We start from the raw sequence: 44,315 nt of genomic DNA on the forward strand, positions 1-44,315 counted from the left end.
CCTAGCGATTCGATCAAACAAAAAGGCCGGTCTTGCGACCGGCCTTGCTTATTCCCGTCCGACGCTGCCGGGGCTCAGCCCCGACGCGATCAACCCCGGCGCTTGGGGCGCAGGCGCACCACGACGTCGACGCGGGCGATCTCGTAGCCTTCCGGCGGCTCGGGAACCCGCTCCACCTCGACCGCCGTGCTGGGAATGTCGAGAAGGTGATTCTCGCCTTCCATGAAGAAGTGATGGTGGTCGGACGGGTTGGTGTCGAAATAGGTCTTCGACCCGTCAATGGCGAGCTCGCGCAGCAGGCCGACTTCGGTGAACTGGTGCAGCGTGTTGTAGACGGTGGCCAGCGACACCGGGAAGCGCGCCTTGATGGCTTCCTCGTGCAGGATTTCCGCCGAGACGTGACGGTCGCCCTTGGCGAACAAGAGCCAGCCGAGCGCCAGGCGCTGGCGGGTGGGACGCAGCCCGACGTCGCGCAGCATGTGGCGGACGTCATGGAACGGGCAGCCGGTACGGCTCGCGGCAGCGACATCCCGCAGCCGGGCCACCGGAAGCACCGGTTCGTCATCCTCCATCACCATGCGAGATACGGCGATAGGGGCAGGGCGAAAAGTCTCGCTCATTTCACGTTCCGAACAGACAATCCAAGCGATAATCGGACTTTCGACCGACGCCGCAAGCGGTTGCAAAGGCGATGCCGCCACAGCGCAAATGGCCGCGGGCAACGGGTTTTTCAACTGGCATTATATTCGCAGGCTTCGCGTCAGGGCAATCATGCGTCGCACTATAGTAATCATTCCAAACAGGGGGGCGGGCTCCCGCGCGCCGGCCCGCCCGTCACGCTCCCGACACACTGAGCGGTAGCGCCGCACTGAGGATGGCTTTGAGCCGGCAGGGCGCTGTGATAGGAAGCGCCAGAAACCGGGCGGCTCCATGTCGCTCGCGGTCGAAACATGATGCGTGGTGATACGGCGGCGATGGTCGAACGGCAGAACAGCTTCTCCTACGATGAACTGCTCGCATGCGGGCGCGGCGAGCTCTTCGGGCCCGGCAACGCCCAGCTGCCGCTGCCCCCCATGCTGATGTTCGACCGCATCACCGAGATCTCCGAGGATGGCGGCGCCAACGGCAAGGGCCATGTGCGGGCCGAGCTCGACGTGAACCCCGACCTGTGGTTCTTCGCCTGCCACTTCAAGGGCGACCCGGTGATGCCGGGCTGCCTCGGCCTCGACGCCATGTGGCAGCTGGTCGGCTTCCATCTCGGCTGGCTCGGCTCCCCCGGCCGTGGCCGCGCGCTCGGCCTCGGCGAGCTGAAATTCTCCAACCAGGTGCTGCCGACCACCAAGAAGGTGGTGTACGGCATCGACTTCAAGCGCGTGATGCGCTCGAAGCTGGTGCTCGGCATCGCCGATGGCTGGCTGGAAGCCGATGGCGAGGTGATCTACCGCGCCAGCGACCTGAAGGTCGGCCTGTTCCAGACCTGAGCCTCCCCGGCCGTACACGGCCGTCACGCGGCCCTTGTCGACAACGGCCCCCGGCGCCATCTGCCGGGGGCTCACTCACGAAGAGGGGTCCCCGCGCGGCGCCGGACTAACAACGCCGCCGGACCCCGCCAAGGAAGGAAAGCCTATGCGCCGCGTCGTCGTCACCGGGATGGGTATCGTCTCGTCGATCGGCAACTCCACCCAGGAGGTGCTGGCCTCGCTGCGCGAGGGCAAGAGCGGCATTACCCGCTCCGACAGCTATGCCGAACTGGGCTTCCGCTCCCAGGTGCACGGCGCGCCGCAGCTCGACGCCAGCGCCATCGTCGATCGCCGCGCCATGCGCTTCCATGGCGGCGGCACCGCCTGGAACCATGTCGCCATGGAACAGGCGATCCGCGATTCCGGGCTTGAGGAGAACGAGATCTCCAACGAGCGCACCGGCATGGTGATGGGCTCGGGCGGTTCCTCCACCCGCACCATCGTGGAAGCCGCCGACATTACCCGCAAGAACACCAGCCCGAAGCGGGTCGGCCCGTTCGCGGTGCCGAAGGCGATGAGCTCCACCGCCTCGGCGACGCTGTCGACCTGGTTCAAGATCAAGGGCGCCAGCTATTCGATCTCGGCCGCCTGCGCGACCACCAATATCTGCATCGGCAACGCCGCCGAGATGATCCAGTACGGCAAGCAGGACGTGATGTTCGCCGGCGGCTGCGAGGATCTCGACTGGACGCTGTCCTGCCTGTTCGACGCCATGGGCGCGATGTCCTCCGACTACAATGACCGCCCGGCGGTGGCCTCGCGCCCCTATGACAAGAACCGCGACGGCTTCGTGATCTCCGGCGGCGCCGGCGTGCTGGTGCTCGAGGAGCTGGAGCACGCCAAGGCGCGCGGCGCCCGCATCTATGCCGAGATCGTCGGCTACGGCACCTCCTCGGACGGCGCCGACATGGTCGCCCCCTCCGGCGAAGGCGCGGCGCGGGCGATGCGGCTGGCGCTGGCCGGCGTGAAGGGTGGCATCGACTACATCAACCCGCACGCCACCTCGACGCCGATCGGCGATCTCAAGGAGATCGAGGCGATCCGCGAGGTGTTCGGCGCCAATTGCCCACCGATCTCCGCCACCAAGTCGCTGACCGGCCACTCGCAGGGCGCCACCGGCGTGCACGAGGCTGTTTACTCGATCCTGATGATGCAGAACGGCTTCATCGCCCCGAGCGCGCATATCGACGAGATCGACCCGGCCTTCGCCGACATGCCGATCACTCGCGAGCGCATCGACAATGTGAAGCTCGGCCGGGTGCTGTCCAACGGCTTCGGCTTCGGCGGCGCCAATGCCGTGCTGGTGCTGCAGCATCCCGACGCCGCCTGATTTTTTTGACGTGAGCGTGCTTTCCCGTCGACCGGACGTCATGGTTCGGTCGGAAAGAGCTCCATCCGGCGTTGCGCCGGCCGCGAGGAGAAGACGATGAGCCTGACGCAGGGCAATCCGGTGCACGACACCCCGATGCAGGGCAGCCTGATGCAGGGCAAGCGCGGCCTGATCATGGGCGTCGCCAACGACCATTCCATCGCCTGGGGCATCGCCAAGACGCTGGCGGCGCAGGGGGCGGAACTGGCCTTCACCTATCAGGGCGAGGCGCTCGGCCGCCGGGTGAAGCCGCTGGCGCAGAGCCTCGGCAGCGACACCGTGCTCGCCTGCGACGTCGAGGACATCGCCTCGGTGGACGGGCTGTTCGCGGAACTGAAGGCGAAGTGGGGGACGATCGACTTCCTCGTCCACGCCATCGGCTTCTCCGACAAGAACGAGCTGAAGGGCCGCTATGCCGACACCACGCGGGAGAACTTCTCGCGCACCATGGTGATCTCCTGCTTCTCCTTCACCGAGCTGGCCAAGCGGGCGGCGGAGCTGATGCCGAATGGCGGCTCGCTGGTGACGCTGACCTATGGCGGCTCGACGCGGGTGATGCCGAACTACAACGTGATGGGCGTCGCCAAGGCGGCGCTGGAGGCCAGCATGCGCTACCTCGCCGCCGATTACGGGCCGCAGGGCGTGCGAGTGAACGCCATCTCCGCCGGGCCGATCCGCACGCTCGCCGGCGCCGGCATCGCCGATGCGCGGCTGATGTTCAACTACCAGAAGCGCCATGCGCCGCTGCGGCGCACCGTCACCATCGACGAGGTGGGCGGCGCGGCGCTGTACCTGCTCTCCGACCTGTCGAGCGGGGTGACCGGCGAGGTGCACTTCGTCGATTCCGGCTACAACATCATCTCCATGCCGCATCCCGAGGCGCTGAAGACCATCGAGGATGCAGTGGAGGCCGGCGAGGCGGCGCAATAGGCCGCCTGCCGTTAAGGGCGCGCGCTAGAGCAGGTCTGGTTCACCGGACATGCTCCAAGTCTTTGTTACTGCGCATTTTCTTCCCGCGAGCCGGTGCCCGCTTCGCTCGAAAATGCTTTAGAGCGTGTCCTTATAGATTTTGCCGTCCTTCATGATGAGGCGGAAATTGCGCTCGGGATCGGCGATCAGCGACAGGTCCTCGAGCGGGTTGCCGTCGACCAGCAGCAGGTCGGCATAGGCGCCCTCGGTGAGCACGCCGAGCTTGCCGGGATAGGGATTGCGCGGGCCGGACAATGCCAGCAGCTCGGCATTGGTGGCGGTGGCCATCTTCAGGGCTTCCGCGCCGGAATACCAGCGGTCGAGATGGGTGAGCATCACCCCCTGCCGCCGCGCCAGGGCCGGCGAGAACAGCATGTCCGAGCCGAAGGCGGTCTTGATGCCGTGCTTCTTCGCCAGCGCGTAGAGGCTGTCGGTGGCGGCGAAGATCATCAGTGACCGGTCGCGGCTGGGGCCGGTCAGCGGCCCGGTATCCTCGGCGCTGAGGAAGGGCTGGGTGCTGAGCCAGATGCCCTTCTCCGCCATCCGTGCCGCGATCTCCTCATCCATCAGATGGCCATGCTCGATGCAGGTGACGCCGGCGTCGAGCGAGCGCCGGATGGTCGGCGAGGCATAGGCGTGGCTGGCGACATAGGTGTTCCAGTCGCCGGCGACCTGCACCGCGGCGGCCATCTCGCCCTGCGTGAAGGTGGAGGCGTCGAGCGGGCTGCGCGGCGAGGACACGCCGCCGCCGCCGACCATCTTCAGCTGCGAGGCGCCCTGCATCAGCTGCTCGCGCGCCCGCATCATCACCTCCGCCTCGCCATCGGCGATGGCGAGCGCGCCGGTCTGCTCGGTATGGCCCGGCACGCCGGCGGCGCGCGGCAGCTCGGAGAGCGGGCGCAAATCGCCATGGCCGGCGCTGGCGGTGATCATCGCGCCGCAGGGATAGATGCGCGGGCCGGTGGTCAGCCCCTCGTCGATCGCCTGCTTGAGCGGGAAGGACGGGCCACCCAGATCGCGAATGGTGGTGAAGCCGCGCATCAACGTGCGCTCGGCCTCGGCGGCGGCGGCGAGGAAGATGTAGCCGGGCTCGGCCGTCATCATCACCGGGAGCGGCAGCGCGGCGAAGATCGCGTGCCAGTGCATGTCAATCAGGCCGGGCATCAGCACCCGGCCGCCGCCGTCGATCACCCGCGCGCCCTCCGGCGGCGTCGGGGTGCCGGCGGTGATGGCTTTGACGCGGTTGTCCTCGACCAGCAGCGAGACGCCGTCGCGCAGCGACGAGGAGGTGCCGTCGAACAGGCGGATATTGGTGAAGAGGATTCGCTGCGGGCCGCCCGGCGCGCCCTGCGCCCGCGCCGGGCGCGCGAGGCCGAGCGCGGCGAGCGAGGCCGCCATGCCGGCGACGAAGCCGCGCCGCGACAAGCCGGCGTCGAGCCGGGCGGTCAGCGCAGCCAGCTCCGGCCGATGGCAGAGGCAGCCGACATGGTCGGTCGCCTCGGCGGCGGTCGGGTCGGTACAGGCAAAGCTGGCGGGAGGGGGTGAGGGGCGAAACGACATGAGGCACCTCCGGGTCGGCTCGGGAGGCGGTTCGCCGGTCCCGTTCGCGACCCGCGCACCCTACGCGGATACGCCGCCTGCGCAACCCGCGAGCCCCCGGGGGAGGGGCTGCCGCCCGCGGGAAGACGCCGTCCGTGGGAGGCGCCCCCGCGAGGAGGTTGCGCGTCAGGATGCCCGCGAGCGACGCCTCTCCTGCGCGGTCGCCAGCGCAGGCGGTGGCCGCTCCGGTCGACCCTATTCGCCGGCGCTGAGCGCGATGCGGTAGGCGTCGGCGGGGTAGACGCCGAGGATGCGCAGCTCCTTGGAGAAGAAGGCGAGCTCCTCCAGCGCGTGCTTCAGCCCGACATCGTCGGGATGGCCGATGACGTCGGCATAGAACTGGGTGGCGAAGAACTCGCCGTCCAGCTGGTAGGATTCCAGCTTGGTCATGTTGACGCTGTTGGTGGCGAAGCCGCCCAGCGCCTTGTAGAGCGCGGCCGGCACGTTGCGCACCCGGAACACGAAGGTGGTGACGGTCGGCCCGTTATTGGCCGGCGCCCAGTCGGCATCGCGCGACAGCAGGATGAAGCGGGTGGTGTTGTGCGCCTCGTCCTCGATGTTCTCGGCGATGATGTCGAGGCCGTAGATCTCGGCAGCGAGGCGCGGGGCGATGGCGGCCACGGTGGGATCGCCCGCCTCGGCGACGAGGCGCGCGGCGCCGGCGGTGTCCGAGCCGACCACCGCCTTCAGGCCCAGCTTGCGGATGATGTTGCGGCACTGGCCGAGCGCCATGACATGGCTGGTGACGGTCTTCACCGTCGCCAAGGTCGCGCCCTTCACCGTCATCAGCTGGTGGGAGAGCGGCAGGAAATGCTCGCCGATGATGTGGAGCCCGGAGGTCGGCATCAGATGATGGATGTCGGCGACGCGGCCGGCGACCGAGTTCTCGATCGGGATCATGCCGAGATCGGCCTCGCCGGACTGGATGGCGGCGAAGGCATCCTCGAAGGTAGGGCAGGGCAGCACCACGGCGTCGGGAAAGCGCTCGCGGCTGGCATTGTGGGAATTGGCGCCGGGCTCGCCCTGAAAGGCCACGATGCGGGGGGTCTTCATCGTCCTCACGTCCTTTAGCTGCGCGCACGGATGGCCCGTGGCGTCTCGACACGGCGCTGCCGCCGGAGCCGCTCCACGCACCGCAAAAAGCGCGACGGAACGCCGCGCCACCTGCCGCTCCCCGCCGCCCGCGCGCCGGGCGCGGGGGCCGGGCCTGTGCCCGGACCGCCTGCCGTTTCGGCAAGCTGCGCGAGAAATGACAGAAATGTCATAGACTTGCGCGGGGATGGCGCCGGCCCGCACGGGCGCGGACGGTGGCGAAACGTAGCACCGACGGCGCGCTTATACGGGTTGCACGCCTAGGGTCAAAATGATTAGTTCCGCCCGCCGTTGGCGGCTGCGTAAAGCGGCTGTTACATTACGTGCGGGCATCAATGGTTCAGCCGGATGGATCGTGGTGCCGGTCGAGGGAGCGGAACTCAATATGGACAGCTTCGAGCTGAACAAGATCGCCGGCGCCGTGCTCGGCGTGCTGACCTTCACGCTGGGCCTGAACGTGTTTTCGGGCATCCTGTTCACGTCGCACGCGCCTGAGAAGCCGGGCTTCGAGATCGCCGTTCCCGAAGGCGGCGGCGGGGCCGCCGTGGCCGCCACCACCGCCGACGTGCCGATCGCCGAGCTGCTGTCCAAGGCCAGCGCCGAGAAGGGCGCCGTCGTCGCCAAGAAGTGCGCCGCCTGCCACAATTTCCAGGAAGGCGCCGGCGCCAAGGTCGGCCCGGACCTTTATGGCGTGGTCGGCCGCCCGGTGGCCAGCGCCGAGGGCTTCGCCTATTCCGCCGCGCTCAAGGGGCATGGCGGCCATTGGACCTTTGACGAGCTGAACGCCTTCCTGAAGAACCCCAAGGGCGACATTCCCGGCACCGCCATGGGCTTTGCCGGCCTCGCCAAGGAAACCGACCGCGCCGACCTGCTGGTCTATCTGAACTCGCTGTCGCACAGCCCGCAGCCGCTGCCGGCGCCCTGAGCCGGGCTATCGGCCGGCTTCCGGAGACAAAGCTTCGGAATTGCAGGCGAATTGCTTCACGATCACGTCAGGCCGGAGGCGCGGCGCGCTTCCGGCCTTATTGTTTTCCGAACGTCACCGTTCACATTGGCGTCGCGGGAGGTAGGCTGTGCCGGAAGGGCCGGCGTGGTCACCCGCCGCCCGAGGTCCGAACAAGGAAAGTGCGCCGCATGGTCGATCGCCGACACCCCCCGGTTCCCGCCGCTCCGGCCCATGTCGTCCCTGCCAGCGCCGTGCGCCCTTCCCGCCGGTTGGTGCTGGCGCTGACGGGCGCGGCGCTCCTGCTCGGCGGATTCGGCCTTGCCGGCCCGGCGCAGGCGGACCCGCAATGGCGCCACGGCCTCTCGCTGCTCGGGCAGCCGAAATACCCGGCCGACTTCAAGCGCTTCGACTATGTGAACCCGGACGCGCCCAAGGGCGGGCTGCTGCGGCTCTCCGCCAACGGCACCTTCGATTCGCTGAACGACATCATCCCGCGCGGCAATCCCGCCGGCGGGCTGTCGTTGATCTACGACACGCTGATGAGCCCGGCCGCCGACGAGGTGGCGACCGAATACGGGCTGATCGCCGGGAGCGTGCGCTATCCCGACGATTTCTCCTCCGTCACCTACAAGCTGCGCCCCGAGGCGAAGTGGCATGACGGCGCGAGGATCACGCCGGACGACGTAGTGTGGTCGTTCGAGCAGACCGTGAAGAACAACCCGCGCCAGGCGTTCTATTACAGCCACGTCAAATCGGCGGCGAAGACCGGCGACGACGAGGTGACCTTCAGCTTCGACCAGGCGGGCAATCGCGAATTGCCGCAGATCCTCGGCCAGCTGCGCATCATGCCCAAGCACTGGTGGACGGCGAACGGCCCGGACGGCAAGCCGCGCGACATCTCGCAGGGTACGCTGGAAGTGCCGCTCGGCTCCGGCCCCTACAAGGTGAAGCAGGTGGTGCCCGGCCGCTCGATCTCCTTCGAGCGGGTGAAGGATTATTGGGGCCGCGACCTGCCGGTGAATGTCGGCACCAATAATTTCGACGAGCAGCGCTTCGAGTATTTCCGCGACGACACGGTGGAGCTGGAGGCCTTCAAGGGCGACCAGTATGATTTCCGCATCGAGTCCTCCGCCAAGGACTGGGCGACCGCCTATAATTTCCCGGCGGTCAAGGCCGGCAAGGTGATCCTCGAGGAGTTCGCCAACCGCGCCTCCGGCCAAATGCAGGCCTTCATCCCCAATCTGCGCCGGGCGAAGTTCCAGGACCAGCGGGTGCGACGGGCGCTCAACTACGCGCTCGACTTCGAGGGCATGAACCGCACGCTGTTTTTCGGCCAGTACAAGCGCACCGCCAGCTATTTCCAGAATACCGAGCTGGCCTCCTCCGGCCTGCCGCAAGGCCGGGAACTGGCGATCCTCGAGGGGGTGAAGGACAAGATCCCGGCGAGCGTGTTCACCACCGCCTATGAGAACCCGCCGCAGGGCGGCGAGGAGGAGCGCCGCGCCAATCTGCGCGAGGCGGCGCGGCTGCTGAAGGAGGCCGGCTGGACGGTGAAGGACCGCAAGCTGGTGAATGCCAAGGGCGAGCCCTTCACCGTCGAGATCCTGATCGCCAACCCGGCCTTCGAGCGGGTGGCGCTATTCTACAAGCCGGCGCTGGAGCGGCTCGGCATCACCGTGAACGTGCGGCAGGTCGACACCTCGCAATATATCAACCGCCTGCGGGCGCGCGACTTCGACGTGATCCTCACCGGCTGGGGGCAGTCGCTGTCGCCGGGCAACGAGCAGCGCGACTTCTGGGGCTCGGCGGCGGCGGAGCGCGAGGGCTCGGCCAATTATGCCGGCATCAAGGATCCCGGCATCGACGCGCTGATCGAGAAGGTGATCTACGCCAGCGATCGCGAGGACCTGGTCGCCGCCACCCACGCGCTCGACCGGGTGCTGCTGGCCTATGACTTCGTGATCCCGACCTGGAACTACCCGAACTACCGCACCGCGCGGTGGAACCGGTTCTCGCATCCGGACAAGCTGCCGGAATATTCCTTCGCCTTCCCCGACATCTGGTGGTGGGACGCGCAGAAGGCGGCGGCCACGGGAGGGGCGCCGTGAGCGGAGGGCGCCTGGGCGATCGAAGCGGTGTTTTTCCCCCTCTCCCCAATGGGGAGAGGAAAAGTAAGGAAAATCGACCGGCCGTCGGAGATGACGTCCTTGCCGCCCGCGGCGGCTCGGCTGTGCGCGGCGGGTTGCGGCTTTCGCGCCGTTCGCTGCTCGCTCTTGCCGCGGGTACCGGCGCAGCGCTCGCGCTGCCGCGCCGCGTGCTCGCGCAAGGTGTGGCGTCTGCCGTTGTTCCTCCCGCGGCGGCGGACATCCCGGCCGGCGAGCTGCACGGGCTGTCGGCGTTCGGCGACCTGAAATATCCCGCCGATTTCGCGCATTTCGACTATGTCGACCCGGCGGCGCCCAAGGGGGGCGGCTTCTCGCATATGGGGCCGGTCGCCTTCTACAATCAGGCGCTGCAGACCTTCAATTCCTTCAACGGCTACATATTGAAGGGCGACGCGGCGCAGGGCATCGAGCTGACCTTCGACACGCTGATGGCCCGCGCGCTCGACGAGCCCGACGCGGTCTACGGTCTTCTCGCCCGCTCGGTGGCGGTGAGCGAGGACGGCACCGTCTATCGCTTCCGGCTGCGGCCGCAGGCGCGCTTCCATGACGGCTCGACGCTCGATGCCGAGGACGTCGCCTTCTCGCTGAACCTGCTGAAGGCCAAGGGCCATCCGATCATCCAGCAGAGCCTCGCCGACATGGAGGGCGCGGAAACCGAGGGCGCCGACATCGCGGTGGTGCGGTTCACCAAGACTCGCGCGCGCGACGTGCCGCTGCTGGCGGCGCAGCTGCCGATCTTCTCGCGCGCCTATTACGGGACGAAGAACTTCGAGGAATCGACGCTGGAGCCGCCGCTCGGCTCCGGGGCCTACAAGGTCGGGCGCTTCGAATCCGGCCGCTATGTCGAATATGCGCGGGTGGCGGATTACTGGGGCGCCGGGCTGCCGGTGAATGTCGGCATCGATAATTTCGATGTCGTCCGCTACGAATATTTCCGCGACCGCGAGGTGGGCTTCGAGGCGTTCAAGGCCGGCGCCTACCGCTTCCGCGAGGAGTTCACCTCCCGTACCTGGGCGACCGGCTACGATTTTCCCGCCATGAAGGACGGGCGGGTGAAGCGCGAGGAGCTGCCCGACGGCACGCCGTCCGGCGCGCAGGGCTGGTTCCTCAATCTGCGCCGGCCGCAATTCGCCGATCCGAGGCTGCGCGAGGCGCTGTCCTATGCCTTCGACTTCGAATGGACCAACACCAATTTGATGTACGGCGCCTATAAGCGCGTGCATTCCTTCTTCGAGAACACCGATTTGAAGGCGCAGGGGCCGGCGGACGCCGCCGAGACGGCGCTGATCGACAAGCTGGCCGATCTCGTGCCGCCGGAACAGATCGCGGTGCTGAAGGGCGAGCCATGGTCGCCGCCGGCCTCCGACGGCTCCGGGCAGGACCGCACGCTGCTGCGCAAGGCGAGCGCGCTGCTGCGCGAGGCGGGCTTTGTCGTGAAGGATGGCAAGCTCACCGACAAGGCCGGGCGGGCGGTCACCATCGAGTTCCTCGACGACGAGGGCTCGCTGGAGCGGCACACCGCGCCCTTCATCAAGAATCTCGGCGTTTTGGGGATCTCGGCGAGTTTCCGCCTCGTCGACCCCGCGCAATATCAGCGCCGGCTCAACGACTTCGATTTCGACGCCACGGTGCGGCGCTACACGATGTCGGCGGTGCCGGGCGAATCGCTGCGCAGCTTCTTCGGCTCCAAGGCGGCGGCGACGCCGGGCTCGTCCAACCTCTCGGGCATCGCCGATCCGGCGACCGACCGGCTGATCGACCTCGTCATCGCCGCCAATTCGCGCGAGGAACTCACCACCGCCTGCCGGGTACTGGACCGGCGGATGCGCTTCAACCGGATCTGGGTGCCGCAATGGTATTCCGGCCTCCACCGCATCGCCTATTGGGACGAATTCGCCTGGCCCTCAGTGCCGCGCCCGACCTATGGCCGCGGCATTCCCGACATCTGGTCGGCGAAGGCGCGCAAGGCCGGTTGATGAACGGACGTTAAGTTGACCGGCGGGCCGCCGCCCGCCACCCTGTGCGCCACCTTCGGAGGTTTGCACCCCGCATGCTCGCCTATATCGTCCGCCGTATCGCGCTGATGGTGCCGACCCTCGTCGGCATCATGCTGATTTCCTTCGCGGTGGTGCAGTTCGCGCCCGGCGGCCCCATCGAGCGGGTGATCGCCCAACTCACCGGCGAGGGCTCCTCCGCCACCCAGCGCATTTCCGGCGGCGGCGGCGATTTCGGCGGCGGGGCCGGCAGCGGCGCCGGGTCGAGCGATCCGGTGTCCTCGAAATATCGCGGCGCGCAGGGGCTGGATCCGGCCTTCATCAAGCAGCTGGAGGTGCAGTTCGGCTTCGACAAGCCGGCCTATGAGCGCTTCGGCAAGATGCTGTGGGACTATGCCCGCTTCGACTTCGGCCGCTCCTATTTCCGAGACATCTCGGTGATCGACCTGATCAAGGAGAAGATGCCGGTCTCGATCTCGCTCGGCCTGTGGATGATGCTGATCACCTACGCGATCTCGATCCCGCTCGGCATCGCGAAAGCCGTGCGCGACGGCTCGCGCTTCGACGTGTGGACCTCGGCGGTGATCATCGTCGGCTACGCCATACCGAGCTTCCTGTTCGCCATCCTCCTGATCATCCTGTTCGCCGGCGGCTCGTTCTTCTCGATCTTCCCCTTGCGCGGCCTCACCTCCGACAATTGGGACCAACTGTCCTGGGGCGCGCGCATCCTCGACTATTTCTGGCATCTGGTGCTGCCGATCACCTCCATGGTGCTGGGCGCCTTCGCCACCATGGCGCTGCTCACCAAGAACTCGTTCCTCGACGAGATCCGCAAGCAATATGTCGTCACCGCGCGGATGAAGGGGCTGTCGGAGCGGGCGGTGCTGTACCGCCACGTGTTCCGCAACGCCATGCTGATCATCATCGCCGGCTTTCCCGGCGCCTTCGTCGGCGCGTTCTTCTCCGGCTCGCTCTTGATCGAGACCATCTTCTCGCTCGACGGGCTGGGCCTGCTCGGCTTCGAGAGCGTGCTCAACCGCGATTATCCGGTGGTGTTCGCCAATCTCTACATCTTCTCACTGGTCGGGCTGTTCGTGAATTTGCTCTCCGACCTCACCTATAGCTGGGTCGATCCGCGCATCGACTTCGAGACGCGGGATGTCTGAGATGGACGCTTCCGCTTCCCAGCCCGTGCTGCCGCCCGCCCCGCCGTCCGCCGCCGGGGCTGCCCCGCCGGAGACCCGCGAGCGCTCGCGGCTGTCGCCGATCAACCAGCGGCGCCTCGCCAATTTCCGCCGCAACCGGCGGGGATTCTGGGGCTTCTGGATCTTCGCGGTGCTGTTCGTGGCCAGCCTCGGGGCCGAGTTCATCGCCAACGACAAGCCGTTCCTGGTCGAATATGACGGCGGTTATTACTTCCCCGCCTTCAAGGCCTATCCCGAGACCGCCTTTGGTGGCGACTTCGAGACCGAGGCGGATTATCGCGACCCTTACCTCCAGAAGCTGATCGCCGAATCCGACGGCTGGATGGTGTGGCCGCCGATCCGTTACTCCTACTCGACGCATAATCTCGACCTGCCGACCCCGGCACCCTCGCCGCCGACCTGGATGCTGACCGACGCGCAATGCGCGCCGATCGCCGAGAAGCTGGGGCATCCGGGCGGGGGCTGCGGCGCGCTGGAATGGAACTGGCTCGGCACCGACGACCAGGGCCGCGACGTGCTGGCCCGGCTGATCTACGGCTTCCGGCTCTCGGTGCTGTTCGGGCTGGTGCTGACCATCATCTCCTCGGTGATCGGGGTGGCCGCCGGCGCGGTGCAGGGCTATTTCGGCGGCTGGACCGACCTGTTGTTCCAGCGCTTCATCGAGATCTGGACGGCGATACCGGCGCTGTACCTGCTGTTGATCATCTCCTCGATCCTGGCGCCGGGCTTCTGGATCCTGCTCGGCATATTGCTCTTGTTCTCCTGGGTGGCGCTGGTGGGCCTCGTGCGCGCCGAGTTCCTGCGGGCGCGCAACTTCGAATATGTGCAGGCGGCGCGGGCGCTCGGCGTCTCCAATGGCGTGATCATGTGGCGGCACCTCCTGCCCAACGCCATGGTGGCGACGCTGACCATGATGCCGTTCATCGTCTCCTCCTCGGTGATGACGCTGACCGCGCTCGACTTCCTCGGCTTCGGCCTGCCGCCCGGCTCGCCCTCGCTCGGCGAATTGCTGGCACAGGGCAAGTCCAACGTGCAGGCGCCGTGGCTGGGGCTCACCGGCTTCTTCACCGTGGCGTTCATGCTGAGCCTGCTGATCTTCATCGGCGAAGCGGTGCGCGACGCCTTCGACCCGCGGAAGACGTTTGCATGAGTGACATCACCGCCTCCGACGCGCCGCTGCTTTCCGTCGAGGATCTCTCCGTCGCCTTCGCCCGCGAGGGCGGGGTGCCGGCCGTGGCGGTCGACCATGTGTCGTTCCAGCTGAAGCGCGGCGAGACGCTGGCGCTGGTGGGGGAGAGCGGCTCCGGCAAGTCGGTGACCGCGCTCTCCATCCTCAAGCTGCTGCAGTATCCCGCCGCCTCGCATCCCTCGGGCCGGGTGATGTTCGAGGGGCGCGACCTGCTCGCCATGGAGGAGCGGCAGATCCGACGCGTGCGCGGCAACGACATCACCATGGTGTTTCAGGAGCCGATGACCTCGCTCAATCCGCTGCACACGGTGGAGCAGCAGATCGCCGAGATCCTGTCGCTGCACCGGGGCATCTCGGGGGCGGCGGCGCGCAAGCGGGTGATCGAGCTGCTCACCGAGGTCGGCATCGCTGAGCCGGAGACGCGGCTCGGCTCCTATCCGCACCAGCTGTCCGGCGGCCAGCGCCAGCGGGTGATGATCGCCATGGCGCTCGCCAACGAGCCGAAGCTCTTGATCGCCGACGAGCCGACCACCGCGCTCGACGTCACCGTGCAGGCGCAGATCCTCGCGCTGCTCAAGCAGTTGCAGGCGCGGCTCGGCATGACGCTCCTGTTCATCACCCACGACCTCGGCATCGTCCGGCGCATCGCCGACCGGATCTGCGTGATGAACAAGGGCCGGATCGTCGAAGCGGGAACGGTCGACGAGGTGTTCGGCGCTCCCAAGCACGCCTATACGCGCCAGCTGATCGCCGCCCAGCCCTCGGGCGAGCCGGCGCCGCCGCATCCCGAGGCCGAGCTGATCATGGAGGCCCGGGATATCAAGGTGTGGTTCCCGATCAAGGCCGGGCTCATGCGCAAGACCGTCGGCCATGTGAAGGCGGTGAACGGGGTGTCGGTCGCCATCCGCAAGGGCGAGACGCTGGGCGTGGTGGGCGAATCGGGCTCGGGCAAGACCACGCTCGGTCTCGCCTTGCTGCGGCTGATCTCCTCCGACGGGCCGATCGTGTTCATGGGCCAGCATGTCGACACGCTCGGCTTCAAGGCGATGCGGGCGCATCGCAGCGACATGCAGATCGTGTTCCAGGACCCGTTCGGCTCGCTCTCCCCGCGCATGTCGATCGCCGACATCATCGGCGAGGGGCTGAAGGTGCACCAGCCGGAGCTCGACGCCGAGGCGCGCGACGCGCGGGTGGTGGCGGCGCTGACCGATGTCGGCCTCGACCCGGCGAGCCGGCACCGCTACCCGCACGAATTCTCCGGCGGCCAGCGCCAGCGCGTCGCCATCGCTCGCGCCGTGGTGCTGGAGCCGACCTTCGTGGTGCTGGACGAGCCGACCAGCGCGCTCGATATGATCGTGCAGGCGCAGATCGTCGACCTCCTGCGCGACCTGCAGAAGCGGCGCGGGCTGACCTACCTGTTCATCAGCCACGACCTCAAGGTGGTGGCGGCGCTGGCATCGAAGCTGATCGTGATGCGGCATGGCGAGGTGGTGGAGCAGGGCGAGGCCTCGACCATGTTCGCCGACCCGAAGACGCCCTATACGCGGGCGCTGTTCGCCGCCGCCTTCCATCTGGAGGAGGCGCCGGGGGCGAACGGGACCGCCGCCGGAGCCCCGGCGTGAGCGGGGAACGGCGCGCGGGGGCGCCGCAAGAGGGCGCGCAACGCGAGGCGCTCGGCGACCGGGCGGTGAAGGTCGCTTTGGAGGGCCCCGCCGATATCGGCGGCGACGGCTTCCGGCCCTATCATCGCTACACGGTGACGCTGCCCGGCGCCGGCGGGGCGCCGCTGACGCAGGTGCGCGACATCTTGCGGGTCGGGCCGGTGGTGGCGGTGCTGGCCTGGGACCCGGCCGCCGGGGTGTTCGCGCTGATCCGCCAGTTCCGCCTCGCCGCCCATGTGGCGACCGGGCGCGGTGAGCTCGTCGAGATCGCTGCCGGGCGTATCGAGCACGGCGAGACGGCCGCGTTCGCGGCGCGGCGCGAATGCGGTGAAGAGCTGGGCGTCGAGCCGCTAGCGCTCATGCCGATGCTGAGCTTCATGCCGACGCCGGGCGTCACCGACGAACATGCCGAATTGTTCCTCGCGCTGGTCGATGCGGCCGCGGTGCCGGCGGAGGCCGGCGAGCCGGGCGAAGCGGAGCATACCCGCCCGTTCCTGCTGCCGGCGGAGGCGGCGATGGAGGCCCTCGTCGCCCCGGCGCCGGGGCTGATCGGCAACGTGTTCACGCTGGCGGCGCTGCAATGGTTTGCGCTGAATCGCGCGCGGGCGGAGGCGTTCGCCGTGCAATCTGCGCCGGCTAAATGACGTAACGCCGGCCAACTGTCACCGGCGTGACATTGAAGCTGCCTAGAGGACTCCCCGATCCGCGGCCGCGCCGCCTGTCCGAAGCGGGAGATCCTCCATGCGCAAGACCCTGCTGGCTGCCGCCAGCCTCGCTCTTCTTTCCTCGACCGTGCTGTCCGGCGCGGCCTTTGCCGAGGCCGTCTACCCGCTCGACCGCGCCACCATCCTCCAGGGCTCGCCCTTCGACTTCAAGGTGGAGTTCGACGGCGTGGTGAAGCCGGAAGACGTCAAGATCACCATCAATGGCGAGGACTACAAGAAGGTCCTCGGCAAGGAAGTGACCTTCGTCGAGAAGGAGCCGGGCGTCGAAGCCTCGGCGGTGCTGCTGCGCGACATCTCCATCGCCGCCCCCGGCAGCTACAAGGTGGAAGCCAGCGCCGCCGGCAAGACCAAGTCGGTGACCTGGGAGGTGTACGGCACCCCGGCGCTGCCCAAGGTGAAGAACGTGATCTTCTTCCTCGGCGACGGCATGTCGGTGGCGCACCGCACCGCCGCCCGCATCATGTCGAAGGGCAATACCGAAGGTAAGGCCAACGGCAAGCTCAACATGGACTACATGGACCACATGGCGTTCATCGGCACCTCCTCGACCGATTCGATCGCGGTGGACAGCGCCAACTCCATGTCGGCCTACATGACCGGCCACAAGAGCGCGATCAACGCCATCGGCGTCTATGCCGACCGCACCAAGGATTCGTTCGACGACCCGAAGGTCGAGGTGCTCGGCGAGGCGGTGCGCCGCACCGGCAGCAAGGCGCTCGGCATCGTCTCCACCGCCGAGCTGCAGGACGCCACCCCGGCGGCGGTGGTCGCGCATACCCGCAAGCGCGCCGACAAGGCCGAGATCGCCCAGATGATGTACGACGTCCGTCCGGACGTGGTGCTCGGCGGCGGCGGCGCCTATTTCATCCCGCAGTCGACCCCCGGCTCGAAGCGCAAGGACGACAAGAACTTCGTCGAGCTGTTCAAGGCCGACGGCTACCAGATCGCCACCACCAAGGCGGAGCTGGAGCAGGCCTCGAAATCCAACTCCGGCAAGATCTTCGGCGTGTTCCATCCCGGCAACATGGACACCTGGCTCGACCGTAACCAGCTGAAGAAGGGCACGGTCGGTAAGTTCCCCGACCAGCCGGGCCTCGTCGACATGACCAAGACCGCGCTCGACGCGCTGTCGAAGAACCCGGACGGCTTCGTGCTGATGGTCGAGGGCGCCTCGATCGACAAGATGTCCCACCCGCTCGACTGGGACCGCGCGGTGGTCGAGACCATCGAATTCGACCAGGCCATCGGCCTCGCCCGCGAATTCGCCAAGACCAACCCGGACACGCTGATCGTCGTCACCGGCGACCACGCGCATGGTGTCTCGGTGATCGGCACCATCGACGACAACAAGCCGGGCACCGAGATGCGCGAGAAGGTCGGCACCTATGCCGAGGCCGGCTTCCCCAACTATGAGGACAAGGACGGCGACGGCTTCCCCGACCGCATCGATGTCTCGAAGCGCCTCGCCATCTTCGCCAACAACTATCCCGACTATTACGAGACCTTCCGCCCGAAGCTCGACGGCCCGTTCGTGCCGGCGGTGCAGAACGCCGAGAAGAAGTACGTCGCCAACGAGCAGTACAAGGACGTGCCCGGCGCGGTGCTGCGCATCGGCAACATCCCGCGCGACGGCGACACCGGCGTGCATGCGGTGGATGACATCGTGCTGCAGGCCACCGGCCCGGGCGCCGACGGTTTCAAGGGCTACATGGAAGAGAGCGACGTCTATCGCGTGATCGCCGAGGCGCTGGCGCTCGGCGCGCCGACCAAGCGCGCCTCCGCGCAGTGAGGCCGCGCGGGGTCTGGCCCCGCAGCGGATGAAAGCGACGATGCCCGGCCCGCCTCGCGCGGGCCGGTTTCGTTTCGGGGTCTGGCGGCGTTGCCGGTGGTCTGGCATTCGAGACGGTTGTCTCAGAGGCGCTTCACCGTGCGTACGGGTGTGCCGGTGGCCTCGATGCGGGCGAGCGCCGCGCCGAGCGGCTCGCGCACCACCGACAGGTAGTGCGCGGTGGCGTGCAGCAGCGTCTCGCCGTCTTCGATCATGCCGACATGGCCGGGCCAGAAGACGAGGTCGCCGCGCTGCAATTCGGCGATGTCGCCGGTAAAACCGATGTCGTGGCCGAGCGCGGCTTCCTGCATGTCGCTGTCGCGCGGGCAGGCGATGCCGCACGCCGTCAGCCCGGCCTGCACCAGCCCGGAGCAATCGAGGCCGAGGCTGGAGCGGCCGCCCCACAGATAGGCGGCGCCGAGGAAGCGGGCGGCCACCGCCACCGGATCGGCCTCGACGCGACCCAGCGGGGCGAGATGGTCGGCGAAGACGAAGCCGCCCTCCTCGGTGAGCAGGAAGCGGTCGCGGCTGTCGGTGATGGTGACGTGCGCGCCGAAGGAGAGCAGGGCGGTCGGCGGCAGCTTGATGCTGGGGCCGGGGAAGACCGGGGTGCGCAGCGCCGCCACCTTGTGGGTCGCGGGGGCTGCAGGAGCGGCCAGCGCCTCCAGCGCCATCCAGCCGACATAGCCGTCCGCGTCGAGCTGCACCCAGGCCCAGCCTTCGTCGGTCGCCTCGTAGAGGGTGACGGTCTCGCCGAACAGCGCCTCGGTGGTGAGCGGCGCGGTGGAATCCGGGGTGCGGGTGATGCCGGCGCGCTCGCGGATGACGCGGTAGGGCGTGCCCTCGACATAGCGCGCCGCCTCCACCGTGCCGCGCAGATGCGCGGCGGCAAGATCGGGGCGGGCGGGGGTAAGGCGGGGGTCGAGAAAGGTCATGCGCGACGCGATCCGTTGAAGCCTGTCGGCTATGACATGCGCCAGCCGGGCGCGGCAGGCAAGGGCGGCGTTCCCTTTGCCGGGGCGCGCCGTGTCACGGGCGCTTTGGCGCAGGACGGCGCGATGTCCCGTCGCCGCCGCGGCCGATAGGGGCTGCCGACCCTTGCCGGTGGCATTGACCATGCTTCCCGTCACGACCCTTGCCGGTGGCCGCGCGACGCACTCTCTCCGAGCGGAAAGCAGGAGCGGCTCCGGGGAGCGGCGGGGGGATGGCGGCCGGGCGGTTGATGTGGAGGGCGTCTGGCCGCGCGTCGAAAGAAGGTTTCCCGTAGCAGGGAGGGGCGCCTTTCGGGCCGATCTTCGACCGGGTGCTCAGGATGAGGCGACCGGAAATGGGGTGCCCGGCGGCGCCAGGGAGCGTCGTGCGCTATCGCGGCAAGGCGCGGGCGGTGGCAACCACGAGGTCGCCGAGCTTTTCCAGATAGAGCGCCCCTTCGACGGTGCGCTGTACGATGACGTTGCGCCGGTCGGCCTCGTCGCGCCGGCGCGACACCAGCTTGCGCGCGCCCATGGTGTCGAGGGCGCGGGTGATCACCGGCTTGGTGACGCCGAGGCGGGCGGCGAGGCCGCGCACCGTGTGCGGCGGGCTCTCCAGATAGACGCTGAGCAGGATGGCGAGCTGGCGCTGCGACAGATCCGGCGCCTCGTCGCGCATCTGGTCGCGCACCTGCGCGAGCGCCAGCTCGTGCAGCAGGCGCAGGGCCTGCGAGGCGCGCATCTCGACCGCCATTCCACCGCCTCCGCCGATCCGCCCGCAATCGTTACGGCTACGGATTGTTCTCGCATTGTCGCGACGCTGCGGCAAGCGAGGCTTGAGGAAAGGCTTAACGGTCAATCACTTCCGCGCATCACTTCCGCGTTGACGGCGGGAGGGCGGGCGGCGCGCCACCCGCCGCGCCGGGTCAGCTGCCGTAGCGCTCGGCCAGCAGCGCGTCGAGGGCGCGGATGGCCTGCGCCTCGCCGCCCTCCGGCCGGGCCGGGCGGGAGGAGGGGTTCCAGGCGTAGATGTCGAGATGCAGCCAGGCGCCGGCGCGCTCGACGAAGCGCTGCAGGAACAAGGCGGCGGTGATCGAGCCGGCGAAGCCGCTGCCCGGCGCGTTGTTCATGTCGGCGATGGGGCTGTCGAGCATGCCGGCATAGGGCTTCCACAACGGCAGGCGCCACAGCGGATCGGCCTCGGCCGCCGCGTGGCGGGCAAGATCGGCGGCCAGCGCCTCGTCGTCGGTATAGGCCGGCGGCAATTGCGGGCCGAGCGCGACGCGGGCGGCGCCGGTCAGCGTGGCGAAGTCGATCATCAGCTCCGGCGCCTCGTCGTCGGCGAGGGAGAGCGCGTCGGCGAGCACGAGGCGGCCTTCGGCGTCGGTGTTGCCGATCTCCACCGACAGGCCCTTGCGCGAGCGCAGGATATCACCGGGGCGGAAGGCGGAGCCGTCGATGGCGTTCTCCACCGCCGGGATCAGCACCCGCAGGCGGACGGGCAGGGCGCGCGCCATGATCATGTGCGCGAGGCCGAGCGCGCTCGCCGCGCCGCCCATGTCCTTCTTCATCAGCAGCATGCCGGAGGACGGCTTGATATCGAGGCCGCCGGTGTCGAAGCACACGCCCTTGCCGACCAGCGTCACCTTCGGCGCGTCGGGATCGCCCCAGGAGAGGTCGATGAGACGGGGCGCGCGCGGCGACGCGCGGCCGACAGCGTGGATCATCGGCAGGTTGGCGGCCAGCAGGTCGCCACCGGTGGTGACCTCGATGGCGGCGCCGTGGCGGGCGGCCAGCGCCCGCGCGGCGGCTTCCAGCTCCGCCGGACCCATGTCGTTGGCCGGCGTGTTGACGAGGTCGCGGGCGAGCGCCACCGCTTCCACGGTACGGATCAGCCCGGCTTCGTCGACACCCTCGGGAATGACGAGACGCGGACGCGGCGCGTTGCGAGTGCGGTAGCGCTCGAAGCGGTAGGCACCGAGGCCGAAGGCGAGAGCGGCGAGGCGCGGATCGGCGGCGCCGCTGGCGAGCTGGTAATCGCCGGCGGGCAGGGTGGTGGCGAGCTTGCCGAAAGCGAGCGGATCGCGCGGCTTGGCCTCGACGCCGAACAGCACGCCGGCGATGGCACCGGCGGCGTCCGGCACCACCAGCACCTTGCCCGGCTCGGCGCGGAAGCCCGACGCCTCGGCGAAGGCGACGGCGATGGGCGGCAGTTCGCCGGCCACCTTGCGCCAGTCCTGCGCGGTGACGCACCAGATCGGGCGCGGCTGGTCGGCGGCCTCGGCGCGGATCAGCGCGGTGTGGGCGTCCTGCGGCATGTCTTCCTCAACCTCCGGCTTGGGGCCCCCGGCCCGGCTTCGACTGTGCTGACGGCGAGGAGGCCCGCCGTCAGGCGAGGGCGAGCTCGAAGGCGCCGTCCTCGATGAGATAGACCGCGCCCTGGCGCACCGGCAGGAACACCGCTTCCTGCGCCGGCATGCCAGTGAGGGCGTGCAGTATCGCCCGCACCACGCCGCCATGGGTGACGACGACGGCGTCGCGGGTGATCTCGCCGATCGCCGCCATCACCCGCACCGAGAGATCCGAATAGCTCTCGCCCTCCGGCGGGCGGTAGCGCCAGGGATCGGCGCGGTGCTCGGCGACCGATTGCGGGTCGCGGCGGCGCAGCTCGGTCCAGGTGAAGCCCTCCCAGCGGCCGAAGGAGATCTCCTTCAGGCGGGGCTCGCGGCGGAACGCCTCCGGCGACAGGCCGAGCTCGGAACGCAGGATCGCCATGGTCTGGGCGGCGCGCGACAGGGGGCTCGCCACATAGTCGAGCGGCGCGACGTCGCCGGCCAGCCGCCCGATGACGCGGGCGAGGCTGGCGGCCTGCTCGCAGCCGAGATCGTTGAGCGGAATGTCGTGGCTGCCCTGCAGGCGGCCGGCGAGGTTCCAGTCGGTCTCGCCGTGGCGGACGAGGAAGATGCGGCGTTTGCTCATCGCGACGGGAGGGCCACGGTGTGCGTGTAGCTGGTGCCGCCATTGCGGCCGACGCGCGGCCAGGAGACCTTCACCGTCACGCTGCCGCCGCCGCGCGGCGGCCGGCCGGCCAGCACGACGCGGGTGCCGCGAACGTTGCGACCCCGGCAATAGGTCGAGCCGGCGTCGTTGCCGGTCGCGGTGAAGGCGCCGTAATCGGTGGAGAGGTTCACGCCGGGCGGGGCGCTGAGGATGGAGATGGTCGGCGCGTCGGCCGGCTGGCAGAGCGTATCGGCCATGCCGGCGGCGAAGACGACGCGGCCGCTGCCACCACCGGTGAGCAGCGCGAGGCGCTGATAGCTGCTGTCATTGCTGGTGGGCGAGGTGTAGCCGGGGAAAATGGCGCCGCCGCCGCCGAAGATGCGATTCCAGAACGGGTATTGCTGGAAGCTGGGCGGCAGGCCGCTGTCCTGGTTCGGCGAGCCCGGCGTCGCCCAGTCCGGCGACAGGCCGGAGCCCGGCGGCGGGTAGACGGTGATGGCGGTCTCGGCCGAGGCAGGCAAAGCCGCCGGGCCGATGCCCGCGAGCAGCAGGGCCGCCACGGCGAGGCGGAGGGTACCGCGCATAGTGCCTTGTCTGCCGCCGGGAGCCTTGATCATCGCCGTCTCCTGTTGGTGCTGGAAGCCGCTTGGTGCCGGAAGCTGTTCGGGGTCAGTCCCGCTCGAGCGTGAGGTCCGGCGCCTCGGGGTTCTTCATGCCCACCACATGGTAGCCGGCATCGACATGATGAATCTCGCCGGTGACGGCGCGACCGAGATCGGAGAGCAGGTACATGCCGGTATCGCCGACCTCGTCGATGGTGACGGTGCGGCGCAGCGGCGCGTTCAGCTCGTTCCACTTCAGGATGTAGCGGAAATCGCCGATGCCGGAGGCGGCCAGCGTCTTGATCGGGCCGGCGGAGATGGCGTTGACGCGGATGTTCTTCGGGCCGAGATCGGCGGCGAGATAGCGCACGCTGGCCTCCAGCGCCGCCTTGGCGACGCCCATCACGTTGTAGTGCGGCATCCACTTCTCGGCGCCGTAATAGGTCAGCGTCAGCATGGAGCCGCCGTCCTTCATCAGCTTCTCGGCGCGCTGGGCGACGGCGGTGAAGCTGTAGCAGGAGATCAGCATGGTCTTGCTGAAATTCTCCGCCGAGGTGTCGACATAGCGGCCGTCGAGCTCGTTCTTGTCGGAGAAGGCGATGGCGTGGACCAGGAAGTCCAGTCCGCCGAACTGGCGCTCGGTCTCGGCGAACACCGCGTCGATGGTCGCCGGATCGGTGACGTCGCAATGACCCACCAGCGCGGCGTCCAGCTCGGCGGCCAGCGGCTCGACGCGCTTCTTCAGCGGCTCGCCCTGCCAGGTGAAGGCGAGCTTCGCCCCCTGCATATGCGCGGCCTTCGCAATGCCCCAGGCAATGGAGCGGTTATTGGCCACTCCCATCACCAGGCCGCGCTTGCCGCTCATCAATCCGGCCGAAACCGTGCCCTTCTCCGTCACGCCCTGCTCCGTCAACCCAATTCAACGCCGTGCGGCGAGAGGTTCCTATCGCACAGCGGCGTGGAGCGCTCAAGCAAGCCGGAAGACGGAGAGGTCGGCGACACCCTCCGCCACCGGCACGGCCCGCTCACTCCGACGGGCCGGCGTGGCGACGCATCAGCGCCTCGAGTTCCGGGTCGGGCTTCTCGGGCAGCATGATGCGCAAGGTGGCGAGGATATCGCCGTCGCCGGTCTCGCCAACCGGCAAGCCCTTGCCGCGCAGGCGGAAGGTGCGGCCCGAGCTGGTCCAGGCGGGCACGCTGAGCTCCACCGAGCCGGTCAGGGTGGGCACGCGCACCTTGCCGCCGAGCACCGCATCGGCCAGCGGCACCGGGACGTCGATGCGCAGATCCTGGCCGTCGACGCGGAACTGGCGGTGCGGGGCGTAGGCGATCACCACATAGGCGTCGCCGGGCGTGCCGCCGAACGCGCTGGCCTCGCCCTGGCCCTTGAGGCGCATGCGGAAGCCCTCGACGGTGCGCGGCGGGATCTTGACCTCCACCGAACGGCCGTCGGGCAGCGTCACCTTCACCGGGCCGCCGGCCACCGCGGTCTCCAGCGGCACCGGCAGGCGGATGTCGATGTCGCCGCCGCGTGGCGGCTCGAAGCCGGCGGAGGAGCCCCGCCGGCCGGTCCGGCCGCCGCGACCCATGCCGCCGAGAATGTCGGAGATGACGTCGTCGAAGCCGCCGGCATCGTGCATGCCGTGGCCGCCGCGCCCGCCACCCTGGCCGAAGGAGAAGCTCTCGAAGATGCTGTCGTCCTCGGGCGCGCGGCGAAAACCGCTGCGGCGGAAGCCGCCGGCCCCGGCGCCGAAGCCCTCGAAGCCTTTCGGCTTGCCTTCGGCGTCGATCTCGCCACGGTCGAATTGGCCGCGCTTCTCGGTGTCGGACAGGATCTCGTAGGCGCCGTTGAGCTCGGCGAACTTCTCCTGCGCCTTGGGGTCGGAGGTGTTGGCGTCAGGGTGCAGCTTCTTGGCGAGGCGCCTGAAGGCGCGCTTGACCTCGGTCTGGTCGGCGCTGCGGGCGACGCCGAGGATGTCATAGGGATCGCGCATGGGTGCTGGTCTTCTCGGGCCGGCGGTTCCGGACTTACGGTCTCATATGGAGCCAGTGTTGCGCCGATGCAACGGTCCGGCGCGCGTTTGGTGGCGATATCCGCGATAATCCCCGCAAAACCGTTGCGCCGCGCCGATTTGTGCCGTGCCGGCCCGTGGGTCCCGCGCGACTTCAGCCGCGCTGGTCTTCAGTTCAAGCGCGGCCTCAGCCGCGCCGGTCTTTAGTTCAAGCGCGGCCTCAGCCGCGCTCCAGCATCCGCGCCTGGCCGATGCGCCAGCCGCGCGCGGTCGTGCGGCAGGCCTCGCCCTGCAGCCAGTCCTCATTGTCGGCCCGCACGAAGCTCATGAGGAAGGCGCGGCAGTTGCCGTCGTCCTTGCTGGCGAGCGGGGTGACGGTGCCGCGCGTCGCGGTGGCGCTGTTCTCCCACGGCACGCTCGGGGCGGCGTCGCGGGCGGCGAGTGCCTCGGCCAGCGCCCGGCGGGCGGCGATCCAGTCGTCCGGCGTCACCCCCTTCGGCGCCGGCTCGCTGCTGGCGGTGATGGGAGCCGGCGTCGGCGCGATCGAGCCGGTGACGGTGCCGTCGAGCCCCGGCGCCAGTGAGCCGCAGCCGGCGAGCGCCACCGACGGCAGCAGCGCGATGAGACGGAAAAGCACTGGGCGCGACGCCCACCGCCGACTATATGGGAGACGCCGGCCGCACACGTCCTTCGCCGCCGCTGCCTTTTCGCTTGCTGTCACCATGGGCCGCCCCCGGTCCCGCTGCCATCGATGAAGCCAATGAATACGCAAGAACCGTTAACAGCCGGTGATTTCACCGCCGCCGATGAGCCGTTTGCCCTGTTCGAGGCGTGGTTCGCCGACGCGCAGGCCAGCGAGCCGAACGACCCGCACGCCATGGCGCTCGCCACCGTCGACGAGGAGGGGCTGCCTGATGTGCGCATGGTGCTGCTCAACGCCCGCGACGCGCGCGGTTTCACCTTCTTCACCAATACCGGCAGCTCCAAGGGGCAGGAACTCGTCGCCCATCCCAAGGCGGCGGCGGTGTTCCACTGGAAGTCGCTGCGCCGGCAGATTCGCGTGCGCGGGCCGGTGGAGCAGGTGAGCGATGCCGAGGCCGACGCCTATTTCGCCACCCGCCCGCGCCTCTCGCAGATCGGCGCCTGGGCCAGCAAGCAGTCGACGCCGCTGGAAGGGCGCTTCGCGCTGGAGACGGCGATCGCCAAGGTGACGGCGCAATACGCCCTCGGCAGCGTGCCGCGCCCGCCGCACTGGACCGGCTTCCGCATCAGGCCGGTGCAGATCGAGTTCTGGCACGACCGGCCGTTCCGCCTGCACGACCGGATCGTGTTCCGCCGAGAGGGCGAGGGCCTGTCCTGGACCAAGACACGCCTCTATCCTTGAGCTAGACCTTTTCCAACTCGATTCACCAGACAAGGCTCATCATGTCGGGCACCAACCAGCCCCGCCGCACCCTGTTGCTGACCGGCGCCTCGCGCGGGATCGGCCATGCCACCGTGAAGCGATTCTCGGCGGCCGGGTGGCGGGTGATCACCTGCTCGCGCCACGCCTTCCCGGAGAACTGCCCGTGGGAGATGGGGCCGGAGGACCATATCCAGGTCGATCTCGGCGACGAGGCGGATACCCGCCGCGCCGTCGAGGAGATCAAGAGCCGGCTGCCGGACGGCCAGCTGCACGCGCTGGTCAACAATGCCGGCATCTCGCCCAAGGGCGCCGGCGGCGCCCGGCTCGGCACGCTCGACACGCCGGAGGAGACCTGGCGCAAGGTGTTCCAGGTGAACTTCTTCGCGCCGATCCTGCTGGCGCGCGGTCTGCTCGACGAGCTGAAGCGCACGCAGGGCGCGGTGGTGAACGTCACCTCGATCGCCGGCATGCGGGTGCACCCCTTCGCCGGGGCCGCCTATGCCACCTCCAAGGCGGCGCTGGTCGGGCTGACGCGCGAGATGGCGGCCGATTTCGGCCGGCTGGGGGTGCGGGTCAACGCCATCGCTCCCGGCGAGATCGACACCTCCATCCTGTCGCCGGGCACCGAGAAGATCGTCGAGCAGATCCCGATGCAGCGGCTCGGCACCCCCGACGAGGTGGCGAAGATCATCTACGTGCTGTGCACCGACACTTCGTCCTATCTGAACGGGGCCGAGATCCACATCAATGGCGGCCAGCATGTGTGAGCGGCGGGCGCGCCGGCGGAATGTCATCCGCTTGCGGCGCGCTGCCTCTCGATTGCCCGGCCGGCTGTGAAATTCGTAGCAAGAGCTGCCTGCATTTTCAGCTTAGACTTCCGTAGCGATACCTTTTGTTCGTCGCGACGAGCGATCATCGGCGATTGACACGACTATTGCTTTACGTAACTGTGCCCGGGCTGACCCGAGGGTAGAGGGCGCTCGGCCATTCGTGTCGTCGTGAGGAGTGCCGGCCTGGCTACGAGGTCGGGGCGCCTGTCGGCTGGCCTTTGCTTGCGGTGCAGCGTCGTCCATCTGGCACGGAGGCACGCATGCGGGTGATGGTCATTGGCGGATCGAATTCCGTCATGGAGCCGGGTTATGTCAGTGCCATGGTCGACGTGCTCCAGCAGCAGCACGATCTGCAGGTCAGTGACCTTACCAACATCAGCATCGGCGCCAATAACTGCCTGATCGGCCTCGAAGCGGCGATGATGCATGGCAAGCTCGCCGAGTTCGACAAATTCGTCATCGAGTTCGTCATCAACGACTACAAGCTTGCCCATGTGACCAAGATCAGCACCTGGCTGGCCGGTTACGAAGGGTTGCTGCGCCATATTCTGCGGCAGGCGCCCGACGCCCAGATCTTCAACCTCGTGCTCGGCAAGAGCGGCGAGAACACGCTGAACCGGCTGCGGCGGCTGCGGCGCGGCGTCGATGAGCTGACCCGCCACTACAGCCAGGACTTCAACGTCTACCGGGTGGATTATGACGGGCATCTCCGGCGCCGGACCGAAGGTGCGCGCAACGCCTTCCTCGCCCATTATGCCGATGACGCGCACTACAAGCGGCCGAAGGCCACCCAGGCGCTGGGGTCGTTTCTCGCGCGGGGCGTGGCCAAGCCGCCGATCATCGTGCCGCGCGGTCCGCGGGCCTTGCCGCCGCCGCTCTCCCCGACCCCTTTCGACGATGCGACCATGATCGAGCTGATCAACCGGCCGGGCGTGACGCCCGTCGAACTCAAGAACTCGCGCTTCACACGGCAGGTCGGGAGGCTGGCATGCGGGGAGAGCATCACGGTCGAATTGCCCGGTCCGATGATTTCGCTGTCCTATCTCGCCACCGGCGACGGAGGCGGCCTGCTGATCGAGGAGGAGGGGCGCGAGCCGGTGGCGATATATACCTGCCACGCCTTCGCGCTGACCGCGCCGGGGCGCTTCGTCATCAAGAACTATGTCTGCGTTTCCGACGAATGGCATCCCCTGCCCAAGCGGGTGAAGCTCACCGCCATCCCCAGCGAGGAGGCGAAGGCCATGGGCGAGCGCTTCTTCTGGGACAACAGCATGGTGCCGAGCCCCCATGCGGACACCGGCGTCCATCTGTCGAACATTCTCTGCTACACCTGAGGCGGCGGCGCGCCGCCTGCGGCGAGGCCCGTACCTCCGCGGCTACAGCCAGCGCTTCCATTTGAAGAACAGGTAGGGGCCGATGGCGGCGACCAGCATGGCGACCAGCGCCAGCGGGTAGCCCCAGTGGTCGGCCAGCTCCGGCATGTACTGGAAGTTCATGCCGTAGATCGAGGCGATCAGCGTCGGCGGCATGAACACCACCGACAGCACCGCGAAGATCTTGATGATGTTGTTCTGCTCGATCGACACCATGCCGAGCGTGGCGTCGAGCAGGAAGGTGATCTTGTCGCCCAGATAGGACACGTGGTTGGTCAGCGAGGAGAGGTCGCGCTGCAGGCTCTTCAGCGCCATGCGCTGGTCCTTGGCCGGGCGTCGTCCCTCGCTCTCCGCCGCGAGGAAGGTGACGATGCGGGCCATGGAGACGAGGCTCTCGCGCGCCTTGGAGGCAAGGTCGCCCTTGCGCCCGATCTGCCGCAGGATCGCCCGGTAGCGCTGGCTGTCGCGGCCATTGTCGCGCTCGAAGATGCGGCGGGAGATGAGGTCGATATCGGAGGCCACCCGCTCGATGGTGTCGGCGGTGCGATCGACGATGGCATCGAGCAGCGACATGAAGATCTGGTCGCCGCGCAGGCTTTCCGCGCAACCGCGCTCCAGCTGGGCGAGGACCAGGCTGAAGGCCTTGAACTCGCCATAGCGCACGGTCAGCAGCCGGCCGCGGAACAGGATGAAGCTGACCTCGGACAGGGTGGGGCGCTCGCCTTCGCTGCCCAGCACCAGCGAGCCGGTCATGTACTGCGCCTCGTTCTCCACCCGAAGGCGGCTGGAGGGCTCGATCTCCGCCATCTCCTCATGGGTGGGGATGGGGATGCCGAGGGCGCCCTCGACGAAGCGGTCTTCCGCCGGATCGGGATTGACCAGATCGATCCAGACCGCGTCGGCGGGCATCTCGCCCACACGTTCCTCGCCCACGCGCCCCTCGCCGTCCGCCCCCTTGCCCGCGGGCGACATGTCAACGCGCCTGAGTGCGCCTCCACGCAGGCAATAGGCATGAATCATGGCGTCTCCCCGCCCGGATGTCCCTGCCGGCGTTGGCCAGCCTTACTCCCTCCGGCCGATGGCAACAACCAGCGGCACGCCGGGACTGTCCGGCCCCGGCGGTGGCGGTCGGCATGGCTGGCAAGGGGAAAGGGAGGTGCGGCGGGGTCCGGGCGTCCATATCGGACGGGCGGACGAATCAGGCCGCGAAGAACTCGATGTCCCGGAGCGTGACGACCTTCGGCTCGGCCGTCGCGGATTGGGCTACGTCGGTGCTGGTACCGGTGCCGGGCGCCGGCATCGGCGGCAGCGGGGTGGACGCGTAGCGCGCCGCCGCCGCGACGGCGGAAATTCCGATTTCGCGCCAATGGGCGCTCTGCTGCGAGCGCTCCCAGCGCCCGCGACCCGGTTCGATGTCCCGGTTGTCCTCGGCCGACATGATATTCCTCCTATGCATCGCCCTTGACGGGTTCGACTGCCAACGAATTGGGCGACGACTGCGTCAGAATTAAGCAAATTGCGGCGGGGCGGTAGGCATGCATGGATTTTGTCACCGTTTTGGTTAACTATTTGAAACGTTGCAATCTAACTGAGGCCTTTTGGCAACAGTCGCGCGCGACCGGCATGCGGCGCTCGCATGGCCTCTTCAAGGCGAAGCCGAGTTCGGCTATCCCGAATACAGGATGCGGCGCGTAGTGCGTGCCGTTGCGGCAAGTGATTCTGGAGAACTCGAAAATGAAACTGCGGGGGATGAGCGTGATGCTCATCGCGCTTAGCTTGGGTGCTTGCAGTAATTCTGTGAAGGCGCCGGCGCCGGAAGCTTCCCTGACGCCCCGCGACAAGCAGTTGCTGGCGAACGCGCCGTATCAGAAGGTGCTACCGCCGGACATGTACCAGCGGCACATCGTCGACTATACCGGCGGCCAGAAGCCCGGCACGATCGTGGTCGATACGGACAAGAAGTTCCTCTATCTCGTCGAGAACGACGGCAAGGCGATACGCTACGGCGTGACCGTCGGCGAAGAGGGCCTGGCCTTCAAGGGCGATGCCAAGGTAGGCCGCAAGGCCGAGTGGCCGACCTGGACGCCGACCGCCGAGATCAAGGAGCGCATCGCCGGCGTGCCGAACTTCGTCGGCCCCGGCCCGCACAACCCGATGGGCGCGCGCGCGCTGTATCTCTACCAGGGTAACAAGGACACGCTGTTCCGCATTCACGGCACCAACCAGCCGGAATATATCGGGCAGGCGATCTCCTCCGGCTGCATCCGCATGCTGAACGAGGACGTGATCGATCTCTATACCCGCGTTCCGCAGGGCGCCGACGTCGTCGTGCTCTGAGGCGTGACCGGCCGGACGCGTCCGGGCGGATGAGACAATGGAAAAGGGCGCGGCCTCCGGCGGCGCCCTTTTTCGTTGCAACGGCCGATTTTGGAAGGCCAGTTCTCGGAGCCCTGCGCCGCAAAAGCCATGCGCGACGAAAAAGCCTCCCGAACTGGGGTCCGGGAGGCCTCGCAGCAGACGATGAGGCGGCGGCTCAGGCCGCCAGATGCTGCTCGCGCAACGCCCAGTCGAGCGTCTTGTCGAGGGCGCGGGTCAGGCGGTCGAACAATTCGTCGATCTCCGCCGGCGAGATCACCAGCGGCGGGCAGATGGTGATCGCGTCGCTGAACACGCTGCGCACGATGAGACCTTCCGCCTGAGCAAACGCCACGCACTTCGCCGCCACGCCCAGCTTGGGGTCGAACTGGCGCTTCGACAGCTTGTCGGCGACCAGCTCGATGCCGGCCACCAGGCCCTTGCCACGCGCCTCGCCGACCAGCGGGTGGTCCTCCAGCGCGGCGCGGCGGGCGTCGAATTGCGGGATCTTCGCCCGCACCCGCTCGAACACGCTCTCGCGCTCGTAGATCTCCAGCGTCTTCAGCGCCACCGCCGCCGCCACCGGATGGCCGGAATAGGTGAAGCCGTGGCCGAAGGAGCCGAGCTTGCGGCTCTCCTCCAGCATTGCCTCATACATGCGCTCGGGAATCATCACCGCGCCGATCGGCTGATAGGCGGAGGACAGCGCCTTGGCGATCGAGATCGAATCCGGCTGCATCTCCATCGCCTCGCTGCCGAAGGCGGTGCCGAGCCGACCGAAGCCGGTGATCACCTCGTCGCCGATGAAGAAGACGTCGTATTTCGCCAGCACGGCCTGGATCTTCGGGTAGTAGGTCTTGGGCGGCACGATGACGCCGCCGGCGCCCATCACCGGCTCGGCGATGAAGGTGGCCACGGTGTCCGGCCCTTCGGCGAGGATCAGCGCCTCGAGATCGGCGGCCAGCCGGGTGGCGAAGTCCTCCTCGCTCTCGCCCGGCAGGGCGCCGCGGTAATGGTGCGGGCAGGTGGTGTGGCGCACGCCGGCTATGGGCAGGTCGAAGTCGTTGTGGTTGCCGGCCAGCCCGGTGAGCGAGGCCGAGGCGATGGTGACGCCGTGATAGGCGCGCACGCGGGAGATGATCTTCTTCTTGTTCGGCCGGCCGAGCGCGTTGTTCATGTACCAGACGAGCTTCATCTGGGTGTCGTTGGCCTCTGAGCCGGAATTGGTGAAGAACACCTTGGAGATCGGCACCGGGGCCATCTCCTTCAGCTTCTCGGCGAGATCGATCGCCGGGTCGTGGCTCTTGCCGCCGAAGATGTGGGTAAAGGGCAGCTTGCGCATCTGCGCCGCTGCCGCGTCCACCAGTTCCTCGTTGCCGTAGCCGAGCGCGGTGCACCACAGCCCGGCCATGCCTTCGAGATAGGGCTTGCCGTCGACGTCGTGCACCCAGACGCCCTGGCCGCGCTCCAGGATCAGCGGCCCGGTGTCACGGATGGTGGCGAGGTTGGTATAGGGATGAACCAGCGTCTCGACGTCGCGAGCCTGAAGGTTGGTCAGCATGGACGGTGCTCCGGGGGCGGAAATTCGGCGCTAGCCTACTGCCGGCGGCTCCGGCCCGGAAGCGCGCCCTTGGTCGGAGCCGGGATGCGCGGGTGCGGGAGCGAGGCGGCTATTTTCGCGAGCCGCCGCCGGCGCGACCCGGCGCCGCGCCGCCCGCCTGGGCATTCGCCGGGGCCTCGGATTCCGGCTCGTCCGTCTCGGTCTCGGTGGGATCCTCTTCCGGCGACGCGGCGGGGGCGGCGCCCTTCGTGTCGCCCGTTTTGGCGTCCCCGGCCTTCGAGTTCGCCGCCGTATTGTCGCCGGATCTGGCGCTGTCGCTCTTCTCGGGCCCGCCTGCCGCCTTGGCACCGGGCGGCCGGGTGCCGGTGGCCCAGCGGCACAGCACCATGTTGTTACGCCGGACGGCACGGTCCACATGCAGGTGCAGTTCGTGATAGCCGTCCGAGCCGGGGCCGAGAATGGTCATGAAATCGGCGCAGGCAGTGGCCTTCAGCTGCTCCTGGAAGGCGAGCGGCATCGCCTGGTCGCCGGTGCCGCCGACCAGCACGCGGCGCCCGTCCATCAGCTTGTAGCCGCGGGTGTCCATGGCGTTGCCCTGGCCGTGCTCGCTGATCTTGGCGCCGGCGACGCGGTTGCGCGGCCGGCAGGAATAGGAATCGGCCACCTCGATGGTCGCCAGCGGGCTGCCGAGCGTCTCCACGGCGGGCGCGACTCCCTCGCGCACCCAACGCGCCACCGCCGCCGCCATGTCGCAGCGTAGCGTCGCCGCCGGTTCCAGCGGCACCAGCCGCCCGTCCTTCAGCCGCACGCCGGTGAGGTTGACCGGGCGCTCGATGCGGCAGGCCGGCTTCATCGTCACCTCAGCGGTGGCGAAGGTACCGATGTCGCCGACGCTGAGCTCCGGGCAGCCGGCGAGCGGGCCCGGCGGCGGGGTGAGCGCCGAGCCGGCCGGCGGCGGGGACGGGACAGGGGAATCAGGTTCGGTGCCGAGCATGGCGGTGCGGGCATCCGGCCGTGGGAGCGGCAGCGGCACGTTTGCGGTCGGATAGTCCTCAGCCTCGACAGCAGCCGCTGGATGCGCCGGCTTGCCGCCGGGCGGCGTGGCCAGCATGGCCGTGCGGGCACCCGGCCGCTCCGGCGGCAATGGCACCAGGGCGCCCTGCGGCGTGCGGGCGGCGGGCGCTGCCGCCGGAGGCGTTGGTGGGGAGGCGACGGCTGCCGCCTCCCGGCCCGGACGCTCGGGCGGCAGCGGAATGCCGGGTGCTTCGGCGAATTGCGGCTCCTCGGGTGCCGGCTCCGCCACCGGCCCGGCCGGCTGGGCGGGACGGGCAGCGAATAGCGACGGGGAGGCGGGCTTGGCCGTCGCCGAAGGGTTGGCTGTCGGTTTGGCCGTCGGCTTGGCGGACGCGGCCGTCCCGGCCGGCGCGGGGCCGTCGGTGGCCTCCGCCGGAGCCTCGGGGCCGGCCTCCGCCGGACGCGGTGGCGGCAGCGGCACCGCGCGCACCGTCGTCGAGCCGGCCGTCGTGCCCGTCATCTTGGCGCCCGCTGGAGCACGGGTACGGGTCTTGCGCGTGGGTTTCGGGGCGGGGGCGCCGAGCCATTGCTCGATCTGCTGGCTGGCGGCGGTACCGGCGCGGTCGATGCTCGATTTCAGCTCCTGCGCCGCCAGCGGCGACGGATCCGGCAACAGGAGACAGCCCGCCACGACCATCGGCAACAGGCGAATCAGCCGGAACGGACCGGTTGGGAGCCGGCTCGAAATCATGCTATCGGTGCTCCCATCGCCCGTGTCCCGTCGGAGGTTTACACCACGTGAACGCCGTTCGCGCCATTCTGTTCGACAAGGACGGCACGCTCATCGATTTCGATCGGACCTGGGGACCGGCGGCCGGCGGGGTGATGGCCCGGCTGGCCGGCTCCGATGCGCAGGTGCTGTCGCGCCTCCACGAGGTCAGCCATTACCTGGCCGAGCCGCAGCTATTCCTGCAGACCTCGCCGCTGATCGCCGGCTCCTCCCGCCAGTTCGGCCCGCTCTGGGCGCAGGTGCTGGACCGACCGGCCAGCGAGGCGTTCTTCGCCGAGATCGACGAATTGTTCATCGAGGAGGGGCAGGCCAACCTGTCGCCGCTCGGCCGGCCGCGCGAGGCGCTGGGCCGGCTGGTCCGGCTCGGCCTGCCGCTCGGCATCGCCACCAACGACAGCGAGCGCAATGCTCGCATCCAGGCCGACCTGCTCGGCCTGACCGACCTTCTGGCCGCAATCTACGGCCATGATTCCGGCTATGGCTCCAAGCCGCTGCCGGGCATGGTGCAGGCCTTCGCCGAGCTGACCGGCGTGCCGGTGGCGTCGGTGGCGCTGGTGGGCGACACCCATCACGACCTGATGACGGCGCGGGCGGCCGGGGCGCTGTCGATCCTGGTGCGCAGCGGGCCGGGGCCGATCGACGATTTCGCCGATGAGGCGGATCTCGTCGTCGACGATGTCGAGGCGCTCACCGACCTGTTCCTTGAGCCGGCGTGAGGCAGGGATGATCCGGCGGCGGCTCTATATCGACGAGCGCATGTCGCGGCTGGCGGTGTGGAGCCTACGCGTCGCCGTCTTCGCTCTGCCGGTGACCATCATCGGCGTCGCCTGCTACTTCACCGAGATCCTCGATCTGGAAAGCGCCCTCTACACGGTGCTCGCCGGCGTGACGCTGGCGGGGCTGGCGCTCTTGCTGGCGCTCGCCGCCTTCGTGGTGATCTGGAACGAGGGGGTGCGCGGGCTCGGACGGGTGATCGGGGCGGGCGCGCTGGCGCTGGCGCTCATCGCTCCCACCGCCGGCCTCGCCGCCTTCGGCGCCCGGCTGCCGGTGCTGCACGAGGTGAGCACCGACATGGATGATCCACCGGCCTTCGTAACGCTGGCGATGGCGCGCTCGCGCGCCGCCAACCCGCTCGACGGGCCCGACGAGGCGGCCACGACGGCGCAGGAGGACGCCTATCCCGGTATCCACCCGATCGATTTCGATTCGGCGCCAGACGACGTGTTCAACGACCTGATGGTGCTGGTGGCGCGGCGCAAATGGACCATCATCGACGCGGTGCCGCCGCGCGGCGGCCAGCGCGACGGGCGCATCGAGGCGGTGGCGCGGGGGCTGCCGCTGGGGCTGCGCGACGACATCGTGATCCGGGTGCGACGCACCGCCGAGGGCACGCGGGTCGACATGCGCTCGGTGACGCGCAATGCCGTGCGCGATTTCGGCTCCAATGCCCGGCGCGTCGACGACCTGCTGGCGGAGCTCTCGGAACGGCAGGGCAAGCGGCGGCGCTGAGCCTCAGGCGCGCCGGCCATAGACGCCCGCCAGCGTCGGCGGGCCGTCGGTCTCGACCTCGCCGCGGGCGACGAGATCCTCCAGATGCGCCAGCGTCGACAGGCCGGCGGCGCCGAACAGCCGCGGGTCGAGGCCGATATAGATCATCCTGACGATGTCGGGGATGCCGGCGGCACCGCGCGACAAGGCCCGCAGGATCGCCGTCTCGCGCGCCTCGCGATGGCGCAGATAGCGGGCGACGAAGGCGGGCCCCTGCCGCACCGGGCCGCCATGGCCGGGCAGATAGAGCTCCTCCGGCCGCTGGCCGAGCCGGCGCAGCGAGTCCATGTAGTCGCCCATTGCCCCGTCCGGCGGCGCCACCACCGAGGTCGCCCAGGCCATCACATGGTCGCCGACGAAGATCAGGCCGGCGCCGTCCAGCACGAAGGCCATATGGTTGGCGGTGTGGCCGGGGGTGGCGAGCGCAGTGAGCGAGATGCCGTCGCCGGCGAGGCGCTGTCCGTCGGCGATGAGGAGGTCGGGCACGACGTCGCGGTCGCCGGCGGCGTCGAGCACGTTGGTCTCGCCTTCGTGCAGCGGCCGGGCCGAGCGGTGCGGGCCTTCCGCCACAACCGGCGCGCCGGTGGCGGCCTTCAGCGCGGCGAGCGCGCCGGTATGGTCGCGATGGGTGTGGGTGAGCAGGATGTGGCTGACCGGGCGGCCGCCGACCGCGTCGAGCACGGCGGCAACATGGGCAGCGCTGTCGGGGCCGGGGTCGAGAATCATCACCTCGCCGGTGCCGATGAGATAGGTGCAGGTGCCGGTGAAGGTGAACGCGCCGGGATTGGGCGCCAGCACCCGCACCACGCCGGGCGCGACTTCCTCCGCCACGCCGGGCACGGCGGCAAAGTCGCGATCGAAGGGGATGTCGTCGGCCATGGGTGTGGGTTTCCGTCGGTTCCGTCGCGCTGTCTCGTTCCGCACCTAGCCCAGCCGGCGGCGGGCGTCGAGGGCAGAGCCGCGCGGCCGTTAGGGAAGAGGTGGGGTTTTGTCGCCCATTCGTCATCCGGCGCTTGTCAGCGATGGCAAGGTGGCGGCATTTTCGCCACGCGGCGGCCCGCACCGGATGGCGGACCGCGAGGGAAGGACCGAGCATGGACGATCTGTTGGACGGCTACCGGCGCTTTCGCGTCACCTCCTGGCCGGAGCGCAAGGCGCTGTTCGAGAAGCTGGCGCTGCGCGGCCAGAGCCCCGAGACGCTGGTGATCGCCTGCTCCGACAGCCGCGTCGACCCGACGATGATCTTCGACGTCGGGCCGGGCGAATTGTTCGTGGTGCGCAACGTCGCCAATCTGGTGCCGGCCTATTCGACGCCCGATCATGCTCATCACGGCACCAGCGCCGCCATCGAGTTCGCGGTGAAGGTGCTGGAGGTGAAGCAGATCGTGGTGCTCGGCCACGCGCTGTGCGGCGGCGCACGGGCGCTGCTCGACGGCGCGCCGGCGGCGGCTCAGGACTTCCTGCCGGACTGGATCCGCATCGCCGCCCCGGCGAGCGAGGTGGCGCGACACCTGACGGACGACGAGGCCGAGCAGCGGCGCCTGGTCGAATATGGCTGCGTGCGGGTGTCGCTGAGGAACCTCGAGAGCTTCCCCTGGATCAAGGAGCGGGTCGAGGATGGCCGGCTGGCGCTGCACGGCTTCTATTTTGCCGTGGCGACCGGGGTGCTGGAGCGGTTGAAGTCCGACGGCACCTTCGGGCCGACGTGAGCGTGGCCGTGGAACGCGAGCACATGTTTGAAGAACTCGACGGTGTGAAGCTGATCACCGAGGAAGACAATGTCCTGGCGGCGCAGAAGAAGCGCGCCAAGGGCTTCGAGCCGATCTCGCGGCAGCTGTGGGCGGAGCTGACGCGCCGGGGCGGCACGGTGGTCGATGCCGGCGCCTATAGCGGCTTCTATTCCATCCTCGCCGCCCGTTCCGGCGCGGCACGGGTGCACGCCTTCGAGGCGAGCCCGCTCATCGTGCCGCGCCTGCTCGCCAATCTCGAACTCAACGATATCGGCACGGTGCAGGTGCACCCGCACGCGCTCACCCGTGCCTCCGGGCAGCGGATCGCCATTCGCGGCAAGGACGGGCTGAGCTCGGCCGGCAGCATCGTCGGCGAGGGGGCGGTGATCGGCAGCGCCAGCACGCTGGCGCTCGACGATGTCGGCCTTGCCGAGCTGTCGGTGATGAAGATCGACGTGGAGCGGGCCGAATACGACGCGCTTCAGGGCGGCGCGGCGACGATCCGCCGCTTCCGGCCGCATATCCTCATCGAGCTGCTCGACGAGATCGGCCCGGTGGACGAGCTGCTGCGTGGCTGGGGCTATACGGGCGAGAAGACCGACACCAGCATGTACCACTACCACGCCTGAACTGGCGTGACCGGCGGCGCGGGCAAGGCGGTGGCCTCGTCCGCGCCGGAGTGAGGGGCTCAGCCGGCCTGTTCGCCGGGAGCCGTGCCTTCCACCGGCGTCGCCGGCGCGCTGCGGCGCTTGAACACCCGGCGCACCGCGACGAACAGCAGCGGCACGAAGAAGATGCCGAGCACGGTCGCCGCGATCATGCCGCCCATCACGCCGATGCCGATGGCGTTCTGCGCCCCCGAGCCGGCGCCGCTGGCGATGGCGAGCGGCGTCACCCCGAGGATGAAGGCGAAGGAGGTCATCAGGATCGGCCGCAGGCGCTGGCGCGCGGCGTCGAGCGTCGCCTCGACCAGCCCCATGCCGTGCCCCTCGCGCTCGATGGCGAACTCCACGATCAGGATGGCGTTCTTCGCCGCGAGGCCGATGGTGGTGAGCAGGCCGACCTTGAAGTAGACGTCGTTGGTCTGGCCGAACAGATGCGCCCCGAGCAGCGCGCCGAAGATGCCGATCGGCACCGACAGCATCACCGCGAACGGGATCGACCAGCTCTCATAGAGCGCGGCCAGGCACAGGAAGATCACCAGCACCGAGATGGCGTAGAGCGAGGCCGCCTGGTTGCCGGACAGCTCCTCCTGCTTCGACAGGCCGACCCACTCATGCCCGTAGCCCGCCGGCAACTGGGCGACGAGTTCGTTGATCGCCGTCATCGCGTCGCCGGAGCTGACCCCGGCCGCCGCCTCGCCCTGGATCTCGACGGCGGAGGAGCCGTTGAAGCGCTCGAGGCGCGGCGAGCCGAAGGTCCAGCGCGAGGAGGTGAAGGAGGAGAACGGCACCATGTTGCCGTCCGAGTTGCGCACATGCCAGCGGGCGAGATCCTCTGGCTGCATGCGGAAATCGGCCGACGACTGCACATAGACCTTCTTCACCCGGCCGCGATCGATGAAGTCGTTGACGTAGCTGCTGCCCCAGGCGGTGGAGAGCGTGTCGTTGATGTCCGCCAGCGACACGCCGAGCGCGCTCGCCTTCTCCTCGTCGATGTCGACGACCAGCTGCGGCTCGTCCTCCTGTCCGTTGGGGCGGGTATTGGCGAGGCGCGAATCGCCCGCCGCCTTGGCCAGCAGCTGGTTGCGGGCGGCGATCAGCTTGTCGTGGCCGGCGCCGTTGATGTCCTGCAGGTAGAAGTCGAAGCCGTTGGAATTGCCCATGCCCTGGATCGCCGGCGGGGCGAGGGCGAAGACGCGGCCGTCATGGAACTTGGAGAACGCCGCCATGGCCCGGCCGGCCACCGCGCTGGCCGACAGCGCCGGCGACTTGCGCTCGTCGAAGGGGCGCATGCGCAGGAAGGCGATGCCGACATTCTGGCCCTGGCCGCCAAAGCCGAAGCCCTGCACGGTGAACACGCCCTCCACCGCGTCCTTCTCATTGTCGAGATAGTGGCGGGTGACGTCGTCGAGCACCTTGTCGGTGCGGTTGGCGGTGGCGCCCACCGGCAATTGCACGCTGGTGATCAGGATGCCCTGGTCCTCCTGCGGCAGGAAGGAGGAGGGCAGCCAGGCGAACATCCAGCCCATGGCGAGGGTGATGAGCGCGAAGATCATCAGGAACCGGCCGGAGCGGGAGATGATGCCGGCGGTGCCGGAGCGATAGGCGTGGCTGCCGCGGTCGAAGGCGCGGTTGAAGGCGCCGAACAGGCCGCCCTTCGCACCATGCCCGGAGCCTTCGGCGCCGGCGTCTCCGTGGGGCTTGCGCGGCTTCAGCAGGGTGGCGCACAGCGCCGGGGTGAGGACCAGCGCCACCAACACCGACAGCACCATGGCCGAGACGATGGTGACCGAGAACTGCCGGTAGATGATGCCCACCGAGCCACCGAAGAAGGCCATCGGCACGAACACCGCCGACAGCACGGTGGCGATGCCGATCAGCGCGCCGGTGATCTCGTCCATCGACTTTCGGGTGGCCTCGCGCGGCGAGAGGCCTTCCTCCTCCATCACCCGCTCGACGTTCTCCACCACGACGATGGCGTCGTCGACCAAGAGGCCGATGGCCAGCACCATGGCGAACATGGTCAGCGTGTTGATGGAGTAGCCGAACAGCGCCAGCACGCCGAAGGTGCCGAGCAGCACCACCGGCACCGCGATGGTCGGGATGAGGGTGGCGCGGATGTTCTGCAGGAAGACGAACATCACCACGAAGACGAGGACGATGGCCTCGGCCAGCGTCTTCACCACCTCCTCGATGGAGAGCACCACGAAGGGGGTCGTGTCGTAGGGATAGACCACCTCCAGCCCTTCCGGGAAGGTGCCGGACAGGCGCTGGATCGCCGCCTTCACCCCCTCAGCGGTGCTGATGGCGTTGGCGCCGGTGGCGAGGTTGATGCCGAGGCCGGCCGCCGGCTTGCCGTTGTAGCGCGCCGAGGTGGTGTAGCTCTCGGCGCCGAGCTCGACGGTGGCGACGTCGTTCAGCCGCACCAGCGAGCCGTTGCTGGTGCTCTTGATGATGATGTTGCGGAACTGCTCCGGCGTCTGCAGCCGGCCGCGCGCGGTGACGGTGGCGTTGAGCTGCTGGCCCTTGCGCTGCGGCAGGCCGCCGAGCTGGCCGGCCGAGACCTGGGTGTTCTGCGCCTCGATGGCGGTGGTGATGTCGCTCGGCATCAGCTGGTATTTTGCCAGCTTGTCCGGATCGAGCCAGATGCGCATCGAATAGGACGAGCCGAACACCTGGGTGGTGCCGACGCCGTCGACGCGCCGCAGCGTGTCGTTGAGGGTGGAATCGACGTAGTCGGCGACGTCGACCGAGGACATCGAATCGTTGGCCGACACGAAGCCGACCACCATCAGGAAGCCGTCGGAAGCCTTGTCGACCTCGATGCCGCTGGTCTGCACGATGGTCGGCAGTTGCGAGGTGACCAGCTGCAGCTTGTTCTGCACCTGCATCTGCGCCACGTCCGGATCGGCGGCACTGGTGAAGGTGATCGAGATCGAGGCCTGGCCGGTCGAGGTCGAGGTGGCCGACATGTAGTCGAGATTGTCGAGGCCGGTCATGCCCTGCTCGATGACCTTGGTCACCGAGTTCTCCACCGTCTGCGCGTCGGCGCCGGGATAGGTGGCGGTGATGCGCACCGTGGTGGGCGCGATCTGCGGATATTGCGCGACCGAGAGCGAGTTCAGGGCGAGCAGGCCGCCCAGCATGATCAGGATGGCGATGACCCAGGCGAAGACCGGGCGGTCGATGAAGAAACGTGCCACGCCGCTCACTCCTGCGCCGTGCGCGCCGGGGCGTCGGCGGCGGCATAGTGGCGGTCGGCGGGCAGGGCGGTTTGCTTGCCGCGCTCGACGACCTCGCCGGTGGTCTCGTCGAGGGTGACCTCGACGGGCGAGGCCAGCTGTCCCACGGTGACGAACTGGCTGCCCTCGACCACGACCCGGTCGCCATCGGCGACGCCGCTCTCGACCAGCCAGCTATTGCCGACGCTGCGGCCCACGGTAAGGACGCGCTGGCCGACCTTGCCGTCGCCATCGACCACCAGCGCCACCGGCTCGCCCTTGGTGTTGCGGGTCACCGCGCGCTGCGGCACCAGGAAGCTGTTCGGCGCTACACCTTCCTCGACGAGGGCCCGCACATACATGCCGGGCAGCAGCAGGCGGTCCGGATTGGGGAACTGCGCGCGCACGCCGAAGGTGCCGGTGGTCTCGTCGACATAGGCCGAGGAGAATTCCAGCGTGCCCTCCAGCGGGTAGATGGTGCCGTTGTCGAGCTTGAGGCGCACCTTGACGTCGTTGCCGGCGATCTTGATGCGGCCTTCCTTGATCGCCTGGCGCAGATTCAGCAGGTTGGTGCTCGACTGGGTGACGTCGACATTGATCGGGTCGAGGGTGCGGATGGTGGTCAGCGCGGTGTCCTGGCTCGCGGTGACGAGCGCGCCGGGGGTGAGGGTGGACTTGTCGATGCGCCCGCTGATCGGCGCGGTGATGCGGGTGAAGTCGAGATTGATCTTCGCGGTATCGACGCTGGCCTTCGCCGCGGCGACCTCCGCCCGGGCCTGGGCGAGCGAGGCGACGGCGTCGTCATAGTCCTGCTTGCTCACCGCGTTCTGCTTGATGAGGCCCTGATAGCGCTCGAGCTTGGCCTGGGCGCTCGGCACGGCGGCCTCGGCCTTCTGCTGGCTGGCCACGGCGCTGTCATAGCTCGCCTGATAGGTCGCCGGATCGATCTGGTAGAGGGCGTCGCCGGCCTTCACCTCGCTGCCTTCCTGGAACAGCCGCTCCTTGATGATGCCGCCGACCTGCGGGCGCACCTCGGCGATCAGCGAGGCGGTGGTGCGGCCCGGCATCTCGGCGGTGATGGCGACCGATTGCGGGTGCACCGTCACCACGCCCACTTGCGGGCGCTCCTGCGGGTGGGAAGCGGCGGAAGTGGCGGCCTCGCGGCCATCGCAGCCGGCGGCGAGGAGCAGAACGAAGAGCGATACCGGCAGCAGCGGAGACCGCTTCGCGTGAATCGACGTCACGGGAAAATCCCCCCATTAGGAAACTTGATGGTATCCATATTATCGCGCCCGTGCCTCTGTCAATCGCGCGCCGGCTGCCATGCTGGTCGCAACGTCGATCGGCGCTGGCGGGCGCGTTTGCCGGTGAGTCCATTGGCTCGACGAGGCCGGACGCTGACTCGGTCACCCTCAGCCCTGATGATGGCGGCGGCGTGAGGCCCATTTCTCGCGGTCTGTGCCGCAAGCCCGCAAGAAATGGTGCGGGCCGGTGGCCACTCAAGACATGGTGTGATGTCACGATGCAGTGGGGCAGACGCCGCGCGCCCGGCGATTGACGTAACGGCGTACCAATCTAGAGTGGCGTCAGCAAAGGTTCCGGTGCGGCGGGAAGAGCCGATCCGTGGCGGTGTCGTCTACCGCCTGCGGCATCGCGGAACATGTTCGATGGCAACGGGGGGCCATAGCCATGGTCACGAAGGTCGCGACGCAAAACGGTGAAATCGTCGACGGTACCGAGGATGCCGACGAGCTGCTCTCGGACGGGTTCAACGATGTCACGCTGAATGGCCTTGGCGGGGTCGACTGGATATGGGCCACCGGTGGCACCGGGGGCATCTTCAATGGCGGCGCGGGGAATGATTACCTGTACGCGGGCGACGATGATCGCCAGATATTTCAGAATTCCGGCGGAATCTTCAATGGCGACGAGGGCAACGATTACTTCAACGCCGTTATCAGTACGGGAGGCACCTTCAATGGTGGTGAGGGCAACGATTACTTCAACGCCTTTTTCAGTACGGGAGGTACCTTCAATGGCGACGAGGGCAACGATCACTTAGACGCTGATTCCAATAAGGGAGGCACCTTCAATGGTGGCGAGGGTAGCGATTATTTCAAAGCCGATTTCAGTACGGGAGGTACCTTCAATGGAGGAAACGGCAATGACAGTTTTGACATATATACGTCCAAGGGCGGAACCTTCAATGGGGATGCCGGAGATGATACTTTCTATGTAGATTCGTATATTGAAGGTAATCCATATTTGAATGGGGGTGTCGGATACGATACGTTGTATGTCAGTCAGCATTATAGTCATTTTGGTGTTTTCAAATTTAATGACACAATAGTATTTTTAAGTCATTATAATTATAATTATATGACAATTTCTGGTGTTGAATCTTTTATATTCGACAGTGATAGCCCGGCTGGCGGGGATGAGTACACGGTAGACACCATTCCCGCCATTTCCAAGCGCGCCGTGACGATGGCAGCGACCGGCGACGATTACGTCGACGGGCTGCTGCAGGGCAGCAAATGGGGGGGCTGCCACGACATGGTCCGATAACAGTTATTTGCTTGATAACTCCCACCTGTCGACGATAAGTAGTGCCTACAGTTACGTAAATGGTATAACGAGGCTCAATATAACTGAAGCGTCTAGATTTGTCCCGAACAACGGTGCCGATATTCGTATCTACACCTCGCCAGACCTGCCGGCCACGGTGATGGCACCCAATGAAGGCAGCTATGCCCTCCTCAATACCAGAGATCCCGCCATCCGGCAGACGTCCGCGGCCGGCAACGCGGCCTATCTGACTTATCTTCAGATCGTCGGCCGCACGCTCGGGCTGAAATTCGCCAGCGAGGGCGGCGGGGTCGCCAATGTGGCGGTACCGGCTGACAAGGATTCGCTCGAATACACGGTGATGAGCCAGCGCTCCTATCCCGGTGGGCCGGCGGGCGACTACACGGTTGC

General features: G+C 68.2%; 38 protein-coding genes and 1 pseudogene. 21 read left to right on the forward strand and 18 right to left on the reverse strand.

What is annotated here, in order from left to right:
• Nucleotides 1-89: 89 nt before the first annotated feature.
• Entirely contained in the window at nt 90-572 is a 483-nt protein-coding gene (irrA, locus tag LGR54_RS23550) for an iron response transcriptional regulator IrrA (protein WP_281419118.1), read from the reverse strand.
• A gap of 402 nt (nt 573-974) precedes the next feature.
• Here irrA and fabA point away from each other — a divergent pair, with 402 nt between their 5' ends.
• From fabA to fabI (LGR54_RS23565), 3 genes are all read left to right on the forward strand, one after another.
• Nucleotides 975-1,481 carry a 3-hydroxyacyl-[acyl-carrier-protein] dehydratase FabA gene (gene fabA, locus LGR54_RS23555; RefSeq protein ID WP_230364436.1) on the forward strand — a complete coding sequence of 169 codons (507 nt, stop codon included), beginning with the start codon at nt 975-977 and terminating at the stop codon, nt 1,479-1,481.
• A 145-nt stretch (nt 1,482-1,626) separates the two neighbouring features.
• Nucleotides 1,627-2,850 carry a beta-ketoacyl-ACP synthase I gene (gene fabB, locus LGR54_RS23560; RefSeq protein WP_230364402.1) on the forward strand — a complete coding sequence of 408 codons (1,224 nt, stop codon included), beginning with the start codon at nt 1,627-1,629 and terminating at the stop codon, nt 2,848-2,850.
• Nucleotides 2,851-2,985: 135 nt separating this feature from the next.
• On the forward strand, nt 2,986-3,819 hold the full coding sequence (fabI, locus tag LGR54_RS23565) for an enoyl-ACP reductase FabI (RefSeq protein WP_230364437.1): 834 nt from the start codon (nt 2,986-2,988) through the stop codon (nt 3,817-3,819).
• A 117-nt stretch (nt 3,820-3,936) separates the two neighbouring features.
• Here fabI (LGR54_RS23565) and LGR54_RS23570 read toward each other — a convergent pair whose 3' ends face one another.
• Together LGR54_RS23570 and LGR54_RS23575 are read right to left on the reverse strand one after the other, a co-directional pair.
• Complete coding sequence (locus LGR54_RS23570; RefSeq protein ID WP_230364403.1) at nt 3,937-5,418, reverse strand: amidohydrolase family protein; 1,482 nt, start codon at nt 5,416-5,418, stop codon at nt 3,937-3,939.
• Between the two features lie 234 nt (nt 5,419-5,652).
• Entirely contained in the window at nt 5,653-6,510 is an 858-nt protein-coding gene (locus LGR54_RS23575) for a prephenate dehydratase (RefSeq protein WP_230364404.1), read from the reverse strand.
• 424 nt (nt 6,511-6,934) lie between these two features.
• Here LGR54_RS23575 and LGR54_RS23580 point away from each other — a divergent pair, with 424 nt between their 5' ends.
• The 8 genes from LGR54_RS23580 (at nt 6,935) to LGR54_RS23615 (ending at nt 18,223) form a co-directional block, all read left to right on the forward strand.
• A complete protein-coding gene (locus LGR54_RS23580) occupies nt 6,935-7,474 on the forward strand; it encodes a cytochrome c family protein (protein ID WP_230364405.1) in 540 nt (179 codons plus the stop codon).
• Nucleotides 7,475-7,683: 209 nt separating this feature from the next.
• Nucleotides 7,684-9,603, forward strand: coding sequence for an extracellular solute-binding protein (locus LGR54_RS23585; RefSeq protein ID WP_230364406.1), 1,920 nt, complete (start codon nt 7,684-7,686; stop codon nt 9,601-9,603).
• A 134-nt stretch (nt 9,604-9,737) separates the two neighbouring features.
• Nucleotides 9,738-11,636, forward strand: a complete 1,899-nt coding sequence (locus tag LGR54_RS23590) for an extracellular solute-binding protein (protein WP_370638265.1) — start codon at nt 9,738-9,740, stop codon at nt 11,634-11,636.
• 74 nt (nt 11,637-11,710) lie between these two features.
• Nucleotides 11,711-12,820, forward strand: coding sequence for a microcin C ABC transporter permease YejB (locus LGR54_RS23595; RefSeq protein ID WP_230364408.1), 1,110 nt, complete (start codon nt 11,711-11,713; stop codon nt 12,818-12,820).
• A gap of 1 nt (nt 12,821) precedes the next feature.
• Nucleotides 12,822-14,009, forward strand: a complete 1,188-nt coding sequence (locus tag LGR54_RS23600) for an ABC transporter permease (RefSeq protein WP_230364409.1) — start codon at nt 12,822-12,824, stop codon at nt 14,007-14,009.
• Nucleotides 14,006-15,670, forward strand: coding sequence for an ABC transporter ATP-binding protein (locus LGR54_RS23605; RefSeq protein ID WP_230364410.1), 1,665 nt, complete (start codon nt 14,006-14,008; stop codon nt 15,668-15,670). The genes LGR54_RS23600 and LGR54_RS23605 overlap by 4 nt, the downstream gene beginning before the upstream one ends.
• Nucleotides 15,667-16,353 (forward strand): NUDIX hydrolase, encoded by a 687-nt coding sequence (locus tag LGR54_RS23610; RefSeq protein ID WP_230364411.1) that lies wholly within the window; start codon nt 15,667-15,669, stop codon nt 16,351-16,353. Before LGR54_RS23605 ends, LGR54_RS23610 begins: the two co-directional genes overlap by 4 nt.
• Nucleotides 16,354-16,450: 97 nt before the next feature.
• Nucleotides 16,451-18,223, forward strand: a complete 1,773-nt coding sequence (locus LGR54_RS23615; RefSeq protein ID WP_230364412.1) for an alkaline phosphatase — start codon at nt 16,451-16,453, stop codon at nt 18,221-18,223.
• 122 nt (nt 18,224-18,345) lie between these two features.
• Here the strand turns inward: LGR54_RS23615 and LGR54_RS23620 are convergent, their stop codons facing one another.
• The 8 genes from LGR54_RS23620 to LGR54_RS23655 form a co-directional block, all read right to left on the reverse strand.
• On the reverse strand, nt 18,346-19,197 hold the full coding sequence (locus LGR54_RS23620; RefSeq protein ID WP_230364413.1) for a C40 family peptidase: 852 nt from the start codon (nt 19,195-19,197) through the stop codon (nt 18,346-18,348).
• Between the two features lie 427 nt (nt 19,198-19,624).
• Nucleotides 19,625-19,987 (reverse strand): MarR family transcriptional regulator, encoded by a 363-nt coding sequence (locus tag LGR54_RS23625; RefSeq protein WP_230364414.1) that lies wholly within the window; start codon nt 19,985-19,987, stop codon nt 19,625-19,627.
• A gap of 172 nt (nt 19,988-20,159) precedes the next feature.
• The gene (locus LGR54_RS23630) at nt 20,160-21,551 is read right to left on the reverse strand and encodes a M17 family metallopeptidase (protein ID WP_230364415.1); all 1,392 of its coding nucleotides are present in this window, start codon (nt 21,549-21,551) and stop codon (nt 20,160-20,162) included.
• Between the two features lie 70 nt (nt 21,552-21,621).
• On the reverse strand, nt 21,622-22,212 hold the full coding sequence (locus LGR54_RS23635) for a histidine phosphatase family protein (RefSeq protein WP_230364416.1): 591 nt from the start codon (nt 22,210-22,212) through the stop codon (nt 21,622-21,624).
• Entirely contained in the window at nt 22,209-22,850 is a 642-nt protein-coding gene (locus LGR54_RS23640; protein ID WP_230364417.1) for a hypothetical protein, read from the reverse strand. The genes LGR54_RS23635 and LGR54_RS23640 overlap by 4 nt, the downstream gene beginning before the upstream one ends.
• A gap of 52 nt (nt 22,851-22,902) precedes the next feature.
• The gene (gene fabI, locus LGR54_RS23645; RefSeq protein WP_230364438.1) at nt 22,903-23,700 is read right to left on the reverse strand and encodes an enoyl-ACP reductase FabI; all 798 of its coding nucleotides are present in this window, start codon (nt 23,698-23,700) and stop codon (nt 22,903-22,905) included.
• Between the two features lie 160 nt (nt 23,701-23,860).
• Nucleotides 23,861-24,829 carry a DnaJ C-terminal domain-containing protein gene (locus LGR54_RS23650; protein WP_230364418.1) on the reverse strand — a complete coding sequence of 323 codons (969 nt, stop codon included), beginning with the start codon at nt 24,827-24,829 and terminating at the stop codon, nt 23,861-23,863.
• Between the two features lie 238 nt (nt 24,830-25,067).
• On the reverse strand, nt 25,068-25,484 hold the full coding sequence (locus tag LGR54_RS23655; protein WP_230364419.1) for an RT0821/Lpp0805 family surface protein: 417 nt from the start codon (nt 25,482-25,484) through the stop codon (nt 25,068-25,070).
• 114 nt (nt 25,485-25,598) lie between these two features.
• Here LGR54_RS23655 and pdxH point away from each other — a divergent pair, with 114 nt between their 5' ends.
• The 3 genes from pdxH to LGR54_RS23670 all read left to right on the forward strand — a co-directional run bounded on the left by pdxH (nt 25,599) and on the right by LGR54_RS23670 (nt 28,416).
• Nucleotides 25,599-26,231, forward strand: a complete 633-nt coding sequence (pdxH, locus tag LGR54_RS23660; protein WP_370638266.1) for a pyridoxamine 5'-phosphate oxidase — start codon at nt 25,599-25,601, stop codon at nt 26,229-26,231.
• A 41-nt stretch (nt 26,232-26,272) separates the two neighbouring features.
• The gene (locus LGR54_RS23665) at nt 26,273-27,019 is read left to right on the forward strand and encodes an SDR family NAD(P)-dependent oxidoreductase (RefSeq protein ID WP_214009177.1); all 747 of its coding nucleotides are present in this window, start codon (nt 26,273-26,275) and stop codon (nt 27,017-27,019) included.
• Between the two features lie 323 nt (nt 27,020-27,342).
• Nucleotides 27,343-28,416, forward strand: coding sequence for an SGNH/GDSL hydrolase family protein (locus LGR54_RS23670; protein WP_230364421.1), 1,074 nt, complete (start codon nt 27,343-27,345; stop codon nt 28,414-28,416).
• A gap of 42 nt (nt 28,417-28,458) precedes the next feature.
• On the opposite strand, the gene LGR54_RS23675 is transcribed toward LGR54_RS23670, so the two are convergent.
• Together LGR54_RS23675 and LGR54_RS23680 are read right to left on the reverse strand one after the other, a co-directional pair.
• Nucleotides 28,459-29,427, reverse strand: a complete 969-nt coding sequence (locus LGR54_RS23675; protein WP_370638267.1) for a magnesium transporter CorA family protein — start codon at nt 29,425-29,427, stop codon at nt 28,459-28,461.
• A 226-nt stretch (nt 29,428-29,653) separates the two neighbouring features.
• Nucleotides 29,654-29,893 (reverse strand): hypothetical protein, encoded by a 240-nt coding sequence (locus LGR54_RS23680; RefSeq protein ID WP_230364423.1) that lies wholly within the window; start codon nt 29,891-29,893, stop codon nt 29,654-29,656.
• Nucleotides 29,894-30,189: 296 nt separating this feature from the next.
• Between LGR54_RS23680 and LGR54_RS23685 the strand changes: the two genes are divergently transcribed.
• Complete coding sequence (locus LGR54_RS23685; protein WP_214009174.1) at nt 30,190-30,792, forward strand: L,D-transpeptidase; 603 nt, start codon at nt 30,190-30,192, stop codon at nt 30,790-30,792.
• A gap of 196 nt (nt 30,793-30,988) precedes the next feature.
• Here LGR54_RS23685 and LGR54_RS23690 read toward each other — a convergent pair whose 3' ends face one another.
• Both LGR54_RS23690 and LGR54_RS23695 read right to left on the reverse strand, forming a co-directional pair.
• Nucleotides 30,989-32,371 carry an aminotransferase gene (locus LGR54_RS23690; RefSeq protein WP_230364424.1) on the reverse strand — a complete coding sequence of 461 codons (1,383 nt, stop codon included), beginning with the start codon at nt 32,369-32,371 and terminating at the stop codon, nt 30,989-30,991.
• 109 nt (nt 32,372-32,480) lie between these two features.
• A complete protein-coding gene (locus LGR54_RS23695) occupies nt 32,481-34,136 on the reverse strand; it encodes an extensin family protein (RefSeq protein WP_230364425.1) in 1,656 nt (551 codons plus the stop codon).
• Between the two features lie 47 nt (nt 34,137-34,183).
• Here LGR54_RS23695 and LGR54_RS23700 point away from each other — a divergent pair, with 47 nt between their 5' ends.
• Nucleotides 34,184-34,891, forward strand: coding sequence for an HAD family hydrolase (locus LGR54_RS23700; RefSeq protein WP_230364426.1), 708 nt, complete (start codon nt 34,184-34,186; stop codon nt 34,889-34,891).
• 7 nt (nt 34,892-34,898) lie between these two features.
• Nucleotides 34,899-35,684 carry a DUF1499 domain-containing protein gene (locus tag LGR54_RS23705; RefSeq protein ID WP_230364427.1) on the forward strand — a complete coding sequence of 262 codons (786 nt, stop codon included), beginning with the start codon at nt 34,899-34,901 and terminating at the stop codon, nt 35,682-35,684.
• Nucleotides 35,685-35,687: 3 nt separating this feature from the next.
• On the opposite strand, the gene LGR54_RS23710 is transcribed toward LGR54_RS23705, so the two are convergent.
• Nucleotides 35,688-36,602 (reverse strand): MBL fold metallo-hydrolase, encoded by a 915-nt coding sequence (locus LGR54_RS23710; protein ID WP_230364428.1) that lies wholly within the window; start codon nt 36,600-36,602, stop codon nt 35,688-35,690.
• Between the two features lie 215 nt (nt 36,603-36,817).
• Here LGR54_RS23710 and LGR54_RS23715 point away from each other — a divergent pair, with 215 nt between their 5' ends.
• The gene (locus LGR54_RS23715) at nt 36,818-37,432 is read left to right on the forward strand and encodes a carbonic anhydrase (protein WP_230364429.1); all 615 of its coding nucleotides are present in this window, start codon (nt 36,818-36,820) and stop codon (nt 37,430-37,432) included.
• Nucleotides 37,433-37,455: 23 nt separating this feature from the next.
• Nucleotides 37,456-38,082 carry an FkbM family methyltransferase gene (locus tag LGR54_RS23720; protein WP_230364430.1) on the forward strand — a complete coding sequence of 209 codons (627 nt, stop codon included), beginning with the start codon at nt 37,456-37,458 and terminating at the stop codon, nt 38,080-38,082.
• 59 nt (nt 38,083-38,141) lie between these two features.
• Here the strand turns inward: LGR54_RS23720 and LGR54_RS23725 are convergent, their stop codons facing one another.
• Both LGR54_RS23725 and LGR54_RS23730 read right to left on the reverse strand, forming a co-directional pair.
• Complete coding sequence (locus LGR54_RS23725) at nt 38,142-41,318, reverse strand: efflux RND transporter permease subunit (protein WP_230364431.1); 3,177 nt, start codon at nt 41,316-41,318, stop codon at nt 38,142-38,144.
• Between the two features lie 5 nt (nt 41,319-41,323).
• Nucleotides 41,324-42,571: an efflux RND transporter periplasmic adaptor subunit gene (locus LGR54_RS23730; protein WP_370638268.1), complete on the reverse strand. Its 1,248-nt coding sequence runs from the start codon at nt 42,569-42,571 to the stop codon at nt 41,324-41,326.
• Between the two features lie 454 nt (nt 42,572-43,025).
• Between LGR54_RS23730 and LGR54_RS23735 the strand changes: the two genes are divergently transcribed.
• Together LGR54_RS23735 and LGR54_RS23740 are read left to right on the forward strand one after the other, a co-directional pair.
• Complete coding sequence (locus LGR54_RS23735; RefSeq protein ID WP_230364433.1) at nt 43,026-43,904, forward strand: hypothetical protein; 879 nt, start codon at nt 43,026-43,028, stop codon at nt 43,902-43,904.
• A 160-nt stretch (nt 43,905-44,064) separates the two neighbouring features.
• Nucleotides 44,065-44,315 (forward strand): annotated as a pseudogene (locus LGR54_RS23740) (hypothetical protein); the annotation flags it as partial.

The organism is Ancylobacter sp. Lp-2 (assembly GCF_020523795.1).
Lineage (GTDB): Bacteria > Pseudomonadota > Alphaproteobacteria > Rhizobiales > Xanthobacteraceae > Ancylobacter.

Excerpts from the sequence above, each read along its gene's own strand:
- LGR54_RS23710 (WP_230364428.1), bottom strand. The coding sequence starts at position 36,602 with ATGGCCGACGACATCCCCTTCGATCGCGACTTTGCCGCCGTGCCCGGC.
- LGR54_RS23620 (WP_230364413.1), bottom strand. The coding sequence starts at position 19,197 with ATGACCTTTCTCGACCCCCGCCTTACCCCCGCCCGCCCCGATCTTGCC.
- LGR54_RS23705 (WP_230364427.1), top strand. The coding sequence starts at position 34,899 with ATGATCCGGCGGCGGCTCTATATCGACGAGCGCATGTCGCGGCTGGCG.
- LGR54_RS23575 (WP_230364404.1), bottom strand. The coding sequence starts at position 6,510 with ATGAAGACCCCCCGCATCGTGGCCTTTCAGGGCGAGCCCGGCGCCAAT.
- LGR54_RS23580 (WP_230364405.1), top strand. The coding sequence starts at position 6,935 with ATGGACAGCTTCGAGCTGAACAAGATCGCCGGCGCCGTGCTCGGCGTG.
- LGR54_RS23595 (WP_230364408.1), top strand. The coding sequence starts at position 11,711 with ATGCTCGCCTATATCGTCCGCCGTATCGCGCTGATGGTGCCGACCCTC.
- LGR54_RS23685 (WP_214009174.1), top strand. The coding sequence starts at position 30,190 with ATGAAACTGCGGGGGATGAGCGTGATGCTCATCGCGCTTAGCTTGGGT.
- LGR54_RS23735 (WP_230364433.1), top strand. The coding sequence starts at position 43,026 with ATGGTCACGAAGGTCGCGACGCAAAACGGTGAAATCGTCGACGGTACC.
- LGR54_RS23570 (WP_230364403.1), bottom strand. The coding sequence starts at position 5,418 with ATGTCGTTTCGCCCCTCACCCCCTCCCGCCAGCTTTGCCTGTACCGAC.
- fabB (WP_230364402.1), top strand. The coding sequence starts at position 1,627 with ATGCGCCGCGTCGTCGTCACCGGGATGGGTATCGTCTCGTCGATCGGC.
- LGR54_RS23695 (WP_230364425.1), bottom strand. The coding sequence starts at position 34,136 with ATGATTTCGAGCCGGCTCCCAACCGGTCCGTTCCGGCTGATTCGCCTG.
- LGR54_RS23665 (WP_214009177.1), top strand. The coding sequence starts at position 26,273 with ATGTCGGGCACCAACCAGCCCCGCCGCACCCTGTTGCTGACCGGCGCC.
- LGR54_RS23690 (WP_230364424.1), bottom strand. The coding sequence starts at position 32,371 with ATGCTGACCAACCTTCAGGCTCGCGACGTCGAGACGCTGGTTCATCCC.
- LGR54_RS23715 (WP_230364429.1), top strand. The coding sequence starts at position 36,818 with ATGGACGATCTGTTGGACGGCTACCGGCGCTTTCGCGTCACCTCCTGG.
- LGR54_RS23605 (WP_230364410.1), top strand. The coding sequence starts at position 14,006 with ATGAGTGACATCACCGCCTCCGACGCGCCGCTGCTTTCCGTCGAGGAT.
- LGR54_RS23625 (WP_230364414.1), bottom strand. The coding sequence starts at position 19,987 with ATGGCGGTCGAGATGCGCGCCTCGCAGGCCCTGCGCCTGCTGCACGAG.
- LGR54_RS23585 (WP_230364406.1), top strand. The coding sequence starts at position 7,684 with ATGGTCGATCGCCGACACCCCCCGGTTCCCGCCGCTCCGGCCCATGTC.
- LGR54_RS23630 (WP_230364415.1), bottom strand. The coding sequence starts at position 21,551 with ATGCCGCAGGACGCCCACACCGCGCTGATCCGCGCCGAGGCCGCCGAC.
- fabI (WP_230364437.1), top strand. The coding sequence starts at position 2,986 with ATGCAGGGCAGCCTGATGCAGGGCAAGCGCGGCCTGATCATGGGCGTC.
- irrA (WP_281419118.1), bottom strand. The coding sequence starts at position 572 with ATGGAGGATGACGAACCGGTGCTTCCGGTGGCCCGGCTGCGGGATGTC.
- LGR54_RS23680 (WP_230364423.1), bottom strand. The coding sequence starts at position 29,893 with ATGTCGGCCGAGGACAACCGGGACATCGAACCGGGTCGCGGGCGCTGG.
- fabI (WP_230364438.1), bottom strand. The coding sequence starts at position 23,700 with ATGAGCGGCAAGCGCGGCCTGGTGATGGGAGTGGCCAATAACCGCTCC.
- fabA (WP_230364436.1), top strand. The coding sequence starts at position 975 with ATGGTCGAACGGCAGAACAGCTTCTCCTACGATGAACTGCTCGCATGC.
- LGR54_RS23670 (WP_230364421.1), top strand. The coding sequence starts at position 27,343 with ATGCGGGTGATGGTCATTGGCGGATCGAATTCCGTCATGGAGCCGGGT.
- pdxH (WP_370638266.1), top strand. The coding sequence starts at position 25,599 with ATGAAGCCAATGAATACGCAAGAACCGTTAACAGCCGGTGATTTCACC.
- LGR54_RS23600 (WP_230364409.1), top strand. The coding sequence starts at position 12,822 with ATGGACGCTTCCGCTTCCCAGCCCGTGCTGCCGCCCGCCCCGCCGTCC.
- LGR54_RS23650 (WP_230364418.1), bottom strand. The coding sequence starts at position 24,829 with ATGCGCGATCCCTATGACATCCTCGGCGTCGCCCGCAGCGCCGACCAG.
- LGR54_RS23615 (WP_230364412.1), top strand. The coding sequence starts at position 16,451 with ATGCGCAAGACCCTGCTGGCTGCCGCCAGCCTCGCTCTTCTTTCCTCG.
- LGR54_RS23720 (WP_230364430.1), top strand. The coding sequence starts at position 37,456 with ATGTTTGAAGAACTCGACGGTGTGAAGCTGATCACCGAGGAAGACAAT.
- LGR54_RS23640 (WP_230364417.1), bottom strand. The coding sequence starts at position 22,850 with ATGATCAAGGCTCCCGGCGGCAGACAAGGCACTATGCGCGGTACCCTC.
- LGR54_RS23675 (WP_370638267.1), bottom strand. The coding sequence starts at position 29,427 with ATGTCGCCCGCGGGCAAGGGGGCGGACGGCGAGGGGCGCGTGGGCGAG.
- LGR54_RS23635 (WP_230364416.1), bottom strand. The coding sequence starts at position 22,212 with ATGAGCAAACGCCGCATCTTCCTCGTCCGCCACGGCGAGACCGACTGG.